Source organism: Gordonia sp. PvP123, assembly GCF_040547295.1.
In the GTDB taxonomy this organism is placed as follows: domain Bacteria; phylum Actinomycetota; class Actinomycetes; order Mycobacteriales; family Mycobacteriaceae; genus Gordonia; species Gordonia terrae.
In genome coordinates, this window is the sequence record NZ_JBEPPN010000009.1 from 230687 (window position 1) to 288357 (window position 57671).

The 57671-nt window shown below is 67.3% G+C and carries 50 protein-coding genes (2 of these 50 running past the window's edge); 26 read left to right on the forward strand and 24 right to left on the reverse strand.

All coding sequences use genetic code 11. From position 1 onward, the window contains the following. Positions 1-1159 carry the 5' portion of a CaiB/BaiF CoA transferase family protein gene (locus tag ABIC25_RS18955; protein ID WP_064570013.1) on the reverse strand. The gene continues 2 nt to the left of window position 1, outside the view, so the window shows 1159 of its 1161 coding nt (coding positions 1-1159); it begins with the start codon at positions 1157-1159; the stop codon is cut by the window's left edge — 1 of its three bases falls inside, at position 1. After that, the gene (locus ABIC25_RS18960) at positions 1156-2478 is read right to left on the reverse strand and encodes an oxygenase MpaB family protein (RefSeq protein WP_004019435.1); all 1323 of its coding nucleotides are present in this window, start codon (positions 2476-2478) and stop codon (positions 1156-1158) included. Before ABIC25_RS18960 ends, ABIC25_RS18955 begins: the two co-directional genes overlap by 4 nt. 178 nt (positions 2479-2656) lie before the next feature. On the opposite strand from ABIC25_RS18960, the gene ABIC25_RS18965 reads away from it, so the two are divergent. The 5 genes from ABIC25_RS18965 (at position 2657) to ABIC25_RS18985 (ending at position 9121) form a co-directional block, all read left to right on the forward strand. Continuing rightward, positions 2657-3385, forward strand: coding sequence for a nitroreductase (locus tag ABIC25_RS18965; protein ID WP_354562682.1), 729 nt, complete (start codon positions 2657-2659; stop codon positions 3383-3385). A 105-nt stretch (positions 3386-3490) separates the two neighbouring features. Beyond that, entirely contained in the window at positions 3491-4705 is a 1215-nt protein-coding gene (locus ABIC25_RS18970; RefSeq protein ID WP_354562684.1) for an acetyl-CoA C-acetyltransferase, read from the forward strand. A gap of 55 nt (positions 4706-4760) precedes the next feature. Next, a complete protein-coding gene (locus ABIC25_RS18975; protein WP_354562686.1) occupies positions 4761-6956 on the forward strand; it encodes a 3-hydroxyacyl-CoA dehydrogenase NAD-binding domain-containing protein in 2196 nt (731 codons plus the stop codon). After that, positions 6953-7777: an alpha/beta fold hydrolase gene (locus ABIC25_RS18980; protein ID WP_354562688.1), complete on the forward strand. Its 825-nt coding sequence runs from the start codon at positions 6953-6955 to the stop codon at positions 7775-7777. The genes ABIC25_RS18975 and ABIC25_RS18980 overlap by 4 nt, the downstream gene beginning before the upstream one ends. A gap of 48 nt (positions 7778-7825) precedes the next feature. Then, positions 7826-9121, forward strand: coding sequence for a TetR/AcrR family transcriptional regulator (locus ABIC25_RS18985; protein WP_004019432.1), 1296 nt, complete (start codon positions 7826-7828; stop codon positions 9119-9121). A 13-nt stretch (positions 9122-9134) separates the two neighbouring features. On the opposite strand, the gene ABIC25_RS18990 is transcribed toward ABIC25_RS18985, so the two are convergent. After that, positions 9135-9932 carry an enoyl-CoA hydratase-related protein gene (locus ABIC25_RS18990; protein WP_004019431.1) on the reverse strand — a complete coding sequence of 266 codons (798 nt, stop codon included), beginning with the start codon at positions 9930-9932 and terminating at the stop codon, positions 9135-9137. A gap of 167 nt (positions 9933-10099) precedes the next feature. Here ABIC25_RS18990 and ABIC25_RS18995 point away from each other — a divergent pair, with 167 nt between their 5' ends. From ABIC25_RS18995 to ABIC25_RS19085, 19 genes are all read left to right on the forward strand, one after another. Continuing rightward, positions 10100-11491, forward strand: coding sequence for an aldehyde dehydrogenase family protein (locus ABIC25_RS18995; RefSeq protein ID WP_354562690.1), 1392 nt, complete (start codon positions 10100-10102; stop codon positions 11489-11491). Positions 11492-11863: 372 nt separating this feature from the next. After that, complete coding sequence (locus ABIC25_RS19000) at positions 11864-12724, forward strand: ABC transporter permease (protein WP_004019429.1); 861 nt, start codon at positions 11864-11866, stop codon at positions 12722-12724. A gap of 4 nt (positions 12725-12728) precedes the next feature. After that, a complete protein-coding gene (locus ABIC25_RS19005; RefSeq protein WP_004019428.1) occupies positions 12729-13592 on the forward strand; it encodes an MlaE family ABC transporter permease in 864 nt (287 codons plus the stop codon). A 1-nt stretch (position 13593) separates the two neighbouring features. After that, positions 13594-14679, forward strand: coding sequence for an MlaD family protein (locus tag ABIC25_RS19010; protein ID WP_354562691.1), 1086 nt, complete (start codon positions 13594-13596; stop codon positions 14677-14679). 1 nt (position 14680) lies between these two features. Beyond that, positions 14681-15688: an MlaD family protein gene (locus ABIC25_RS19015; RefSeq protein ID WP_004019426.1), complete on the forward strand. Its 1008-nt coding sequence runs from the start codon at positions 14681-14683 to the stop codon at positions 15686-15688. Beyond that, positions 15685-16668: an MlaD family protein gene (locus ABIC25_RS19020; RefSeq protein WP_354562731.1), complete on the forward strand. Its 984-nt coding sequence runs from the start codon at positions 15685-15687 to the stop codon at positions 16666-16668. The genes ABIC25_RS19015 and ABIC25_RS19020 overlap by 4 nt, the downstream gene beginning before the upstream one ends. Continuing rightward, positions 16668-17729, forward strand: a complete 1062-nt coding sequence (locus tag ABIC25_RS19025) for an MlaD family protein (protein ID WP_354562693.1) — start codon at positions 16668-16670, stop codon at positions 17727-17729. Before ABIC25_RS19020 ends, ABIC25_RS19025 begins: the two co-directional genes overlap by 1 nt. Continuing rightward, on the forward strand, positions 17726-18739 hold the full coding sequence (locus ABIC25_RS19030; RefSeq protein ID WP_064570024.1) for an MlaD family protein: 1014 nt from the start codon (positions 17726-17728) through the stop codon (positions 18737-18739). The genes ABIC25_RS19025 and ABIC25_RS19030 overlap by 4 nt, the downstream gene beginning before the upstream one ends. Continuing rightward, positions 18736-19689 carry an MlaD family protein gene (locus ABIC25_RS19035; protein ID WP_248643295.1) on the forward strand — a complete coding sequence of 318 codons (954 nt, stop codon included), beginning with the start codon at positions 18736-18738 and terminating at the stop codon, positions 19687-19689. Before ABIC25_RS19030 ends, ABIC25_RS19035 begins: the two co-directional genes overlap by 4 nt. A gap of 97 nt (positions 19690-19786) precedes the next feature. Continuing rightward, positions 19787-20539, forward strand: coding sequence for a hypothetical protein (locus tag ABIC25_RS19040; RefSeq protein ID WP_004019421.1), 753 nt, complete (start codon positions 19787-19789; stop codon positions 20537-20539). 27 nt (positions 20540-20566) lie between these two features. Next, positions 20567-21655, forward strand: a complete 1089-nt coding sequence (locus tag ABIC25_RS19045; RefSeq protein ID WP_068884409.1) for an ABC transporter ATP-binding protein — start codon at positions 20567-20569, stop codon at positions 21653-21655. A gap of 109 nt (positions 21656-21764) precedes the next feature. Beyond that, a complete protein-coding gene (locus ABIC25_RS19050) occupies positions 21765-23261 on the forward strand; it encodes an acetyl-CoA acetyltransferase (protein WP_354562695.1) in 1497 nt (498 codons plus the stop codon). A gap of 71 nt (positions 23262-23332) precedes the next feature. Then, positions 23333-23647 carry a hypothetical protein gene (locus tag ABIC25_RS19055; RefSeq protein WP_239399463.1) on the forward strand — a complete coding sequence of 105 codons (315 nt, stop codon included), beginning with the start codon at positions 23333-23335 and terminating at the stop codon, positions 23645-23647. Continuing rightward, the gene (locus ABIC25_RS19060) at positions 23644-24087 is read left to right on the forward strand and encodes a Zn-ribbon domain-containing OB-fold protein (RefSeq protein ID WP_004023600.1); all 444 of its coding nucleotides are present in this window, start codon (positions 23644-23646) and stop codon (positions 24085-24087) included. Before ABIC25_RS19055 ends, ABIC25_RS19060 begins: the two co-directional genes overlap by 4 nt. Beyond that, positions 24084-25268 (forward strand): thiolase C-terminal domain-containing protein, encoded by a 1185-nt coding sequence (locus ABIC25_RS19065; RefSeq protein WP_064570028.1) that lies wholly within the window; start codon positions 24084-24086, stop codon positions 25266-25268. Before ABIC25_RS19060 ends, ABIC25_RS19065 begins: the two co-directional genes overlap by 4 nt. Before the next feature lie 44 nt (positions 25269-25312). Beyond that, positions 25313-26752, forward strand: coding sequence for an aldehyde dehydrogenase (locus tag ABIC25_RS19070; RefSeq protein WP_354562697.1), 1440 nt, complete (start codon positions 25313-25315; stop codon positions 26750-26752). A 58-nt stretch (positions 26753-26810) separates the two neighbouring features. Further along, on the forward strand, positions 26811-29183 hold the full coding sequence (locus ABIC25_RS19075) for a CaiB/BaiF CoA transferase family protein (protein ID WP_354562699.1): 2373 nt from the start codon (positions 26811-26813) through the stop codon (positions 29181-29183). A 12-nt stretch (positions 29184-29195) separates the two neighbouring features. Next, positions 29196-30182 carry a GNAT family N-acetyltransferase gene (locus ABIC25_RS19080; protein ID WP_239399455.1) on the forward strand — a complete coding sequence of 329 codons (987 nt, stop codon included), beginning with the start codon at positions 29196-29198 and terminating at the stop codon, positions 30180-30182. Positions 30183-30228: 46 nt separating this feature from the next. Then, positions 30229-31209, forward strand: coding sequence for a PDR/VanB family oxidoreductase (locus tag ABIC25_RS19085; RefSeq protein ID WP_239399453.1), 981 nt, complete (start codon positions 30229-30231; stop codon positions 31207-31209). 53 nt (positions 31210-31262) lie between these two features. On the opposite strand, the gene ABIC25_RS19090 is transcribed toward ABIC25_RS19085, so the two are convergent. After that, on the reverse strand, positions 31263-31922 hold the full coding sequence (locus ABIC25_RS19090) for a TetR family transcriptional regulator (protein WP_004023593.1): 660 nt from the start codon (positions 31920-31922) through the stop codon (positions 31263-31265). A gap of 300 nt (positions 31923-32222) precedes the next feature. On the opposite strand from ABIC25_RS19090, the gene ABIC25_RS19095 reads away from it, so the two are divergent. Next, positions 32223-32363 (forward strand): hypothetical protein, encoded by a 141-nt coding sequence (locus tag ABIC25_RS19095; protein WP_167550901.1) that lies wholly within the window; start codon positions 32223-32225, stop codon positions 32361-32363. Positions 32364-32378: 15 nt separating this feature from the next. On the opposite strand, the gene ABIC25_RS19100 is transcribed toward ABIC25_RS19095, so the two are convergent. From ABIC25_RS19100 to ABIC25_RS19160, 13 genes are all read right to left on the reverse strand, one after another. Then, positions 32379-33872, reverse strand: a complete 1494-nt coding sequence (locus tag ABIC25_RS19100) for a sugar transferase (RefSeq protein WP_354562701.1) — start codon at positions 33870-33872, stop codon at positions 32379-32381. Positions 33873-34004: 132 nt separating this feature from the next. Further along, entirely contained in the window at positions 34005-34673 is a 669-nt protein-coding gene (locus ABIC25_RS19105; RefSeq protein WP_354562703.1) for a GAF domain-containing protein, read from the reverse strand. A gap of 46 nt (positions 34674-34719) precedes the next feature. Beyond that, positions 34720-35940 (reverse strand): lipase family protein, encoded by a 1221-nt coding sequence (locus tag ABIC25_RS19110; protein WP_354562704.1) that lies wholly within the window; start codon positions 35938-35940, stop codon positions 34720-34722. After that, complete coding sequence (locus ABIC25_RS19115; RefSeq protein WP_354562705.1) at positions 35937-37208, reverse strand: hypothetical protein; 1272 nt, start codon at positions 37206-37208, stop codon at positions 35937-35939. Before ABIC25_RS19115 ends, ABIC25_RS19110 begins: the two co-directional genes overlap by 4 nt. Next, positions 37195-38301, reverse strand: coding sequence for a glycosyltransferase (locus tag ABIC25_RS19120; protein ID WP_354562707.1), 1107 nt, complete (start codon positions 38299-38301; stop codon positions 37195-37197). Before ABIC25_RS19120 ends, ABIC25_RS19115 begins: the two co-directional genes overlap by 14 nt. Next, on the reverse strand, positions 38291-39667 hold the full coding sequence (locus ABIC25_RS19125) for a YveK family protein (RefSeq protein WP_354562709.1): 1377 nt from the start codon (positions 39665-39667) through the stop codon (positions 38291-38293). The genes ABIC25_RS19120 and ABIC25_RS19125 overlap by 11 nt, the downstream gene beginning before the upstream one ends. A gap of 149 nt (positions 39668-39816) precedes the next feature. Further along, positions 39817-40908, reverse strand: a complete 1092-nt coding sequence (locus ABIC25_RS19130) for a cellulase family glycosylhydrolase (protein WP_354562710.1) — start codon at positions 40906-40908, stop codon at positions 39817-39819. A gap of 35 nt (positions 40909-40943) precedes the next feature. After that, positions 40944-42068, reverse strand: coding sequence for a glycosyltransferase family 4 protein (locus ABIC25_RS19135; RefSeq protein WP_354562712.1), 1125 nt, complete (start codon positions 42066-42068; stop codon positions 40944-40946). Continuing rightward, complete coding sequence (locus tag ABIC25_RS19140; RefSeq protein WP_354562713.1) at positions 42065-43696, reverse strand: oligosaccharide flippase family protein; 1632 nt, start codon at positions 43694-43696, stop codon at positions 42065-42067. The genes ABIC25_RS19135 and ABIC25_RS19140 overlap by 4 nt, the downstream gene beginning before the upstream one ends. Then, on the reverse strand, positions 43686-44642 hold the full coding sequence (locus tag ABIC25_RS19145) for a glycosyltransferase family 4 protein (protein WP_354562732.1): 957 nt from the start codon (positions 44640-44642) through the stop codon (positions 43686-43688). The genes ABIC25_RS19140 and ABIC25_RS19145 overlap by 11 nt, the downstream gene beginning before the upstream one ends. Before the next feature lie 32 nt (positions 44643-44674). Then, a complete protein-coding gene (locus ABIC25_RS19150) occupies positions 44675-46075 on the reverse strand; it encodes an O-antigen ligase family protein (protein WP_354562715.1) in 1401 nt (466 codons plus the stop codon). Positions 46076-46213: 138 nt separating this feature from the next. Then, positions 46214-46840 (reverse strand): DUF4262 domain-containing protein, encoded by a 627-nt coding sequence (locus ABIC25_RS19155; protein WP_354562717.1) that lies wholly within the window; start codon positions 46838-46840, stop codon positions 46214-46216. A 90-nt stretch (positions 46841-46930) separates the two neighbouring features. Further along, on the reverse strand, positions 46931-47398 hold the full coding sequence (locus tag ABIC25_RS19160) for a MarR family winged helix-turn-helix transcriptional regulator (protein ID WP_004023580.1): 468 nt from the start codon (positions 47396-47398) through the stop codon (positions 46931-46933). 151 nt (positions 47399-47549) lie between these two features. On the opposite strand from ABIC25_RS19160, the gene ABIC25_RS19165 reads away from it, so the two are divergent. Further along, positions 47550-48773 carry an MFS transporter gene (locus ABIC25_RS19165; protein ID WP_354562719.1) on the forward strand — a complete coding sequence of 408 codons (1224 nt, stop codon included), beginning with the start codon at positions 47550-47552 and terminating at the stop codon, positions 48771-48773. Between the two features lie 69 nt (positions 48774-48842). Here ABIC25_RS19165 and ABIC25_RS19170 read toward each other — a convergent pair whose 3' ends face one another. The 7 genes from ABIC25_RS19170 to ABIC25_RS19200 all read right to left on the reverse strand — a co-directional run. Then, positions 48843-50054 carry a nitrate/nitrite transporter gene (locus ABIC25_RS19170; RefSeq protein ID WP_101822610.1) on the reverse strand — a complete coding sequence of 404 codons (1212 nt, stop codon included), beginning with the start codon at positions 50052-50054 and terminating at the stop codon, positions 48843-48845. After that, a complete protein-coding gene (gene narI, locus ABIC25_RS19175) occupies positions 50051-50800 on the reverse strand; it encodes a respiratory nitrate reductase subunit gamma (RefSeq protein WP_004023577.1) in 750 nt (249 codons plus the stop codon). Before narI ends, ABIC25_RS19170 begins: the two co-directional genes overlap by 4 nt. A gap of 8 nt (positions 50801-50808) precedes the next feature. Continuing rightward, positions 50809-51474 carry a nitrate reductase molybdenum cofactor assembly chaperone gene (gene narJ, locus ABIC25_RS19180; protein ID WP_004023576.1) on the reverse strand — a complete coding sequence of 222 codons (666 nt, stop codon included), beginning with the start codon at positions 51472-51474 and terminating at the stop codon, positions 50809-50811. Next, positions 51471-53162 carry a nitrate reductase subunit beta gene (narH, locus tag ABIC25_RS19185; protein WP_064570043.1) on the reverse strand — a complete coding sequence of 564 codons (1692 nt, stop codon included), beginning with the start codon at positions 53160-53162 and terminating at the stop codon, positions 51471-51473. The genes narJ and narH overlap by 4 nt, the downstream gene beginning before the upstream one ends. Continuing rightward, positions 53162-56878, reverse strand: coding sequence for a nitrate reductase subunit alpha (locus ABIC25_RS19190; protein WP_354562721.1), 3717 nt, complete (start codon positions 56876-56878; stop codon positions 53162-53164). Before ABIC25_RS19190 ends, narH begins: the two co-directional genes overlap by 1 nt. 128 nt (positions 56879-57006) lie before the next feature. After that, a complete protein-coding gene (locus ABIC25_RS19195) occupies positions 57007-57348 on the reverse strand; it encodes a cupin domain-containing protein (protein WP_004023573.1) in 342 nt (113 codons plus the stop codon). Positions 57349-57572: 224 nt separating this feature from the next. After that, on the reverse strand, positions 57573-57671 hold the 3' portion of the coding sequence (locus tag ABIC25_RS19200) for a PQQ-dependent sugar dehydrogenase (RefSeq protein WP_354562722.1). 1023 nt of this gene lie beyond the right edge of the window; only the last 99 of its 1122 coding nucleotides appear in the window; the start codon falls outside the window, past its right edge; the stop codon is at positions 57573-57575.

Genomic DNA, 57671 nt, shown 5'->3' on the forward strand with positions numbered 1-57671 from the left:
ATGGTGTCGAGTCGATCACGCCATCGGCGAGCAGGGCCTCGATCTCGGTCGGGGAGAAGCCGGTCTCACCGAGCACCTCGACAGTGTCGGCGCCCGGCGCGCGGCGCGGACGGGGAGCCGTGGGCGGATGGCCGTCGAAGCGAGGGGCCGGAGCCGGTTGCACCACGTCGTCGACCGTCACGAACGTGTTCCGGGCTCGATTGTGCGGGTGCTCCACTGCCTCCGACATCCTCAGAACCGGTGCGTAGCAAGTGTTTCGGCCGTCGAACAGCGCGTCGAGTTCGGCCCGGTCGTATTCGGCGACCCGCTTCTCGAGAATGATGCGGTACTCGTCCCATCGCTTCGGATCGAGATGGTCGTGCCGCATCGCATCGGGCAGTTCCAAGACATCGCAGAGCTCCGTCCAGAACTGATTCTCGATGGCGCCGATGCTCACCCACTGTCCGTCGCGGGTCTCGTAGACGTCGTAGAAGAAGGCGCCGGTGTCGAGCAGGTTGGCGCCACGTTCCTCGACGAAGTCGCCCTCGGCCCGGTACGAATGGAACATCGCCATCAGGGCCGAGGCGCCGTCGATCATCGCCGCGTCGACGACCCGGCCGCCGTGGCCGGCGCGGGCGGACAGGATGCCCGCCAGTATCCCGAACGCGAGAAAAGTGCCGCCGCCCCCGAAGTCGCCGACGAGGTTCAGGGGCGGAACCGGTGGCCCACCCTTCCGTCCGATCTGATGAAGGGCGCCGGTGAGTGCGATGTAGTTGATGTCATGGCCGGGCAGCGACGCCATCGGACCGGTCTGGCCCCAGCCGGTCATGCGGCCGTAGACGAGATTCGGGTTGTGGTGCCGGCAGTCCGCCGGCCCGACCCCCAGGCGTTCGGCCACACCGGGGCGAAACGTCTCGATCAAACCGTCGGCATCGGCGCACAGACGTCGAACCACTGCTGCACCAGCCTCGGACTTGAGATTCACGGCGACATGCCGCCGGCTGCGGAACAGGATGCCGTGACCGCCGACCGCCCAGGGGTTGCCCCCGGGTCGGTCGACGGTGATGACCTCGGCACCCATGTCCGCCAGCATCATCGCGGCGAAGGGGCCGGGCCCGATGCCGGCGAGTTCGATGATCCGGGTGCCCGCCAGGGGAGGGGTTGTCGACTCGACGCTCACTTCTTCGCGACCACCGGCATGCCGCCCTTGTTCGCGGCGATGTCCGCGTGGACCTCGTCGGGGTTGGCCACGGCCATCTCCTTGTTCGCGCCGTCGGGGAGTTTGATCGCGTCGTTGAATTGGCGAAGCATGGTGAACGCGGCCTTCTCGTCGTCGTGTGGCAACACCCGTCCGACTCGATCGGCAAGGGTGACGAGCGGGCTGATCGTCGGCAGGATGTGCCGCCACCCGGTCTTCTCGACGCCCAGAGCATCCATGACGTGCGGTGGGATCCACGAGTGCAGCAACCCATAGGCGAGCTTGAGTCGACGCTCGTTCGTCATGAACTTGGCCACCGGCCCCGGTAGCACTTCGACGTCGCCGGGTGGATTCTCGACGCTGTACTCGATGATCGAGTGGACGACGTCGTGGCAGAGCTCGTCCGGCGGCAGCTCGACCAGCGTGTGCAGATCGGTCTTGCGACGAGCGTCCTCGTAATCCGTGTGCAGGATGTCCTCGGGAACGCCGATCACATATCCCACGTAACGGCTCAGGGCGAAGATGTCCTCGAGTTCACGGTCGCTGAAACGAATTCCCGAGGACTGGACCGCATCGGTGAACTTCACCCCGAACTGGCCGGCCTGGGTGACCATGCTGTCGAAGTTGTTGATGGGGATGCCCCAGCCCGCCCAGTCCCAGTGGTCGGATCGCCCGAGACTGTGGCGAACCGCGGCGTGGATCATGCGGACCTTCGCGGTGAGACGGAAGCCCTCCTCGAAACGCGCCATCCCGCCGGGGGTGTACGCGGCGACCACATACCGGAAGCTCTCGATGAGCCGGGTCCCCACCTTGTCCTGCTCGCGGAGCCGACCGCTGAACAGGACCGGGCGGGTCGCGCTGTACATGGAGAAGCCCCCGGCGATCGCGCCCCAGGCGAGGACGGGCGGGACGATCGGGCCGGCCCGCCAGAAAGCGACCGCACCGCGGTAGAGCTGGTCGAAATCGACCCAGTCGGGGATGTGGTCGAGCTGGTCGAACAGCGCGATCAGTCCGGGGCTGGGGTCGTCGATCGCGTCGATTCCGTGATCGAGGGCCTGGTCGAAGGTGCGCCACGTCGAATTGTTGGATTTGTCCTTGAAGTCGAGCATCGCCGCGTAGGCGTAGTCGTCGGCGAGCAGGGCGTGGTCGGTCAGCTTCTCGACCAGGTCGCGACCGTACATCGCGATCGCTTTGTCCTTGTTCGCAATCCGTCCCAGATCGATTCCGCGCGGGAGTCCCGGCGGAACGTCGAGATCGCCGCGGAAACTCGTCGGCTGCGTGTGTGGCTCGGTGATGGTCATCGCGCCTCCTAGGTGAGTGATCGGTACGCCGACCGCATGTGATCGTCGTTACAACGCAGGGTAGACCCAACTGAACACTATGTCTACACTAATTGTCTGGCCGCCTGTATGCCGACGCGAGGCGCTCGCGGCCAGCCGCGTTCCACGTCGGCCCGTCCCCAATGACCGAGGAGTATCGATGTCACCGCTGTCCCAGGAATCGACGAAACCATCGGCGGCGTCGCTTCCGGAATCGCTGCCGCCCCGGACCTTGCGGGAGCTGCTGGAATCCCGGTGGAGTTGCCGCGAGTTCCTCCCTCGTGAGGTGCCGCCGGCCGAGATCGAGCGAGTACTCGATGTGGCCCGGTTGACTCCCTCGTGGTGCAACACGCAGCCGTGGCACGTCGACGTGCTGAGTGGGGGTGCCGCCGAGGGTCTGCGCGACGCCTTGCGGGCCGCGATCGCGGACGGGCCGGCGCAGAATCCCGACATCGAGTTCCCGGCCGCGTATGACGGCGTCTACCAGGAGCGTCGTCGCGAGAGTGGTCTGCAGCTCTATGCAAGCCTCGGCATCGAGAAGTCCGATCGGGCCGGTTCGGCCCGACAGATGCTGCGCAACTTCGACTTCTTCGGAGCGCCGCACGTGGCGATCGTGACGACCGAGGCTGCGCTGGGCCCCTACGGAGCGGTCGACTGTGGCTTGTTCGTCAGCAACTTCATCCTGGCTGCCCACGAGATCGGGATCGCGACCGTCCCGCAGGCGGCACTGGCGACGCAGTCGCCGGTGATCCGGGAGTATCTCGGGTTGAAGTCCGAACGGCAAGTGGTCGTGGGTATCTCGTTCGGCTACCCCGACGGGGACGCGCCGGTCAACGCGTATCGCACCAGCAGGCAGTCGATCGCGGAGGTCGCGACCTTCCACCGATGACGGTCGCGGATGGCGCCGCGACGGGCTATACACAGTGTATGAACGTAATGTATGTTGCGCTCGACGATGGCGCCGAGCGCCCGCAGAATGACTAGGAGACTGTGAATGTCGGACACCCAGGCACTGATCTTTGATGCGATCCGAACGCCGCGCGGTAAGGGCAAGAGCTCGGGATCGTTGCACACGATCAAGCCGATCGACCTCACCACCGGCTTGCTGTCGGCAGTCCTCGACCGGAATCCCACTCTCGATCCCGCCCGCGTCGACGACCTGGTCCTCGGGGTCGTGACCCCGGTCGGCGAGCAGGGCGGGGACATCGCGCGCACGGCGGCACTCGCGGCGGGGCTCCCCCGCACGGTGGCGGGCGTGCAGGTCAACCGGTTCTGCGCATCCGGGCTCGAAGCGGTGAATCTTGCTGCGCAGAAAGTGCGTTCGGGATTCGAGGACCTGGTATTGGCGGGCGGCGTCGAATCGATGTCCCGTGTTCCGATGAGCTCCGATGGTGCCGCGTGGATGGACGACCCCGCAACGAATCTGGCGACGAGCTTTGTGCCGCAGGGCATCGGCGCCGATCTGATCGCGACACTCGACGGTTACACCCGCGAGGACGTGGACGCGTACGCAGTGCGTTCGCACGAACTGGCCGCCAAGGCCGAGGCGGACGGGCGGTTCGACGCCTCGGTCATAGCGGTACGTGACATCAACGGGGCAGTGGTGCTGGACCGGCACGAGACCATTCGCGAGGGGACCACCACTGCCACCCTCGCCCCACTCCGGCCGTCGTTCGCCAAGCTCGGTGCAGCCGGCTTCGATGCTGTTGCACTGCAGGAGTTCCCGACTGTCGAGAAGATCGACCACGTCCATCACGCGGGCAACAGCTCAGGGATCGTCGACGGCGCCTCGCTGGTCGCGATCGGCAGCGAACAGATCGGGAAGGAACTGGGTCTGACGCCGCGCGGTCGGATTGTCTCCACCGCGGTGTCCGGAGACAATCCGACCATCATGCTGACCGCACCGGCTCCCGCGTCACGCAAGGCGCTGGCGAAAGCCGGTATCACCGTCGACGACATCGACCTCGTGGAGATCAACGAGGCGTTCGCCTCGGTGGTGCTGCATTTCGTCGACGACCTCGGCCTCGACATGGCGAAGGTGAACGTGAACGGCGGAGCAATCGCGATGGGGCACCCGCTCGGTGCCACCGGCGCGATGCTCGTCTCCACGGTCCTCGACGAATTGCACCGGACCGGTGGTCGATACGGACTCGTGACGCTGTGCGTCGGCGGTGGTATGGGGATCGCAACCGTGGTGGAGGCGCTCTGATCGCCACTCCCAACGCCAGACAATCCCACAGACGACCAGAGAGAGTTCAACGGCTATGACCCAGAGCACGATCCGACGCACCATCGACGACGACGCGATCGTCACCCTCACCATCGACGACCCGGAACAGCGGGTGAACACGATGAACGAGCGTTTCGTCAGCTCGCTCTCGGGCGCACTCGACGAGATCGGTGACGCCCAGGACATCGCCGGCGTCATCATCGCCTCCGGGAAGTCGACGTTTTTCGCCGGTGGCGACCTCAACGACCTCGTGCACGCCGATCGGTCCCACATCGACGACTTCACCGCGTTCGTCGAACGAAACCGGGATCTGCTCCGACGCCTGGAGCGTCTCGGGGTGCCGGTTGTGGCGACGATCAACGGTACGGCGCTGGGTGGTGGACTCGAGCTCACGCTCGCGACCCACCATCGCATCGCGGTGAAGTCCGGCGGCGTTCGTCTGGGGCTTCCGGAAGTGACCCTGGGTCTCCTGCCAGGTGCCGGGGGCGTCGTCCGCAGCGTGCGCCTGCTGGGCGTCCAGAAGGCGCTGGCGTCGCTGCTGCTGACCGGTCGCCAGGTCGATGCGACGGCCGCACTCGAACTGGGCATCGTAGATGAACTCGTCGATTCGCCTGCGGATCTGGCGTCGGCGGCGAAGGCCTGGATCCTGGCCAACCCGGATGCGCGGCAGCCATGGGACATGCCTGGGTACGCGATACCAGGCGGGGCCCCGGGTGACCCGGCGCAGCCGCTGCACGCCTCCTTGCCCCTCCTGACCGCGACACTGCGCGCCGACCTCAAAGGCGCGAATTACCCGGCGCCGAAGAACATCCTGAAGGCCGCTGTCGAGGGCGCCCAGGTCGACTTCGACAACGCCTTGCGGATCGAGACCCGGTACTTCGTCGACCTGGCAGTCGGGCAGATCGCGAAGAACATGATCCAGGCCCGGTTCTTCGACACCCAGACGGTGAACGGACTCCGCGGCCGCGACGCATCACGGACCCCGTGGAAGGCGACTAAGGCGGTGGTCCTGGGTGCCGGGATGATGGGTGCGGGTATCGCTTATCAGTGCGCCGCAGCCGGAATCGACGTCGTCCTCAAAGATGTCAGTGCGGAAGCCGCCGAGCGCGGCAAGGATTACTCGCGAAAGGTTCTCGACAAGAAGGTGGGCTCGGGAGCCCTCTCCGAAGCGCAGCGAGGGGTCATCCTCGACCGGATCACCGCGACCGCCGACGTTGCCGACGCCGCGGGCGCGGACCTGGTGATCGAGGCCGTCTTCGAAGATCCGGATCTCAAGGCCCGAGTTCTGAAAGAGGTCGAACCCGTTCTCGCACCGGGTGCGCTCATCGGGTCGAACACGTCGACCCTGCCGATCACCGGTTTGGCCGGCGCTGTGCAGAATCCCGCAGACTTCATCGGCCTGCACTTCTTCAGCCCCGTGGACAAGATGCCGCTGCTGGAGATCATCAAGGGCGGCTCGACGTCGGCCGAATCGGTCTCCAGAGCACTGGATGTCGCCCGTCAGATCGCCAAGACACCCATCGTGGTCAACGACAGTCGTGGCTTCTTCACCAGCCGGGTGATCGGCACCTTCGTCAACGAAGCGCTCGCCATGCTCGGCGAGGGGGTGCCGGCACCGATGATCGAGCAGGCCACGACCCAGGCGGGTTATCCGGCACCCGCGTTGCAGCTCGCCGATGAACTCAATCTCGCACTCCTGCGGCGAGTTCGGGACGCGTCGCGCGATGCGGCCGAGGCGGAGGGGCGCGACTGGGTGGCCCATCCCGCCGAGGCGGTGCTCGACCGGATGCTGACCGAGTTCGACCGGGCAGGCCGGTTGGCCGGCGCCGGCTTCTACGAGTACAGCGAGGGACGCCGAAGCGGGTTGTGGAGTGGCCTCGGTGCGGCTTTCCCCGCCGCCGAGCAGGTACCGACCCTGACCGATCTCAAGGAACGCCTGCTGTTCGTCGAAGCCGTGGAATCCGCGAGGTGTCTGGACGAAGGTGTTCTGGAGTCGGTGGCCGACGCGAACATCGGATCGCTGCTGGGGATCGGGTATCCGGGCTGGACGGGTGGAGTCCTGCAGTTCATCGACGGCTACGAGGGCGGGGTCGCGGGGTTCGTGGCGCGCGCGAACGAGCTTGCCGCGCGCTACGGAACGCGTTTCCTTCCACCGGCGTCACTGACCCGGCTCGCCGCCGACGGCCGGTCACTCGCCGACTCTCGTCGCCAAGCGGAAGCGGTGTCATGACCCGGCACCTCGTGCACACGCGGGACGGTGTCCGGCTCTCGGTGCGAGACGTCGGAGACGGTCCGGGCGTCTTGCTGATCCATGGCTGGAGTCTCAGCGGAGAGGTGTGGGATCGGCAGATACGGGTGCTGGCCGAGAGCGGTCATCGGGTCGTCGCCATGGATCTCCGAGGGCACGGGCACTCGGATGCGCCGCTGGACGGTTACGACATCGACTCCCTGCAGCATGATGCGCTCGAGGTCATCGAGCAGCGTGGCCTGGGCTCGGCCGCCATCGTGGGCTGGTCGCTGGGCGGGATGGTCGCCCTCCGCCTGGCACGCGAACGGCCCGATCTCGCAGGGGCTCTCGTGTTGGTCGCCACCAACGGCGTTGCGGCGGCACGGTTCGAGGATTTTCCGTTCGGGGTGCCCCCCGAGGGGCCTCTGGACAATCTCCTCGCCGCGGAGCACGCGGACCGGGTATCCCTGCGACGGCGTGCCGTCGGTGATCCGTTCAAGGGTGGCGCGCCCGACCCGTACATCCTGGACTGGCTGCACCGTATCTCGCTGCAGACGCCGAGTTGGGCCGGCCGCGCCGCACTGCGCACATTGATGTGCACCGAACAGACGCACTTGCTCGACGGTCTCACCGTCCCCGTGACCCAGATCATCGGTACCGCGGACCCGGCGCTGTCGGTTCGCGGTGCCCGGTGGGTGCGCGAGCGCCTGAACAGCACGCTCGTCGAGTTCGACGTCGGCCACTACCCGATGCTGGAGTGTCCGGACGACTTCGACGCGGCGCTGCTTCGCGGGGTGAGTGCGGCGCGCTCGCGCGGCGCGTGACCTCGAACCGGGCAGACGTTGTGTCCGGACATGAAGTATGATGCCGCTATGGCTTCGAGTTCTTTCGTGCGGCGGCGCCCCCGTGACTACGACGGGAGTTCCCCTGCCGAACTCGCGGTGTTCCGGGCGACCGAGGAACTGCTCACGTCGACATCTCTCCAGGATCTGACCGTTGCTCAGATCCTGGAGACGGCCGGCCTTTCCCGGGCCAACTTCTACCACTACTTTGCCAACAAGTACGACGTCCTGGTGGCGCTTCTGGGACGAGTGTTCGACGAGTCCTACGCCGCTGATGCGCCGTGGTCCACCGATCCGGGACGTGATCGGGCACGGCGCATGGGCTCGAGTCTCGAGCACACGCTCGACATGTGGTCGCGACATGGGGCGGTCATCTGCGCGGTCATCGAGCACATGCACAGCAAGCCCGCGGTCGCCGCGGCCTGGCAGCGGATGTTCGAGCAGTTCGTCGCGGCCGTCGCCGAGCAGATCACGTTCGAGCGTGCCGAGGGCCGCGCTCCGGACGGCGCTCCCGCGAAGATGCTGGCCGCGATGCTGGTCGGTGGTTCCGAACGGGCCTTCTACGTCAGCACGCGGGGGCTCGACGATCGGCTTCCCGCGGCGGCGAGTGTCACCACGTCGCTGAGTGCCATCAACGAAGCGGCCATCTACGGCGGCCGGACGGTGCCGAAGGGCCGACGCAAGAAGTCGGGCGATGCCGCCGACGCGAAGCGGGAGTTGCTCCCCGCGATCGACAATCCCGCGGTGGAGACGGAGACGGCGCAGAACATCCTCCAGGCCATGCGCGAACTACTGCTCACCGAGACGCTGGCCGAGTTGTCCGTGGCGAAGATCCTGAAGCAGTCGAACACGTCCCGCGCGTCCTTCTACTTCTACTTCCGGAGCAAAGAAGACGCTTTCGTCGTTCTGTTCCGACAGGCGGCAGCCGACATCGTCGCCGCGCTGACCGCGGTCGCCGACGTCGACCGGCAGGACCCATCGGTCTTGCTCGCGCAGGTCGGACAGTGGCTTCATCTCGACGGACATGCCGGCGCCGTGATCAAGAACGCCGTGCACGAGTGGCCACGCCTGCCGGAACTGCGAGCCGAGTACCTCGCCGCCATGAACGCCATGGAGACGACTCTGGAATCGATCATCGTCGCCGATCGGGCACGAGGTCTGGCACCGGCCGGGCCACCGGCCAGCGAATACACGGCCACGCTGCTGTGGACCATCGAGCGTACGATCGCAGGATCGCTCGCCGGTGAGACGCACCTGGACGACATCGACGCGGTCACCGACATGGTGGCGAGATTCATGTACGCCGCGATCTACGGAAGTCGGTGAGAGGCGGCGGGTTTCAGCCCTTCGAGCCGCTGAAGCGGGTGATCGCGGTTCGGAAACCGGGGCTGTCGACAAGGGCGGTCTGACCCGCGACCTCGACGTCGAAGGCATCCTCGAGGCGATGGAGCAGTGCGGCATTCAGGCTGCGTTTGGTCGCGGCATAGGCCTCGGTGGGTCCGGCGGCGAGCTTTCCGGCGAGGGACTCCACGTGGTCGGTGAGATCCGCATCGTCGACCACCGCGTCGATCAGCCCCCAGGAGAACGCGGTGTCGGCATCGACCCGTTCGGCCAGCAGGGCCATCCGCGACGCACGACCGAATCCCACGCGCGCCCCGACGAGAAGCGAGGCGCCGCCGTCGAGTGTGAGCCCCACTCGTGAGAACGCGAGTGCGAACGACGCCGACCTCGCTCCGACGACGTGGTCGCCCGCGAGGGCGACGGCGCAACCGACGCCCACCGCAGCCCCGTTCACCGCGGCCACGACCGGCTTTCGCATCTCGCGCAGCCCGCGCACGATCGGGTTGTAGAACTGCGTGAGTTCGCGCTCGGTCCGCGGTGCCAGCCGCACATCCGGGCCGACCCCGTCGAGCGCGAGATCCGCTCCGGCACAGAAGGCCCGGCCTCGACCGGCGAGAAGAACGCACCGCACGGTGTCGTCGGTCGCGGCGGCGGCGACCGCGTCCAGGAGGTCGCTCTGGAGCGCCTCGTCGAAAGCGTTGAGCGCGGCGGGGCGCGACAGCATCAGGCGGCGGACCCCGTCGCCGTCCGCGGTTTCGAGCGTCTCGGTGTGTGCGGTGACGGTCCAGTCGATCATGAGCTCACGATAGGGCAGACGTCGACTCCATACAAGATGTATGGTCGGTGGGACGAGCGCCCCACAAGCCACCGCAAGTGATTGACATCACGTCTGAACACTGTGTACGCTCGCCGCATACTTCAGCCCGGGGGTGAGTACCCGACGCAGCAGAAAGCGAAGCCACCATGAGTGTTACCGAGATGTCGACGAGCACGGCCGGCACCGAATCCGGGTCGGCGTTGGCCGGCGCCCGATCCGCGTTCGACAGTGGTCGTACGCGACCACTGTCGTGGCGAGTCGCGCAGCTCGAGGGATTGCTGCGGTTCATCGATGAGTGCGAGCCGGCGATCGCAGCCGCGATCGGAGCCGATCTCGGACGCGGGTCCATGGCAACCTTCATGGCAGACGTCGCTCCTGTCCGGCACGAGATACGGCATTCACTCGCCAACGTGGCGCGGTGGATGAAGCCGGACAAGGTGCGGATGAGCGCCGCGACCGCGCCCGGAAAGGCATGGGTCGTGTCCGAGCCGAAGGGGGTCGCGCTCATCCTCGGCGCGTGGAACTTCCCGATCCTCTTGACGCTGCATCCGCTGGTCAGTTGCCTCGCGGCCGGCAACGCCGCCGTGGTGAAACCGTCGGAGCTGGCGGCCGCCACTGCGCGGCTGCTGTCCGAACAGCTCCCGCGCTACCTCGACGCCGAGGCTGTGCGCGTCGTACTGGGGGACGCGGAGGTCAGCGCCGCACTGGCAGCCCAGCCGTTCGACCACACCTTCTTCACCGGGTCGACGTCGATCGGCCGCGCGGTCATGGCCGCGAGCGCCCAGAATCTGACCCCGGTCACACTCGAACTCGGGGGCAAGAGTCCTGTGATCGTCGCTGCCGACGCCGATCTCGACGTCGCGGCCAGACGCATCGCGTGGGCCAAGTCGGTGAACGCAGGCCAGACGTGTACCGCTCCGGACTATGTCCTCGTCGAGGAGTCCGTACGGCCCGCGCTGGTCGAACGGTTACTCGAGGAGCTGCCGCTGCGGGCCGCGCACGACACCACCCGCATCGTGAATCAGCGCCATGTGGACCGCCTGCGACGCGTTCTCCAGACCCATGGCGGCGAACAGTACGGCGGCGAGATCGACGATGCCAAGCGGACGATCAAGCCTGCGCTGGTCACCGACCCCGATCCCGACTCCGAGCTGATGCAGGAGGAGATCTTCGGCCCGGTGTTGCCGCTGATCTCGGTGCCCGACCTCGACGCCGCGATCGACTTCGTCAACTCCCGGCCGAAACCGCTTGCCCTGTATCTGTTCACCGGTACCCGGGCGGTCGAGGATGCGGTCGTGGAGCGGACGTCATCGGGTTCGGTGACGGTGAATCATCTGCTGTACCAGCTTCTGGTCCCCGAGCTGCCGTTCGGCGGCGTCGGAGCTTCCGGAATGGGGAATTACCACGGGCGGAACGGATTCGACACGTTCAGTCATCGCAAGGCGGTCTTGAGCAAACCTGCTCGCCCGGACCTGGCGGCGACCTACCCGCCATACAGCCGTGCGATGGAGAAGGTGCTGCGGCGGCTGATGGGCTGAGCCGCCCGGGGGATGCCGCCGCTGTCGGTTGACCGGACCGCGCCGGGAGCGCGTCCGGCGGCCGGACGTGTCCGAAAGGTCGCCGGCGGCGTCTCTCGGTGTCCGGTTGGCCCGGTTCGGTGGCTGATTCCTTCGATCCCGAGCTGCTGACACTTGACAGATTACGTCTCATGACTGCTAGGCTCGGGGGCGGTCAAAGTGTCGGGGGTCACAGTAGTTCAACTAAAGGGTTTAGGCCACAGGCACGTCTGGTGGAAAGTGACCGCAAGCGTGCGCCACCGGGTGGTCAAACGTCCCAGACAGCCAGGGGTGGAACGTCACCCGAAGTACGACCGACGCGGATGGCTCCGCGACAATTCGAGAGGATCACCAATGACCGTCAGTGCTCTGGGAGAGCGCAGTCCAGGAGTGAGGTCGGTTGACGCGCTCCGCAGGGTGGGTGGCGGCGTGATCGACCGGATCACACGCAGTCTGGCGACCATCGGCCGCTCGGCGCGTCTGGCGATGGAGATGATCCGCTTCGCGATCACCGACGCGCTCTCGTTGCGCCTGGCCGGTGCCGAGGTGATCGATCAGATGTGGAAGCTGTTCAAGGTCACCGCGCTCCCGGCGCTTCTCATGGCGGTGCCCATCGGCGCCGAGGTGTCGGTTCAGGTCGGCGGTGTCATGGATCAGGTCGGCGCGAACTCACTCGCCGGTGCCGCGAGCGGCCTGGGCGTGGTCAACCAGGGAGCCCCGATGGCGGCCGGCCTGCTGATGAGCGGCGCCGCGGCGTCGGCCATCGCCTCGGATCTCGGCGCACGATCGATCCGCGAGGAGATCGAGGCGATGCGGGTCATCGGCGTGAATCCGGTTCAGCGGCTCATCGTGCCCCGGTTCCTGGCCATGCTGGCGATCGCGCCGGCGCTCTGCGTCATGATCATCGCGTCGGGAGTCGCAGCCGGACTTGCGATCTCGGCGAACGTCAACGACGTGGTACCGGCCAGCTTCTGGCAGTCCTTCGGCACCTTCGCGACACCGACGGACTTGATGTTCTCGGTCCTCAAGGCGGTCCTGTTCGCGTTCATCGTCGTGGTGATCGCGAGCCTGCGAGGGCTGGAGGCCAAGGGCGGGCCCAAGGGTGTCGCCAACGCGGTCAACGCGTCGGTGGTCCTGAGCGTCCTCTGCATCTTCATGACGAACATGGCGGTCAGCCAGCTGCAGGCCATGTTCTTCCCGGCCCGATTGGCGTGACGACATGACAACACACGCAGCTCCTCGTACCGGCGCACTGGGCCGGCTGGGACGTTCGGTGGGCGAGAGCTTCACCAACGCGTTCGCAACGTTCGGTCAGATCGTCGTGTTCGTGGGCAAGACATTCGTTCTCTTGCCCACGACAATCCGGCATTACCGCAAGCAGACGATGAAGACCATGAACGACATGGCCTGGGGCAGCGGCTCGATCATCGTCGACGGCGGTGTGGTGAGCCTGATGTTCTTCCTCGGGATCGCCGTGGGATCGGTGGTGGCGATCATGGCCTTCATGGCGTTCGACCTCCTCGGTTTCGGCGCGCTGACCGGGATCATCAACTCGTTCGGCAACATCCGTGTCGTCGCGCCGATCATCACCGGGATCGGATTCGCGGCTCAAGCAGGCTGCCGGATGACCGCCGAGATCGGTGCCATGCGGATCTCCGAGGAGATCGACGCCACCGAGACCATGGGTCTTCGCGCGATCCCGTTCGTGGTCGGGACACGCTTGATCGGCGGCATGCTCGTGGTCCTGCCGAGCTACCTCATGGCCCTGGTCGTCAGCTTCCTGACGGGCGGGCTGATCGTGAAGCTGTTCCACGACCAACCCGAGGGGACCTACGATCACTATTTCGCCCAGTTCGTCTCGATACCGGACTTGCTGGCGTCGGTGGCGAAGGCACTCATCTTCTGTGCGGTGATCACCATCATCCACTGCTACTACGGGTATTTCGCGTCCGGCGGGCCGGCCGGTGTCGGTGCCGCATCCGGGCGGGCGATCCGTGCGAGCCTGGTGGCCATCGTTGTCCTCAATTTCCTCATGACCGTGGCCATCTGGGGCCTCAATCCGGTCCTTCCGTTCAGGGGTTGACGTGTCGTCATACAGCAGTCAGGACTTCCTCCGCGGGGATGCCCGCGGCCAGACGCGGACACTGGTCCGCGCCGGCGTCATCGCGGTGGCGGTACTCGCCGTCGTGGTCACGGTCTTCGCCGTGGTCTATCCGCGGGCCACCGCGCCCAAGGGCACCGATCTCCATCTGGTGCTGCCGGCTCTCGGCCCGGGGGTGGACACCGGGAGCCGGATCCTGTTGCGCGGCGCGGAGGTCGGCGAGGTAACCGCCATCGACTCCACCGACCCCGAAGTCGTGCACGTCGACGTGGTGCTCGATCCGCAGGCCGCCGACAGTCTCACCGATTCGTTCGAGGTCGACTACCGGCCGCAGAACTACTTCGGCGTCACCGCGGTCAACCTGATCGCGATGCCGGGTGGGTCGGAACTGTCCGACGGACAGACGCTCCGGCGTTCCGCGGCCCCCGACTTCACCATGTCGACGATGATCGAGCGGAGTTCGATCGTCGTGGACGGCACCCTGACGCGGGACATGATCGACAGCCTCGACGAGGTGATGCGCTACGCCGACGGACTCTCCCCGTTGATCGAGACCGCGATCATCTTCACCGACAAGGTGGCGCGCACCCAACGCCACCTGCCCAGCACGCTGCTGCGCGAGATGAACGACCTCGCCGAGGCATTCCCGGGATTCAACCGTGAGGCGATGAAGGCCCTCGACGCGATCACCGGCAGCGTCTTCAACAAGATGCCCGACGGTTCGCGAGGAGTGGACGAGGCGTACCACGATCTCATGAACCGATCGCTGGAAGTCGCCTCCGGCGGATTGTTCGGTGCGGCGGGAACGCTGCTGGCTTCCCACTCGGCCGACCTGACGCCCCTGGTCACCTCGTTCAAATATCTGATCGACCCGGTACCGCAGATGATCGGCGGGGGTGCGTCGATGGCGAAGACACGAAAGGCAATCGAGCAGTTGCGCAACAGTTTCACGGGCGACGATGCAAGCAAGACGCTGCAGCTGCGCCTCCTCCTCGACAGCGTGCCGGCCGTCTCGGGTCCGCTGGAACGTATGAAGTCCATCGACGGTCGACGCGCGGGAGGTAACTGAGATGGCATCTCGCAGCACAGTTGTCGCCGGGGCCAAGGTCGCGGTGGTCGCGGCGGTGACCGTCATGTTGTTCGTGCTCGTCGTGAACGCCATGCGGAACCCGGTCGACGCCAGCGTGGTGACCTACCGCGCCGACTTCACCGATGCGTCGGGTCTCCACGACAACGGCGACGTCCGATTCCGTGGGAAGCGGATCGGCAAGATCGTGTCGGTCGACCTCGAACGCAACGACGACGGGTCCCCCTATGCGCGGGTCGAGTTCACCATGGACGACAGCCAGAAGCTGACGTCGACGTCGACCCTGGCGATCAAGTACCAGAATCTGACCGGAGTGCGGTATCTCGACCTGCAACCCGGCAAGACGCCCGGGACCATGGTGAGTCACGCGACGACCGCACAGACGGTTCCGTCCTTCGACATCACGTCACTGTTCAACGGACTCCAACCGGTTCTGACGACGATGAACGCCGACGAGGTCAATCAGTTCAGCGAGAACGCCATCGCCCTGCTCCAGGGTGACGGCAGCGGCCTCGGCCCGATGCTGGACAGCACCCAGAAGCTGGCGAGGTTTGCCGAGAATCGGCAGCAGCTCATCTCCACCCTGACGTCGAATCTGGCTCGTATCGCCGACACGATGGGCGGTCGGTCGCCACAGGTCATGGGTTTTCTGGAAGCGGTCGATCTGCCGATCAGCAACGCCATGACGGTTCTGGATGAGTTCGCGGTCACCGCCAGCGCCGGACCCGCACTCTTCGAACCGATCGAGAGGCTTCTGGTGGCGCTCGGTGTGAACGAGGAATTCGATGTCGACGTATTCCTCAAGACCACGTTCTCGTCCATGCAGGAAGCGCTGAAGTCCTTCCAGCTGATGCCCAATGCGCTTGCAGGTCTGCGAGGCATCGACACGCATGCCTCGTTCAGCAAGCAGTGCGCGAAAGGTCGCGCGCACATTCCCTCCGACGTGCGAATCCTGATGACCGGTAGCGAGGTGGTCCTGTGCAATCGATGAACCAGAAGGGGATACGCAGATTCACCTCCCACGACGGCGTGCTCGGCGTGATCGTCCTGGTCGTGGTGGCGGCCCTCCTCGGCACTCTCGCGATCATCTATCTGCGTCCGCCGGGCCAGAAGACGATCACCTTCGAGGTCACCGACGCCTCGGCGATCGAGTCCGGACAGGACGTGCGCGTCGCGGGCATCAGCATCGGCAAGGTGTCCGACGTCGCACTCCAACCCGATCGGGTGAAGGTCACCGCGCGCATCGATGCCGAGACGTTCGTCGGTGACCAGACGAAGATGGAAGTCCGGATGCTCACGCCGGTGGGCGGATACGCGATCACGATGATCCCGCTCGGGCGTGGGGAGCTCACCGGCCCGATCCCGGCCGGCCGGGTGACCGTTCCCTACTCGATCGGCGATGTGATCCAGGCCGTGCCGAGTACCACCGACACGGTCGACACCCGAGAGGTCAATGCCAACCTCGACCAGGTCGCCGGCGCACTCGATGGGAACGACACCTCGTTGCGCTCCATCGTGAACGGTCTCGAGTCGGTCACCGCTGTGTTCGACAGGCAACGCGGCCAGGTTCACGACATCGCCTCGCTCGCCGCGGAGTACCTGCAGACGTTCAACGGGAACCGTGAGTTCGTCTTCGAGCTGATCCGCAAGATCGACATCGTGGTGAGCACCTACCACGTCAACTCCGCGGGCTTCAACTACGCCTACAAGCTGTTCGCGAACGTCCTCATGAAGTTGGCTCCGTTCATGCGGTTCTACCTCAACCACAGCGAACTGGTCTCCAGTCACGTGAACCAGATGAAAGACACCATCATCCGGCTGCAGCAGCAGCTCGGCCCGGCCATCGACGGGCTGGTCGCCACCCGGAAGAAGCTGGCGCAGTGGATCACTCCCGAAGGGATGCGTCAGGTCGGCGGCGGCACCCTGTGGACCGAGGACGTGTGCATCCCCATTCCCGGAAGGAACTGCTGATGCGAGAGATCGTTGGCTCCTCGAAACGGCGCCTGGCCATCGCGTTGGGGACCGTGGTGGTGTTGCTCGGCGTGATCACCACGATCGGATTGACGTCGGCAGGCGCCACCGGCGTCGACGACGGCGCGCCCGGCGGCGACGGATTCTGCGTCGATGTCGCCGACACGATCGGCCTGTATGAGGGAAACCCGGTCACCCAGATGGGAATTCGCGTCGGAGCGATCGACCGGATCGAGAGCCGAGGTGATCACGTACGGGTCACTTTCTCGCTGGACCCTGGGCGCAGCTATCCCGCCGACGTCAAGGCTGTGACCAGATCCAAGTCGCTACTGGCCGACCGCAGTCTGGAGTTGGTGGGCAACTATGCAGGCGGCCCTGCCCTGGCGGAAGGGCGATGCATCGGCGTGGAGAACTCCTTCACCCCGAAGAGCATCTCGGAGGTCGCCGCTTCTGCGGCGGACTTCTTGAAGTCATTGTCCGACAACGGCGGCGACGACCTGGAGACCGCCCTCGACGGTGCGGACCGGGCGTTCGCCGGGACCGGTCCGCAGGCGTCGCGGATGTTCGAGAACGCCGCCCGCGCGGCGCAGAATCCGGACGCGTTCGTCGCCGACATCGGTTCGTCGATCCGCGACATGGCGCCGCTGACCGACGACGCGGTGAAGAACTGGGATCGGATCATGTCGATCATGAACCAGATGCCCTCGGTCACGCAGCTCGGGACGACCCTGTTCTACGACGTCGCGAGGTTCTGCCGGGGAATCGGCTGGACGATCGCGCTGATGTACGACATCCAGCGGAACTACGGGGAGGACATCCTGTGGCCGCTGCTACACGGTCCGGTCGAAGACATCATCGCCTACGGCGCCCAGCGTGCACCCGAACTCGGCCAACTCGTGTCCATGACGCCGTCCGTCGCCGCTGCCATGCGCCAGCAGGAATCGTCCTCCGGTGCGCTCTCGATTCCGTATGTCGCGCCGAAGATCGATGTGGGCGGCGGACAGTCGGCGCCGGTCAATGCACTGTCCATCCTGTTGCAGAAGGCGGGTCTCCAGAAATGATCGGAAGACGAACCGCACTGGGCCTGGCCGCGGTGCTCGTAGCGGTGATCGGACTCACCGGGTGCTCGGCGTTGAGTCCGAACCGGCTGCCGTCGGTGAAGAGCAGTGTCCCGCTCGACTATGAGGTCACACTGCAGTTCGCGAGCGTGCTCAACCTGCCGGACGGCGCCGATGTGATGATGAACGGGCTCCAGGTCGGCCGCGTGAACCACACCGAGACCACCGACGAAGGTGTCGACGTGGTGGTCGGACTGACCGACGATCGCCCGGTCCCCGCCGACTCCTCGGCGATCATCCGGCAGAACACGCCACTCGGCGACACCTACCTGGCGCTCGAGCCGCCGACCGAAGGCGGTGGTGAGTTGCTGCGGGACGGCAGCGTGATCCCGCTTGACCGTACGACGTCTCCGCCGCCCCTCGAGGACACCATCGCCGTTCTCGCCTATTTCATCAACGGCGGCAGCATTCAGAAGGTCCAGGACACGATGGCGACACTGAATCGCACCATGCCGCCGATCAAGAATGTGCGGTCGATCGCGACCACGGTCTCGAAGGATCTCGACGACCTGTCCCGCAACACCGCGCAACTCGACCGCATGCTCAACAGCCTGAACGCGGTGTCGGGGTCGTTCTCCGACAGCCGGCAGCAGATCGAGCACGTGTTCTCCGAACAGGGCGAGCACTACTGGAAGACCGTGTCGAAATCGTTGGTGGCCCACATCAGCACGCTGCTGCCCTCCGTCGGGTCGGTGTTCACCGGTGGTCTGTTCCTCGTGCCCCTACTGAACTCGGCGGCTGACGCCGCCGAGGCCGGGCGTGGGATGTGGGACCAGGCTCCTGCGACCGGCGCCGCCATGGCCGAGTTCTTGGAGGACACGCTGATTCCGTTCGCGAAGAGGCCATCGGTGAACATCGCCTCGGTTGCGGCCCCGTCGGTTCAGGCGGCAGGCAAGACGGAACTGCTCGGTGACACGAAGATGCTGCTGCGGATGTTGGGAGCGATCAAGTGATCACCAAGACCAGAGTTTCGGTGGTGGCCATGCTCGCCATCGCCGGGTTGTCCATCGCCTACATCCTGAGCGTCGGACTACACGTGAACTCGCCGTCGGCCAGGCACGCGACCATCACGGTGGCGGACACGAACGGCATCCTCGTCGGTTCCCGAGTTCTGCTCCGCGGCATCGAGATCGGTCACGTGACCGAGATCTCGCAATCCTCACGCGGCGCCGAGATCACCTGGAACTACGACGACACGGAGAACATTCCGGTCGAGAGCAACTTCCGCGTCGACAACCTGTCGGCGCTCGGCGAGGCCTATGTCGCGGTGATGCCCACCACCGCAGGGGGCCCGTACCTCTCCGACAACGCCTACATCGACGGCGAGAACGTCTCCAACGCCGCCACGTTCAAGGATCTGTCCGAACAGGTGACCGAGGTGCTCGGACAGACCGACCCCGACAAGGTCCAGCGTGTGTTCGCCGAACTCGACATGGGGCTGCCCGACGGCATCGAGGTCATCGAGGACCTCAACAAAGCCGGACGGCTGCTGGCTGCGGAGTTCACCGCGCGCGCAGACGAACTCACCACTCTGCTGGCGACCATGCAACCGCTGCTCATGCGGTCGCAGCCGATACCCGGGCTGCTGCGGGCGACGACTCCGCACATAGCCGGTTTCGGAGTGGGATTCGCCGAACTCGAGTCGGGCGTCAAGGACGCCATCGACTGGAGTGGGCCGATGTACACCGGTATCACTCAGGGGGCGACGCCGCTGGTCGCGGCTCTGCAGAAATTCCTCGACGACAGCGGCGCGGACCTCAAGATCATCGGTGAGAACCTGCTGCCGGCCACCCGCTCGGGTGCGGCGTCGCTGCGGACCGTCGATGTCGGCCGGGTTTTGGACAACCTGATCAACGCAACCGATTCCGGGGCTGTGGAGATCCGCATCCCGGCCGGGGGGTGACGGTGACCGACACCCGCACGACGACGCGGGATTCCGCAGCGAGCGCACCGAGCGCTCCGGCACAGATCGACCAGCAGACACAGACAGGAGACCGGCGATGACGAAGACCATCACCACGGACACCGAGACCGACGCCGACGAGAACTCGGCCTCGGCGGATACCGAAACGGCAACGGCAGCATCGGGCGACTCGGCGGCGGACCGCGCTGAACCCACGAAGCGCGGGCGACTGAGCACCGCCTCGGTGTCGTTGCGATCAATCCTGATCGGCGCCGTCGCTGTGCTCGTCGTCGGAGCGATGGCACTGCTGGGGTGGCAGTGGTCCAGCGCCTCCAGCGAGGTCGACCGGTTGAACGCGGCCGCCGCCGACGATGCCGCGGCCGAGAAGGTGGCGCTCGACTACGCCACCGGTGCCGCCGACATGAGCTTCGAGAACCCCGATGAGTGGCGGACCCTGCTCACCAAGGGCACATCACCGGAGCTCTCCGAACGGCTCCGACGGGCGTCGACCCAGATGGAACAACTGCTCCGGCCGCTGCAGTGGTCGTCGACCGCGCAGCCGATCGCGGCCAAGGTCGAATCGGTCGACGGCAACACCTACCAGGTCGTCGCTTTCGTCAACGTGCAGACGAAGAACGTGCAGGCGCCCTCGGGGATCGAGTCGACGGCAACCTACCGGGTGACCCTCGACAAGAGCCAGAACTGGCTGATCACAGCGATCAGCAGCACGGGATCGAATCTCGATGCCGACAGTCCCGGCAACGGTGCACCGGCCGGCGAACAACCGATTCCCGGCAATCCGCCCGCCGAGCAACCCGCCCCCGCCGATCCGCCCGTTCCGGGCAACTGACGACGACCACGAGAGCTGGAGGACGAGATGGGTGTTGAGGTCAGTGTGGAGAACCTGACGAAGTCGTTTGGTTCGCAGAACATTTGGCGTGATGTCTCGCTGACCCTGCCGGAGGGGGAGGTCTCCGCGCTGCTGGGTCCGTCGGGTACCGGTAAGTCGGTGTTCCTGAAGACCTTGATCGGTCTGCTGCATCCCGAGCAGGGGTCGGTGATCATCGATGGCACCGACATCACGCAGTGTTCGGCCAAGGAGCTCTACGAGATCCGCAAGCTGTTCGGTGTGCTGTTCCAGGACGGTGCGTTGTTCGGGTCGATGAGTTTGTTCGACAACATCGCGTTCCCGCTTCGTGAGCACACGAAGAAGAAGGAGAACGAGGTCCGCGACATCGTGATGGAGAAGATCGACCTCGTCGGTCTGACCGGTGCCGAGGACAAACTCCCGGGTGAGATCTCCGGCGGTATGCGCAAGCGTGCCGGTCTGGCGCGTGCGCTGGTGCTGGATCCGCAGATCATTCTGTGTGACGAGCCGGACTCGGGTCTGGATCCGGTGCGTACGGCCTACATCAGCCAGTTGTTGATCGACATCAACGCCCAGATCGATGCGACGATCCTGATCGTGACGCACAACATCAACATCGCGCGGACGATCCCGGACAACATCGGCATGTTGTTCCGCAAGGAGTTGGTGATGTTCGGTCCGCGTGAGCAGTTGCTGACCTCGGAGCAGCCGGTGGTCAAGCAGTTCCTCTCCGGTGACCGGTTCGGTCCGATCGGCATGTCGGAGGAGAAGGACGAGGCCCTCGTCGCCCAGGAGGCGGCGATGGCGGCTGCGGGTATCTCCGGTGGTGGTACCAAGGAGGACTTCACCGAGATCATCCCGCAGGTGCAGCCCAATCCCGGTATGCCCGAGCGCAAGGCGATCGCCCGTCACCGCGAGCGCGTCCATCAGATGCTTCCCGACCTGCCGCAGAACGCCCAGGAGGCGATCCGCCGCAGCCAGGAGCAGGAAGACCAGATCCGCGGCGAGAACCGCGCGCATGCCGCCGACATCGCGGATCGCCGACGCGACGACCGGATCTGGCAGGACGCTCCCACGGAGGTACTCCCGCGCGTCTGACGCGGGGCCAGGCCGCAATCCACGAGGGGCGGATTGCGGCCTGTTACCTATCGAGATTAGATTTGAGGGGACGGTCACCGCCGTCTCGTCGAACTGAAGGCAGGCCACCATGACCATCGATCCCCGCACGCCCGTCCTCGTCGGCGGCGGACAGATCACCGCTCACGACGGTGGCGTCGAGCCGGTCGATCTCATCGCGCGCGCGGCACACGAGGCGGCTGCCGAAGCCGGGACGTCGCGCCTCCTCGAACTGATCGACTCCATCCGCGTGGTCGGCCTGTTGTCATGGCGCTACCGCGACCCCGGTGCGTTGGTGGCCGAACGGATCGGGGCAGATCCGCGACACACCGGCTACACCGGGAACGGCGGCAGCACGCCGCAGGTGCTGGTCAACGGTGCCGCCGAAGACATTGCCACGGGCCGCGCCGACGTCGTTCTCATCGGGGGTGCAGAAGCCTGGCGCACGCGGATGAAACTCCGCGCACAGGGGGAACGGCCCGACTGGACCCGACAGGACGAAACTGTGCCGTCCGCGCCGATCATCGTCCCGGACGTTCCGATGGAGGCGGAGAGCGAGCGGCGGATCGGACTCGACAGACCGTCCTTCGTCTACCCGTTGTTCGAGCAGGCTCTCCGCGTCGGAGCGGGTCGGAGTATCGCCGACCACGAGAAGTTGCTCGGGGAACTGTGGTCGTCGTTCAGCGAGGTTGCCGCGGATAATCCCTACGCCTGGACCAGGCGTACGTATGCCCCGGGAGAGATCACGACTCCGACCGATGGCAATCGCCTCATCTCGTCTCCTTACCCGAAGCTGCTGAACTCGAACAACATGGTCGACCAGGGTGCGGCACTGGTGATGTGCTCGGTCGAGACCGCACGACGCCTGGGAATCCCCACCTCGTCGTGGGTGTTCCCACACAGCGGAACCGAATCCAAGGACACCGACGCCGTCGCGGCGCGTCCCGCCCTGAACGGTTCGGCACCGATCCGGATCGGCGCCGCCCGTGCGCTCGAACTCGCGGGGATCGCGATCGACGACGTCTCTCACCTCGACATCTACTCCTGCTTCCCCTCGGCCGTGCAGGTGGCGGCGCGCGAGATCGGCGTTCCCGCAGACGATCCGGAACGTCCGCTGACCTGCACCGGCGGGCTCACCTTCGCGGGCGGCCCGTGGAACAACTACAGCACGCATGCGATCGCCACGGTGGCCACCCGGTTGCGCGGGTCGCCCGGCACCTTCGGCCTGGTGACCGCGAACAGTGGATACCTGACGAAGCACGCCTTCGGCGTGTACTCGACCGAGCCGCCCGCGGCGGGCTTTCGCCGGGACGATGTCACCGAAACGGTGCACCGGGCATGGACGGGTGCCGAGCCGACGGTCGAGGTGGTCGAATCCCACGAGGGTGTCGCCGAACTCGAGACCTGGACGGTGGCCTACGACCGCACGGGAGTCCCTGAGCGGGCATTCGTCGCCGGTCGCGTTCACGGCGGCGGCCGCACCCTGGCGGTGATCACCGACAGCAGCGACCTGGACGAACTCGCGACCACCGAGGCTCAGGGGCGACGGGTGCGTGTGGCCACCGACGGCTCCGCACATCTCGATTGACGCCTTATAACTAAAGCCGTAAGGTTTACGCAACGACGTCGGGCACGGCCCGGTGGTGAGGAGGAGCAACGATGAGCGAACTGGATGACTTCCGGGTGCGCTACGAGCATCATGTCGGGCACGTGGTTGCGGGAGACATGAAGGCCGCGGTGGCCGAGATGATCCAGGAGAACATCCCGGCCGTCTTCGACGGCGTCGACGTCCCGCGGGGTGCGGTGGACGCGCACCGGATCGTCGGCGTCCGGGCCGACGGCGATCGCATGGTCGGAGAGACCGTCTACACGACCGAGGGTCGCGAGATCGGGCTACGTTCCATCTGGGAGCGCCGGGACGGCGAGTGGCTCGCCGGGGCCCTGGAGAACTTCGCGCCCGAGTCGGTGCGATGACGACTGCCGACATCCCCTGGGGGCCCGCCGCCGACGGGCTGGACCAGCCGTACTGGGATGGGCTGGCCGAGAGGGAGCTGCGCCTCCAGCGCTGCCGCAGTTGCTCGACCTGGATCTGGAGCCCCCAGTCGGTGTGCGGGAACTGCCACTCGCTCGATCTCGGCTGGGAGACAGTCGAACCCGTCGGCACGATCTACAGCTGGAGCCGCAGCTGGTATCCGTACATCGAAGAACTGGCCGACCGGCTCCCGTATGTCAGCGTGCTCGTGGAACTGGAGAATGCAGGTGGCCGGCGGGTGCTGGGCATCCTGACCGACGATCCCGAAAGCACCCCGAAGATCGGCGATCGCGTCGTCGGCGTCTTCGAGGAGCGCGACGGTGAACCGTGGCCGCTTCTCCGTTGGCAGCGGGCCGAAACGAACGACGGAGAACGCAGATGAGCAACGGGATTCGTGGTGGCGCTGCCGTGGTCGGCGTCTCCGAGATGCATTACAAGCGCGGGCAGTCACCGCTCACCGAGCAGCAGATGACGATCCGGGCAATCCTCGACGCGTGCTCCGACGCTGGGGTGTCGCCTCGTGAGGTCGACGGATTCGTCTCCTACGCAGGCGGTTCCAACGACGGTCCGATCCTCGGGGCCGCACTGATGATCGACGAACTGCGCTGGTCGAACATGATGTGGGGCGGCGGTGGCGGGAGCGTGGCGGCCGCGATCACCAATGCGGCTGTCGCCATCACGTCGGGTCAGGCGCAGTGCGTCGTCGTGTACCGCGCGATGTCTCAGGCCGACACCGGTCGCCTGGGGTATGCCAAGTACCACTACGGATCTCACTTCCTCGCGCATGGCGTGGGTTCGCCCGCCCAGATCTGTGCCATGCGAACTCAGCGCATGCTCGAACACGACGGCGTGCCCCGCTCGGCGATGCGTTCACTGGTGTTGGCGGCTTACCAGCACGCGCAGCAGAATCCGACGGCGCAGGGCCACGGCAAGCCGCTGGACGAGGAGACCTACGAGTCCTCGCGGATGATCGCCGAGCCCTTCCATCTCTACGACTGCTCACGGGAGAGCGACGGCGCGGTCGCGCTGGTGCTCGTCGGTTCCGACCGCGCGCGCGATCTCCGTCGGGACCCGGCGTTCGTGCTCGCCGGCGCACAGGGAGCGCCGGGTGGGTTCTGCGAGCGGGTCGACAACGACGCACAGTATTCGACGGCCGGGTTCGGTCCGGCGAACAACGGAAAACCCGGTGTAGCCGAGCGTCTCTGGGCGTCGGCCGGCTTGGGGCCGGACGACGTCGATGTGGTCCAGGTATACGAGAACTTCAGCGGTCCGGCGGTTGCCGCGCTGATCGATCACCGGTTGTGCCCGCCCGGCGAGGCGGCGGGCACCGTGATGACCGTCGACAATCTGACCGCACCCCACGGGAAGCTGCCGGTGAACACCAGCGGCGGCAATCTGGCGGATTCGTTCATCAACGGACTGAATCTGGCCGTGGAAGCGGTCCGTCAGGTTCGCGGCACGTCGACCAATCAGGTTGCCGACGTGCGGACGTCGCTGTTCATCGGCGGCCCGATGGCGCCGCTCGTCAGTTCGGTGCTGTTCGGCCACGCCGAGACCGTCTAGCCACGACCACCAGGACCCCGACACCACAAGGGCAGGGAGAAGACATGTTCGAGCGAAACGATCTGTTCATCGGTGGACAGTGGACACCGGCGGAGTCGGGCACCGGGTACGACGTCATCGAGGCGGCCACCGAGAAGCCGCTGGGCAGAAGCGCACTGGGCGGCCCGGCCGACATCGATCGTGCGGTCGCCGCAGCGCGGTCGGCGCTGGCGGGACCATGGCGGTCGATGGGGCCGCGCGAGCGGGCCGATGTCCTCGACCGGTTGGCCGCCGCACTGACCGCACGTGCCCGTGACACCGCCCAGCTGGTCAGTCGCGAGAACGGTATGCCGATCGCATTGTCGAAGTCGGTCAACGGATACGGCCCGGCGGCGATGCTGTCGTACTACGCGAACCTGATCCGCGCCTCCGACACCGAGGACGTGCGTCCGAGCGCGTTCGGTGGACGCACCGTCGTCCGTCGTGAGCCGGTCGGTGTCGTCGCGGCGATCACGCCGTGGAACTACCCTCAGCCGCTGGCCGCGATGAAGATCGCGCCGGCGCTCGCCGCGGGATGCACGATCGTGCTCAAGCCCGCACCGGAGACGGCGCTGGATGCGTTCGTGTTCGCCGACGCCGCTCAGGAGGCCGGACTTCCCGAGGGCGTCCTGAACATCGTTCCTGCCGAACGTGAGGCAGGCGCCTACCTGGTCCGGCACCCCGGGGTCGACAAGGTCGCATTCACGGGATCGACCGCCGCGGGCCGAGCCATCGGTGAGGTCTGCGGTGCTCTCCTCCGGCCGGTGACCCTCGAACTCGGCGGCAAATCCGCGGCGATCGTGGCGCATGACGCCGATCTGGACGAGTTCGCGCGGCACCTGCTCGACGTCTCGCTGGTGAACAACGGTCAGACCTGCCACGCCAGCACCCGAATCCTCGCCCCGCGAGCTCGATTCGACGACGTCGTGGAAGCGGTCACCGAGACCGTCCGGGCACTACGGGTCGGCGACCCGCTGGACAAGGCGACCGCGATCGGGCCGCTCGTCAGCGCCGCGCAACGCGACCGGGTGCTCGGGTATGTCGAAGCCGGCCGGGCCGCGGGACATCGGATCACGACCGGCGGCGGCGTCCCGGCCGATCTGGCGCAGGGTTGGTTCGTCGAACCGACCGTGTTCGCCGGCGTCGAGAACTCGGCGTCGATCGCCCAGGAGGAGATCTTCGGCCCCGTCCTCACCATCACCGAGTACCTCGATGAGGACGACGCGATCCGCATCGCCAACGACTCCGAGTACGGGCTCGGCGGCACGGTGTGGACGACCGACGAGGCCCGGGGCCTCGCCATCGCCGACCGAATCCATACCGGCACAGTGGGTGTCAACCACTACGCACTCGATCTCGCAGCACCGTTCGGAGGGGTCAAGGCGTCGGGTCTCGGACGAGAACTCGGCCCCGAGGGCATGGCGCCGTACGTCTCCGCCAAGTCGGTCTATTTCGCCACTCGGTGACCGTCGTCTCCGATGCGACCACAGATGATCACCAGCAGAGAATCCCGACAGGAGTGACATGAGCGATCTGCCACTGTCCGGCGTCCGTGTCGTCGACGCAACCGACGGACTCGGCGAGTCGTGCGGCCGGTTCCTCGCGGACCTGGGTGCCGAGGTGGTGCGCGTCGAGCGTCCGGGCGGATCGCGGTCGCGACGCTCCGAGCCGATCGAGGCCGGCCTGAGCATTCCGTTCGCCCTCAACAACGCGAACAAGAATGTCGTCGTCCTCGACCTCGACACCGACTCCGGACGGCACCGATTCGGTGAGCTGGTCGCCGGGGCCGACATCGTCGTCGAGTCGTCCACCGGCAGCGCGGGTCTCGACCCGGCCGATCTCGCCGCCGCGCACCCGGCACTCGTCGTCCTCACCGTGAGCGGATTCGGTCGAACCGGCCCGTACCGGAACTGGACTGCCACCGAGTCGGTGATCTATGCGATGAGTGGTGTGCTGTCGCGCTCCGGCGAGCCCGGCCGCGAGCCGCTGCTCCCGCCGCCCGGACTCGTCGAACAGTCGGTCGGGGTGCATGCCGCGTGGTCGGCGCTCCTCGCCTACTTCGACCGGATCCGCACCGGAGCCGGGCAACTGGTCGAGATCTCGGCGTTCGAGTCGGTGGTCCACGGCTTCGACCCCGGCTTCGGCGTCCAGGGGTCCGCGGCGGCGGGTCGGCGCGACGACTTCCCGCGTGGGCGCCCCGATGCCGCGAACTTCTACCCCGTCCTTCGATGCGCGGACGGGCAGGTGCGGATCTGCCTGCTGGCCAAGCGTCAGTGGCGTGCGATGTTCGCGTGGCTCGGCGAACCCGACGAGTTCGCCGAGCCGGCCTTCGACACCATCCCGGCCCGGTTCGCCGCGGCAGACCGGCTGCATCCGTTGATCGAGCAGCTGTTCGCCGATCGGACCCGCGACGAACTGGTCGCCGAAGGGGCGGCCCGGGGCATCCCGATCGGCGGCGTCCTTCGCATCGGTGAGGTCCTCGACAACGACCATTTCGACGCGGCGGGGACCCTCGTCGACGCCGAGATCGGCCCGGGTGTCCGTGCGCGGATTCCCTCCGGATACGCGCGGATCGGCGGGCAGCGAGCCGGATTCCGTCATCGTGTTCCCGGCGTCGACGCCACGCAGGTGCCTGCCTGGTCACCGCGTACGGAGCCTCGGCAGACGTCGACGGATTGCGAGCCGCCCGGTAGCCACCCGTTCGCCGGCCTCCGCGTTCTCGATCTCGGCGTCGTCGTCTTCGGGGCCGAGCTCGGCAGGCAGTTCGCCGACCACGGCGCGGACGTCATCAAGGTCGAGAATCGCGAATTCCCCGACGGTCTGCGACAGTCGAAGCGCCCGAACACCCTGTCGCCGTCGGTCGCCTGGGGCCACCGGAACCGCCGATCGCTGGGACTGAACCTGCGGACCGATGGGGGCAAGGACCTCTTCCTCCGGCTCGCGTCAGAGGCGGACGTGGTCCTCGCCAATTTCAAGCCCGGCACCCTCAGTGCGATGGGCATCGGGTATGACGAACTCCGCGAGGTGAATCCGCGGATCATCGTCGCCGAGGGAAGCGCTTTCGGCAGCGTCGGTCCATGGAACACCAGGCTCGGGTATGGCCCGCTGGTCCGCGCGGCGTGCGGGGTGTCGTCGCTCTGGCGTTACTCCGACGACGATCCCGGTCTGTGTGACGGGTCCACCGTCTATCCCGACCACATCGGCGCGCAGGTCAGCGCTGTGACCGTTCTCGCGGCGCTGATCGCCCGGGGATCGCACGGGCGCGGCACCGACATCGAACTCGCCCAGGCCGATGCCGCGCTGGTCGCCCTCGGTGGTCAGCTGGCACGCGAATCGCTGTCGCCCGGATCCGTACGGGCCGAGGGCAACACCGATTCCTTCGCGGCGCCGTCGGGCGTGTACCCCTGTGCGGGCGATGACGAGTGGGTGGTGGTGTCGGTCCGCGACGACCACGAGTGGCGAGGCCTGGCCGCCGTCATCGGACGCGACGACCTCGCCGACGATCCCCGATTCGGGCGGCGCGCCGACCGCATCGAGAACCGCGCCGAGGCGGACAAGGTGCTCGCCGCATGGCTCGCCGAACGTACGCCGACCGAGGCGATGACACTCCTCCAGGAAGCGGGCGTACCCGCCGGCGCAATGCTCCGCCTCCCCGAACTGCTCACCGACCCACACCTTCTCGATCGCGATGCGTACACCCAGTTGGAGCACCCGATGTTGCCGGCGTCGCTGCCGACCGCGGTGCGGGTCGCCCGTTTCGGATCGATACCCGACGCGCCGTTGCGTCCGGCCCCGCTGCCCGGTGCCGACACCCACGAGATCGCGGTCGGGGTCCTGGGACTCACCGATGACGAGTACAGCCGACTCGTCGACGACGGGGTCCTCCAGCCCGCTTGACAGGAGTGCACAGTGATCACCTACGAATGGCGCCCGGAGCTGACCGGTGCCGAACTCGACGAAGTCCTCCAACTCGTCCAGGACGCAGCGGAATACGACGAAGAGGCCGGATTCTCGTCCATCGACGCCGACACCGTCCGAGAAGTCGGTGGCGCCACCGGGACCGTTGCGCATCTGCCGATCAAGGCCCGGCGCGATCTCAGCCCGCTCGACGACGTCCCGTTGGTGATCGTGGCCTACCTTCATCTGTCGGTCGCCGCCGATGGGGTGGGCACGGTGTCGTACGTCGTCCATCCCGACTACCGTTCGCGCGGGATCACGACCCTGCTGGTGGAAGAGGTCGGCCTCGACGTGGTCGGTGAGGGCGGCTGGGAACGCACCGGAGCCAACGCACTTCGCTGCTGGGCGTACGCCACCCATCCGGCGTCGGGCAGACTGACGCGACGATTCGGCATCCCCGCGGTGAGCAGGCAGTGGACCCTGGCCCGGCACCTGGCCGGTCCGTTCGCACTGCCTCTCGACGAGACCGAGGTCGCGGACGGGGTCACCCTCGGTGACCCGCACGACCACGTCGCCGACGACCCCGCCATCGCACAGGTTGTGGCGGCCGCGGACCTCCCTGAACGACATCACGACCGGGTGACCGCGGACCTCCGCCGTGGTGGCGGGACCGTCATCGACGCGCGCGACGAGAACGGCGTCGTCCTCGGATTCGTCTGGTACACCACCGAACACCGGATGCACCTCGAGCTGCGGACCGCACTCGTCCATGCGCTTGTGCTGTCCGAGAAGGCACGCGGTCTCGGACTCGGGGCGACGCTGCTGACGGCGGCGCTGGCGCGGCAACGCGATGCCGGGATCCAGGTCTCCCAGTTGCGGATCGATCCGGACGATGCCGGTGCGGTGCGCATGTGCCGCCTGCTCGCCTTCGAGCAGGAGGACGTGCACTCCTGCTACCAGGTCGGAACAAGTACGAGCCCGCCGCCGGCGTTCCGATGAACGCGGCCGCGCCTGGTGACAATCGTTGTGAGAATGGGAAATCCGAATGAGTGAGCCTGTGACCGCCACCGAGTTCCTCGACGATGCCAAGTTGCAGATCGCCGACAAACAGGTGGAGGCCGATGGGGTCGTGTCGCTCACTCTCGTCGACCCGGACGGGAATCCGCTTCCCGCATGGGAACCCGGCGCGCACCTGGATCTCATCCTGGGACCCGATCTGATCCGTCAGTATTCGTTGTGCGGCGAGGTGACCGATCGGGACCGGCTGCGCGTCGCGGTGCTGCGTGAGCCTGCCGGCCGCGGTGGATCGTCGCGGGTCCACGACGAACTCACCGTGGGAGAGCTGATCGCGGTCAAGGGGCCGCGCAACAACTTTCCGCTCGTGGATGCGCCGGCCTATCTCTTCGTCGCGGGTGGGATCGGGATCACCCCACTGAAGCCGATGATCGACGAGGTGCACGCGCGGGGTGCGGACTGGACGTTGCTCTACGGCGGCCGTACCGCGGCCGGGATGGCTTTCGGCGAGGCGCTGGCGCAACAACATCCCGAGCATGTCGCGCTACGACCCCAGGACGAATACGGACTCCTGGATCTCGCTCGGGCCGTCGCCGAGGTCCCGGCCGGAACTGCCGTCTACTGCTGCGGACCGGAACCGCTTCTCGTCGCAATCGAGGAGGTCTGCCGCAGCCGGTCGGACATCGAACTCCACGTCGAGCGATTCGCCCCCAAAGTAGTTGCGCAGGATGGTGAATCAACCGCCGAGGCGTTCGAGGTGGTACTCGAGCAGAGCGGGCGGAGCGTCACGGTGCCGGCCGACAAGTCGGTGCTCGACGCGCTGCTCGACGACGGTATCGATGTCGACTTCTCCTGCCGGGAAGGCACCTGCGGCACCTGTGAACAGGTTGTGCTCGACGGCGTGCCGGACCATCGCGACTCGGTGCTGTCCGAGGACGAGCAGGCTGCGAACGACTGCATGATGGTGTGCGTGTCCCGGAGCTGCACACCGAGGCTCGTACTCGATCTGTGATCGTCGAACGGTGCTGGGCGAGGGGCGGGTGTCACGGCGCCCCTCGACTCCGGTCATCCCGCGGCGGCGGGCTCCGCATCCGGTGCAGGCAGATCGTGATCACGGATGATCCCGTGCAGAAAGCTGCGCACGATCCCCTCGAAGAGCTGGCGCTGGGTGAGATCGTTGCTCGAGAGTGCCTGAGCGAGAAGAGGCTGCGACTCCGCGGAGACATTCGGGAAGATCGCCGACTTGGGGCGCGGCGGGCGCATGGCTTCCATCAGGACCGCGCCGATCGACAGGGTCTCCATCCCGTCGAGGATGCGGACGTGCAGATCCACCGGAACGCCGGAATCCAGCAGGAACTGCGCGGTGTCCTCGTAGGTCGACGTGAAGAGATCACGCGGGAGATGCTGCAGCAGGACCGGGGCGGCGTTGCGATGGCGCAGGATCGACTGCCGGAAATTCAGCGCCAGCGCCACGAAGAACTCGGGCCAGTCGGGTCCGGGGTTCATCCGCGGTCGCCGGACGGCGGTGCCCGCGATGTAGCGGGCGACCTCGGTGAGGATCTCGTTCTTGTCGTCGAAATGGTGATAGAGCGACGGCGCGCGGACCCCGAGGTGTTTCGCGAGCCGCGGCAGGCTGAACGCCTCGAGTCCCTCGGAGTCGATGATCTCGATGGACGCCATCACGGCCGCCTTGCGGCTGATCAACGGCTTGGACGGCCGTGCCATGTCCCACCTCTCCACGCTGCCTGAACGGACCTAACAAGAGTAGTTTCAGGCGCGATGGATGTCCATGCGGGCCTACCGAATCGGTGCCCGTACCGGCTCGCGGCCCGCGGGGTCGGACATGCGGTTGTCGCTCGATCCGGGGATGGGCGAGCCGCGTTGCCGGAAAATCAGTGGCGCCGAGAGGCGCCCTCACGCCACCATGAGCGGGCCATCGCGTCCACCGATGCCCAGCCGGCATCCACCGCACGTGATCGACGAAAGGTCAGCCCACACAGCACATTCCAGCGTCAGGAGGTCGACATGACCGCACTACTACTCGCGATCGTCAGCGGCATCATCCTGCTCGCCGTTGTCGTCCGCACACTCATCGTCACCGTCCGGGACGACCGGGGTCGCGTCCCGTATCGCGCAGCGTATGACACGCGGCGCCCGTCACCCTGAGGGTGCGGACTCGACTCACTCCGCCTTCTTGAGCACCGCGAGCACGGTCAGGAGGAGGATCTTGACGTCGAGCCACAGCGACCAGTTCTCGATGTAATAGTTGTCCCACTCGGCGCGGTCGGCGATGGAGGTCTGACCGCGGAGGCCGTGCACCTGCGCCCACCCGGTGACACCGGCTTTCACGCGGTGACGTTCGCCGTACCGTCGGATCTGCACGTCGAACAGCGAGACGTACTCCGGACGCTCGGGTCGTGGACCGACGAGGCTCATGTCCCCGCGGATCACGTTGAGCAACTGAGGCAATTCGTCCATCGACGTCGACCGCATGATCTTGCCGATCTTGGTGCGGCGGTCGACGCCTTCGACGCCGCCGGGTGCACTGCCCTCGGTGGGCCGGAACTTCTCCGCGTCGGGATCCTCGGGTCGCATCGACCTGAACTTCAGGCAGTCGAACACCCGCGCGTTGCGCCCCACCCGCGGTTGCGCGAAGAAGATCGGCCCGGGGGAGCTCAACCGGACCAACAGCATGAGTGTGAGGAACAGCGGCGAGATCGCCGCCAGGATCAGGGCTCCGACCACGCGGTCCCCGATGTGTTTGGTGCGGAACTGCCACCCGCGCGGGTTGGTGTGCGGAACCGACATCAGGGGAAGTCCGCCGATGTGGTCGACCCGGCTGCGGCGGCCGACGACGTCGAACATCCGCGGCACGATCCACACCTTGACGCCGTGCCGATGGGCGATGCGGACGGCGGCCGTGAGCCTCTCCACATTGGTGACCGCGAACGCCACCACCAGGACCTCGGCTTTCGTGGCCCGGATCGCGTCGTCGAGCTCATCCACCCCGCCCAGCTGTGCGATCTCGTTGGTGGGACCCTCGTCCCGATCGGCGCGGGGCGGTGCGCCGGCCGCCAGGATGCCCACCGGCCGGAGGCCGTGCTCCGGGGCAGACACCATGCGGCCCACGACCTGTGCGGTGATCGGCCCGTCGCCGATGATCAGCGTCGGGGACAGCAGGTGGCCGTTCTTGCGCAGGTTCCGCTGGATGATGTCGCGGATCAGACGACCGAACGGAACCCAGAACAGCGCCGACACCCACACCTTGGTGACCGCGGCGCCGGGTCTGTCGTCGGAGTAGGAGAGAAGTAGCGAGCACAGCAGGATCATCGCGGCGATCGTGCACCCGGTCATGACCCGGCCGACCTCGTCGAGGAAGCGGCGGTTCAGCCCTCGGCGGTACACGCCGCGCACCGAGAAGATGACCACCAGGATCGGGACGAACAGGACCAGCGTCCACAGCGGGGGGTTCGCGCCGCTGCCGCTGTTCACCCACCAGATCCCCATCGCCACTGCGATCGCCGCGGAGACCACGTCGATCGACACGGTCACCATCGTGCTCAGGGGATCGTCGCGGATCAGCTCGTGGAAGGTGCGCCGGCCGCTGGGCGGCGCGGACACCGGGGCACGCGTCGTCGTCTGCGGGATCTCGGCCTGCGATACACGGGTCGACAAGTCCACTCCATCCGAAGAACAGCCCCCCGCTCCCGAAGATTGTAGGTGCACCCGAGGGGCTCGTGTGGGCCTACCGGGCACGTGTCGAGCACCGAATGCTCACTACCAGGTCACGGGGCTGCCCAGCCGGGGTCAGCGTCCGAAGATGAGTTCCTGGACCAGGATCGAGAGATCGGACATGAGCTGGACCTCGGACGAGGACCAGTGGTGCGGTTCGGAATCCCAGGCGCAGAACGTGCCGATGACATGTCCGTCCTCGTCGGCGAGCGGGATGCCCAGGTAGGAGGTGACCTCACCGCTGACGGCGGTCGGATGATCGGCGAGCAGCGCATGGTCGGCGATGTCGTCGATGATCAGCGGTGAACCGCTCACGACCGGCAGGACACACAGGGAGTTGACCAGCGTTCGGGTGCTGGGCCCATCAGGGTCTCCCGAGCGGAACGCGATGGCTGCGGTCGCCTGCTCCTCCGGGGTGATGAGATTGACCGCGACGTGCGGAACCCCCACGGCGTCGATCGTGAGCCTGATCGTCTCGTCGAGATCGTGGGTGGGTGGGTCGTCGAGGAGCCCGCTGTCCTTGAGGGCGCGCATGCGCTCGGGATCGGCCAGGATGGCGCGCAGAGATCTCGCCATCTCGGGATTGCGTCCGCGGACCGCCTCGAGTACGGCGAGCAGTCCGGCCTCGGATGAAGTGTCGAAGAGTGCGGCCAGTTGTTCGGCATCCGGGGCCGTCGCGGACTCGGGAGCGGGGGCGTCGACGGGGCTCACCGTGTTCTCACCGTCTTCGGGGCTCACACTCATCCTCGCTCCTCTCGCTGCCTGGGCCGGCCGGGCACACGCTCACGACTCACGCGCAGGTGTTCGGCGGTCGTCGTCCTGATCGCACGGCCTTGACCCAGTCGGTCGCCGCCGAGCCGATGTCGAGTATGCCGTGCGGCTGATTGCGGACCCTGATCGCAGTGATCACATCACCCAGGCGGCACCCTCGGTCGATGGCCGCCGCTGTCCACGGGGCGGGGATGACGTCGTCCGAATCACTGTAGGCCACCAGCATCGGAGCCGAGGCCCGGCCGGTAGGGAGACTCACGTCCCGTAGCCAGCGTCGCAACCGGTCGGTGGCCGCGTCGTCGACGGGCCGATAGTCCTCGGGTCGAGTTTCTTCGACAACGGCCTGCTTCTGCACGATCGCGTCGTCGTTGCACTCGAGGAACACCCCGAAGGCCTCGAGCAGGGGCCCGTGCACATAGTCGTCGATGATGAGTTCGGGATGCTTCGCCTTCAATCCGGTCAGCACCAGCGGCAGGAAGGCGATCTGTTCGGGCGTGAGGGTCCCGGCGGCCATCGCGTCGGCCAGGGGCGCGACGTCGAGCGCGGGACTCATGCTCACCGTCCCCTGCAGGCGCAGGCCACGTCCGTAGGTGTCGGCGATCTCGTTGGCGTGAAAGATCGCGTGCCCGCCCTGCGAGACCCCGAAGCCCCACCATCGGTCGCTGGTGCCGTCGACGACCGCCCGGGTCGCCCGGACCGAATCGATGATGTTGTTCGCCGCCGGCGCCGGGTCGAGGTAACGGTGGGGTCCCGGCGTGCCCAGTCCTTGGTAATCGGTCTGCACGACGACGAACCCCTGCTCGAGCAACGACGCGATGAGCTCGACGGTGCCCAGCAGGTTGCCGTAGAGCGACGGTGCGCAGTTGCCCGCGGTGCCCGTCGTCGGGTGACCGACCGCGAGGATCTCCCACCCACCCGCCGGTGCCCGTCCGCGCGGCACGAACACGGCCGCCGAGACCGGAACCAGCTCGCCGCCGGCCGGATCGGTGGACAGATAGCGGAACCGCACGGTGCGGTCGACGATGCGCCGCAGCGCGATGTAGGCGTCGGTCGGCATGGGGTCGCCGACGAGGTCGCCTGCCGACGCCCCGGGGGGTGCCGCGAAGTCCGACGACGTGCCGTCGGAGGACCCGGGCCCGGAGGGCGATGAGCAGGCGGCGGCGAGCAGGACGGTGACGAGGAGGAGGGCCACGAGCGCGGGAGTGGACAAGCGCCCGGCGCGCCGCGACGTCACCCTCATGACCGCGTGAGCAGCTGATCCAGCAGGGACACCGGATCCTCACAGAGATGATCGAGGGCCGCCTCGATCACCGGACGCCCGACGAAGTCGCTGCAGAACGTCGTGGTGAAGCTGCGTGAACCGTCGATCTCGCTGACGAGCATGCTCGCCGCATCAGGACCGTCCGGTTCGACGTAGGCGAAGAGGTGGTGCGATGCCGACGCGGGCTCCCACGGAAGGTCGCCGAAGATCCCGATCCGACCCAGATCGCTGACCGACAGTCGTAACCGGTCGGGCACATCGGTGCGGGATGGCGCCGTCTCCGCGCCCGACGTCGGCGGGCGTAACCGCGCCCGCAATTCACCGGCGGCCAAGATCGCTGCGGGCCAACCCGACTCGGCGACCGCGCGAATCCGGTCCCCGATCTCGGTCGGCGTCGCGTTGGGCGGGAAACGCAGCGGGATGCCCACTGCGAAGTTCCCGTGGTCCTCGGCATGCTCGGCGTCGAGATAACGGCGGCAGTCGAACAGGATCTGGGTGCGGTCGTCGAGCGAGACCCCCTGGGCGGACAGCGCGGCGCGCCACAGTGCGACGGTCACGGCCGCCGACGACATCCGGACGCCCGTGTCGGCGATCGCACGCTTGAGTTCGGCCGTCTGACCCGGACGCATCGCGGCCGTGACGGCGCAGCGGGTGGAGTGCCAGTCGTCGATCGTGCGCCTCGGCGCCTCGGTGGTCGATGCCGCGTTGTCGGCGCGCAGACGCGCGATCTCGCGGAGACGGCGCGGATGCCGCAGCACATGCCGACGCAGGGCCCGCCACGCCGCGTCGGACGGCAACGACCGTTCGAATCGTTCGGTCATCGGGAAGTCGTGACGGCTGGCGACGCCGGCGATTTGCTCGACGCCGAGTCGGCCGTCACCCATCCCGTGGGTGTGGTCGATGACCAGCCACTGTCCGCACACCAGCACCTCGAGCCGGGGAAGCGGTTCGGGGCGGTTGCGCAGGCGTGTCATGAGGTCGCCGACCGGCAGATCGGCGAGGTCGAGACGCTCGACGACCTCGGGACGGGTCTCGACGTCGTGCCTCCAGCTCGCCGACGCCGGGTCGGGGACGAGGGTGAGTCGCGACGCAGGCGTCCACGCCCGGGTCAGTCGCGTACGGACGACCTCGAGGTCCAGCGGTGCCATCGGACCGGTCACCGAGATCGTGCGGGAGGTGGCCAGCGCACGGTCCAGGACGGATGCGCGCTGTACTCCGGCTGGCCGGGATTCCCTAGAGCGCAGCATCAACGACCTCACGCATCTCGTCGCGGAACCGTTCGCGCCGGAATCGTTCGGCCCAGGACCGGATCTCGGAGCGGTCGAAGTCGTCGACGGCGAAGTCGCGTAACGAGGCCGCCAGTCGTTCGACGATCTCGTCGTCGGTACCCGGCTCGATGAGCACGCCGGTCGATCCGGGTACGACGGTGTCGAGCGCGCCGCCCTCCCCGAGTGCGATGACGGGGGTACCGGTGGCCATCGCCTCGACGGGCACGATGCCGAAGTCCTCGATACCCGGCATCAGGACGGCCCGTGCGCTGCGATGCAGGTTCAGCAGGGTGTCGTGCGGGACCCGGCCGAGGAAAGTCGTCTTCGGCCCGGCGAGTCCACGGCACTGGTCCATTGCCCGGCCGTCCCCGGCGACGACGAGCCGGACGTCGGCGCGGGCGGCGGCCGCGATGGCGAGGTCGGGCCGCTTGTACGGGACCAGCCGGCCGGCCAGGAGATAGAAGTCCTCGCGCGGCACCGCCGGATCGGGGGTGAAGCCGTCGAGGTCGACCGGCGGGTGCACGACGACCGAGTCGCGGCCCCACTGCTCGCGGATGCGTTCGGCGACCGCCGAGGAGTTCGCGACGACCGTGTGGAGGCGGGGAGCGGCGCCGACCTCGCAGCGCCGGGCGACCACCGACAGAGCCGACAGGATCGCGGCTCCGGCGGCGCCACCTCCTTCTCCGGCCCGCAGCGTCGGGTCCCACGCCCAGCGGGCCGGGCTGTGCACGTAGGCGATGACGGGGGCCTTCGTCGCGTGTACGGCCTGGGTGGCGAAGGCATGATGACTGGTGACGACCGCGTCGGCATCCCGCAGCGGCATCCGCCGGAATGCCAACGGCATCAACGGGAGCAGCGGCGCGTAGCTGCGCTCACCGAGCAGGCGATACGCACGATTCAGCGACGAGGTGATCGGCGGGTCGGTCAGCCCGGCCGGGATACCCGAGGTCCGGGCGATCGGCGCATGCACCTCGACGCGCGGCCACGTGGCGGCCAATTGTTCGACGACGTGCTCGGATCCGGCTATCTCCGTGAGTCGTTCGTGAACGACGGCGATGCGGTCAGCGGGCATTGCTGCCCACGTCTCCCGGCGCGGCCCGGAACCGGTCCGGATCGGGCGGGCTGATGTCGCGATCATCGTGCGGTACAGCAGGTGTCATGGGTTCGGCGGCCTCGGTTCTGGTGGCGGTCGTGTCCCCGGCACTCTCGACGGGGATCACGTCTGCGGAGGTGGACAGGGCAGGCGCGAGAGGCTGCTTTCCCGTGCGCTGCACGATCAGATGCCGGGTCGACCCGATGGTCGCGAGCTGCGACAGGGCCTGTTCGGCGGCCTTGCGATCGCGCCCCGACGTCGACACGACGACGACCGCGAGCGCGAGATCGCCCGGGTCGACGTGCTGCCACCAGGCCCCGGTGAGGGGGTGCCGGTCGACGCGCAGACGATGTCCGGTCGCCGTGTCGTCCGTGGGTGGGACGAGATCGGTGATCAGGCGATCGGCGTCGACATGCTCACCCGTGAGGATCACCGCGGTCTGTGCACGGCGATGGCGTTGCGCGAACGCGGGCAGCAGAGTCGACGGCAACGCCGGTTCACCGCGCCGTCCGTAGGTGAGGTGCGCGCCGTACCGATGGGCGGCGCGGCGGGCCCAGATCGGATTCGGCCTGCGACCGACCCGCCCGCGGAACAGTACGAGCAGTTCGGCCGCGACGATCGTCGCGGCGATCCCGGCGACCGCAGCCTCCTGAGCGGGCTTGGGGCTGACGGGGACCTCGCTCACCGTTGGCGCCGCGAGGATCGTGAGCGTGTCCGACGACGAGTTCTGCAGGCGGGTGAGCTGCGAGTCGAGATCGGCGAGCGTGGCGTCGGATTCGACCTTGGCGTCACTGCGGTCGGGCAGTGCGCGGTTGCGGACCCGCTCGGCGGTCACCTGCGCGCGCAACTGGTCGATCTGCCGGGTGATGTCGCGTGCGTGGGTGGACAGGGATGCGGCGGAGATGGCGGTGACCATCGCGCGGGCCACGTCCTCGGCCTGCCGGCTCGTCGGCGCCGTGGCGGTGACATCCATCAGCGTGGGTGCCGTTCCCGGTGTCGTGGTGACGTGCGAACTCAACTCGCCGGCGGTCCAGCCCGTGTCCACCTGCGTCAGCACCTGCTGCAGGACGTTCTCGTCGGTGGACAGCGCCACGAACGGCGCGCGCAGCTGTTCGACGAAGGCGTCGCCGGGGATGATCGTGCCGGCCGGCGTGATCTCGGCGACGACCGTGGCCGAATACTCCTTCGGGACCAGCGCGGTCCGCAGCGCGAACACCGACGCACCGACGATGATGCCGATCAGGATCGCCGGGAGGGCGACACGGGCGAGATCACGGAAGTGTCCGAACAGGTCTACCGAGGGCGGCGCATCGCGTCGCCCGGCGGCATCGAAGCTGGAGGTCACGCGCGTATCTCCTGTGGTGTCGGATGCCCCCCGACCATCCCCGGACAATGCAGTGCTCGATCAGCTGTCAGTTCACCATAACCAACGATGTCGGCGACGGTGGTCGACGCGGGCGGGCGTGGCGCGTGTGCGAGAGACGATCTCGCGCGTCACCGGCCCGCGAGCATCGTGTACGCCTGCTTCGGGGACCAGTCGCGACGGACCACCCCGAAGTTGTGTTCGAGGTTGTTCGGATCGGTGCCGGCGTCCCGAAGCGAATACACGAACAGCGGACCGAGCCAGGGCGCGTCGGTCTGGGCGCCGATGGCGATCGCAATGCTCTGCGCCTGAACCTCTTCGGTGACGGCGTTGGTGCCGGTACCGGTCGGCGCGCCGAACTCGGTCATCCAAATCTTCTTGCCGCCGTCACCCGCCGCGACCATCACATCGCGCATGTCCCACATCCGCGCCGCGGTGCTCCACGACGCGGCAGCCGGGTCGTTGGGCAGCGCCGGGTACGTGTACGGATGCACGCTCAGCGCGTCCAGGGACTGGTTGTACCCGCCCTGATACAGCGAGCGCACGAACGTCAGCGGCGCGATGTCGCGGCCGTTGTCGGTGCCGGGCGCGAGGCCGCCGGAAATCACCGCGGCGCCCGGGACCGCGCTCTTGATGGCGGCGTACGACGCGGTGAGCAGACGGCCGTACTCCCCGGCGTTCGCGCGCGGGAGCCAGTAGCTCGCCAGGTTCGGCTCATTCCAGATCTCCCAGACGGCTATCGAGTCGGCGTACCGCTGCGCCGCGGCCGCGGCGAAGGAGGCGAAGACGGCGGGGTCGGCGGGACGGTAGTGGCTGTTGCGGGGGAAGTCGGACGCGCGCGCCGCCCACAACGGGGTGTAGGTCACCAGGCCCAGCGGGCACATGCCGTGCGCGACGACGGCGTTGACGACCCGGTCGATCGGGGCCCAGTTGCGTTGTCCGCGCCGCGGTTCGACGACCGACCAGTCCACGTCGAGGCGCACCGCCCACATGCCGAGATCCTTGGCGACCGACAGCTCTCGATTGAGGTCCGCATCCGACGCGCCGAGCAAGGAGGCGCCCGGGGAGGCGGCGACCTGGCGATCCCCTCCTGCGAGTGAACACGCGGTCGGTGCCGAATGGGCATCGCTGCGCACCCACACGATGGCGGCGAGGGTTGCGATGAGGATGCACACGTACGCGAGTGCCGACCGGGTGGCCCGACCGTGCAGGGACGGTGTCATGGATGGTGCCTATCTGACGAGACGCGCCTCGGGCGTCACAGGGCCCGGCCGCGGACTTCTCCTCGGCCGGACAACAACTCGTCGAGCATACGCGGTAAGGTCGCCGACTTGTCGTGACCGTCGGCGATTCGACGACGAGCCTCCGCGGTCAGCGAACGGCGCAGGTCGGCGTCCCCGAGGACGCGGTTGATCGCGGCGGCCAGCGCGGCGGGATCCGACGGTGGGACGAGGACCCCGGCACCGTCACGCAGGAACTCGGTGGTGCCGCCGTGATCGGTGCCGATGACGGGTTTTCCGTAGGCCATCGCCTCGAGGACCGACAGCGGCCCGGCCTCCGGTGTCACGCTCGCCGAGAGCACGACATCCCACCGTTGGAGCGCGGCCCGTAGGTCGGTGTGACCGAGGAACCGGACGCGTCCGGCGAGGTCGGGTTCCCCGGCCCGATCCCGTAGCGCGGCAACATGATCGGCGTCCCCGGGAAACGATCCGCCGGCGAACTCGAGGTCGACGTCCGGCAGTGCGGCGACAGCGTCGAGCGCCACGGCATGCCCCTTCCACGGGGTCAGCAGGGCCAGCATCCCGACCACCGGCGGGTCGTGCAGATCGGCCGGCAGGGCGTCGACCGGCCAGGTCACCCCGTTGTAGGCGACCACGACCGGCAGACCGAGTTCGGCGAGGGGGACCGCTGTCGCCTCCGACACCGACACCGCGCGCCGGATCACGGGTGCGCTGACGCGCAGGACCGCGCGCTGCCGGCCCGACGACAGGGTGTCGTGGACGAGCCACGAGACGCGGCCCGTGGGACGGGCGATGCGTGCCGCGGGGAGCGCGAACAACGAGTTGACGATCGTCGAGGCGCCGGTCGTCCGCGACACCCGGCGCAGGATGCGTCCGGCCCGGACCCAGTCGACGACCAGTCGGCCTGCACCCGCCAGACGCGCCACGCCGCGCTCGCCGCTGAGGCCGAGTGGGGGGATGGCCACGTGATCCACCCCGGCCGGGAGTCGCCCGGGAAGCGGGCCGTCGGGACTGACGACTCGTACCCGGTGGCCTCGGCCGACCGCGACGTCGATGAGATCGAGCATCACCTTCTCGGCGCCGGAGACCTGACCGGTGTGGGCGACGAAGACGATCGTGTACTCGGACGCGGGACGGCTCATCGGGCCACCTTCGTGTGTCGGCCGGGAGGCGCGGTCACCGCCCGGATCAGCAGAACAGCGGGAGCGGCGACGATCAGCGCCGCCCCGGCCGAGACGATCGGCCAGGGCACGGAATGCGCGACCCAGACCCCGAGCGCGCACGCGCCGGCGGTCAACGAGACCAGTGTGATGAGCGTGCCGAGTGGGAGGAGTCCGGTGATCGGCAGGGTCCGGCCGATCACCACCCACAGCGCCACCGCCGCGACGGCGAACGTGACGACGGTGGAGATCGCGGCCCCGTCATAGGAGTACCGCGGGATGAGGATCACGTTGAGTCCGACGTTGAGCGCCAGGCCGCCGATCGCGATCCACGGGTACCGCTTCGCGTGACCGGTCGATGCGAGCAGGAAGATGCCGAGCACGATGAAGGCGGTGATCGCGGCGCCCAGGACGAGCAGTCGGGCGGCGTCGGCGCCGACGACGAATCGATCCCCGTACAGAAGTCCGATGATGGGTTCGGCGCTCGGCCAGAAGGCGGCCACGGCCACGGCGCCACTCGCGGCGAAGACGGCGGCCGCGCTCCGGCACCGCTGACGCAGGACCGCCGCCTGGCTCGGCCAGGCGGCGACCAGCAGGGTGCTGATGGGGCCGATCGCGGCGAGGATGAGGGTGTCCATGATGTCGGAGAACTTGTAGCCGATGCTGTAGATGCCGACCGCGTCGAGCGAGTCGAGCAGGCTCAACAGCAGGACGTCGACCTTCTGCAGCGCGATGGTCAGGGCCAGGCCGAGTGCGAGCGGAAGGGCATCGGAGAGCATCGGTCGCCAGCGCGACCACTCGACGACCCGCGACGGGCGCAACCCCGACGACCGGCGCATGATCCCGACGACCTTGATGACCAGCGACAAGATCTCGTTCGCGACCGGGGCGAGCACGAACACCAGGAGCGCCGGCGCGACCAGCACGGCGGCGATCGTCAGGGCCAGCTGCAGTACCTGTCCCAGGCTCTCGGCGATGGCGGTGAGCAGCAGGCGGTGCCGACTCTGGAAGATGACCGTGAGAGCCTGTGCGGGCGTGGCGAACACGACGACGAGACCCGCGACGGCGGTCGCGCGGACGACGTCGCCGGGATACTGCAGCACGATCACGTAGGCGACGGCGATCAGGTAGCCGAGGAGGCCGAGTACCAGCCGCAGCGCGATGAACGCCGAGGACGTCTTGGCCACGTCGTCGGGATCGCCGGAGATGAGCCGGGCCATCACGGCGCGGCCCACCCCGAGGTCGGTGAAGATCGCGGTCAACCCGAGGAGGGCGAACACGAACGAATAGGTACCCCAGTCCTGGGGGGACAGGGTCCGCGCGATGAGAACGCTTCCGGCCCAGCCCAGAGCCGCGATCATCAGACGACTCACCAGCATCGCGATCGTCGCCCGCGTGGCGGCCCGCGCGTCCGAGGCGGGGTGCGGGCCGGGTTCGTCGGTGATTCTCGGCCCGCTCGCTGCGCTCCCGGCGCCGGTGATTTTCGGCCCGCTCGCTACGCTCCCGGCGCCGGTCGTTTTCGGCCCGCCGGCCCGGGTCTCCAACTCGGCGTCGGCCTGCTGTTCGACCAGTACGTCGGACGGCAGCGGGCCGGTGACGTCAGGGCTCACGGCGCTCCCGGGCGGGTATGTCGACACCGGATGCGCGGTAGGCCTCGACCGTGCGCCGGGCGGTGGTGTCCCAGCTCAGCGCCGACGCGACGGCGGTACCGGCGGCGACGAGCTCGCTTCGTGCGGCATCGTCGCGCACGAGCGGTTCGAGGGCGCGGACCCAATCGTCCTCGTCATGGCCTCCGACGAGGGTGGCGCCGTTCCCGACCACCTGGGGGAGCGCGCCCACCGCGCTCGCGACGACGGCGCCCCCACAGGCCATCGCCTCGACGGGCGGCAGGCCGTAACCCTCGTAGAAGGAGGCGTAGGCGGTCACGGTCGCTGCGGCGTAGAGCGACGGCAGGTCCTCGACGTCGACGTAACCGAGACCCACCGCCGACGACGGCGCATCGGGTCCCGTCGAGCCGGCGCCACCGAGCACACACGGGATGTCGAGACGTCGCGCGACCGCGGCCACCAGTTCCACGTTCTTGCGGGGTTCGACGGTACCGATCTGCATCACGAAGCGTTCGGGCAGATCGTATTTCGCCCGGACCCGCTCGATGTCGGCGTCCGACGGTGGACGGGCCCACTCCGCGGGCGCGAGTTCGGTGACATATGCGTCACGGCCGCACGTCTCGCGGATCCGTTCGGCGGTGAACTCGGACACGGCGATCAGCACGTCGGCGCGTCGAAGCGACGTGCGGACGAGTACGGATTCGCCTGCGGCGCGGAACCTGCTCGATGCGGACGGCATGTCGAGCACGGACAGGTCATGGACCGTCGCGACCGTCGTGGTCGGCCCGGCGATCGGGAGATCGACGTCGAGGCCGTGGAAGACATCCGCCGAACGGATGGGCAGGACGCCGAACACCGCGCGCCGGACACCGTCGGCGACCGGGCGTCCGACCGGGCTGATCGTCGGCGGCAGTTCGTCGACCGCGTCGGTCTGGACCACTGCCGACAGCGGGGTGCCGGTCAGGTGCGCCGGCAGCGCCCTCAGGAGTTCGCGGATGTAGGTCTGGACTCCGCTGCCTCCGGGACGAAGTGCAAGCGCACCGTACGTGATTCGTGTTGTGCCGTCGCGCATCCAGCAGCTCCCAACAGTAACCAGAAGAAGAAGTCGAGCGGGAAGATCTCGAAGTAGGTGGCCACCAGGCAGGCCACCATCGCCGCGACCATCGATGCACTCACACCCAGGACGAAGGCTCCATCCGGGTCGGGCATTCGGCGCGAGTACTGCACGCACCAGATCACCGCGGTCACGATCAGCGCGAGGAACAACCACAATCCGATCGGTCCGAGTTCGAGGAGCAGCTTCACGTAGTAGTTGTCCGGCTGATAGTTCTTGGACAATTGCTGCACGGTACCGCCGGCGCCCGCGGTGATCGTCGTCGTCGTGTCGCCCCGGGCTGCCGACAGCGCGTCGGCGGCCGATCCGCTCGACGCGAGTCCGGTCCCCAGCGGGTGCACCCAGATGCTCGCGAAGATCTCACCCCACCCGGAGCCGCGCTGACTCAGGCTGCTCGAGTTGAAGAACACCTTGGTGATGCTCGAGGGCAGAAACGGCAACGCGACGACGGCGACGACGCCGAGCGCGATGAGTGGGGCGATGAGGCGACGGAAGCGAAGAGCGGCAAGCCAGATCACGCCGACGGCGAGGCCGAGGATCGCCGCCCGCACCACCGACGTGGCCATGGTGACGGCCATGACCGGCCAGCAGACGAGGAACAACTGGTTGCGTCGGCGTCCGGTGTCGGACAGCGCGACCGCCCCGCCGACCAGCAGCGCGAGCATCACGAAGAGCCCGAACCCGAAGGGCTGGTTGAACGTGCTGAATGTGCGGAACAGCGGACCGCTCGTCCGGACCTGCTCGCCGAAGGTGTAACCGAGTTCGACCAGTCGGGCCGGGCCCAGGATCTGCTGCCCGATCCCCACGACGGTGGTGAGGATACCGAGCGCCATGATGATCGAGACCAGGCGGTCGCGGTCGAGTGCGTCGAACGGTGTCAGCCAGAGCGCGAGGACGACGAACAGGTAGAAGAAGGTCACCTTGACGCCGTACAGCCCGATGGGGCCGTAGACGTAGAGCGCCGACACCACCCCGAACGCGACCAACACCGCCGCGGCCGGCCACCACGGCATGTGCAGCGGCGGACCCGTGCGGTCCACGGGGCGGAGGCGACGATTGGCCGCGCAGATCAGCGTGAGTGCGAGAACGCCTTCTTTCCACGCCGAGGCGACGCCGGGCACCGGAGCGATGTCGAGAAGGCCGTCGAGCGGTGTGAGGGCTGCCAGGATCAGCAGACCGCGCTGCGGACGCCGGTAGACGACGGCGACGAAGGCGGCCGCGAGAACCAGGGCGAGGAGGGCAGCGACCACGACGGGGAGGTGCGCCACGCCGACCTGCCTTTCCACCTGCCCCCGTGGTCCGTTCCAGCCCCCGAGTACCCATGGTGGCACCTCGACGGTCCGTTTGTCCGGGGCAACACGGACACACCTTGCCCCGGACCACGCCGGACCGCTCTGCACCGCAGGTCAGTGACCCGAGATGCGCCGGCCTTTCCGCGGGCGGGTCCGCTCGGGCCCGTATTCGGTTGTGAGAAGGCGCGGTTCCCCGAGCGGGGGATCGAGGAGTTGCGGCATCCCCTTCACCGGCTGATGCATGGGCAGCAGGGTGTAACCGTCTTCCCAGGGGAGGTGACCGTGGTCGTCGGGCCAGATCACCTGCAATTTCGGATGATCCGGGAACAGCAGGTTCGCCAGGAGCAGCTCGTCGTGGTCGAGTTGTTCGATGAGGCGTACGGTCACGGCGACCGTCTGTAGGGGGATGTCGGTCTGCGCGGCGACGAGATCGCGCCAGTCCTCGCGGTGGAGCAGGCTGCCGAGTTCGTTCAGGACGTGGGTTGCGGTGAGCGGATCGACGCCGTAGATCGAGAGCTCGGGTATCGAATGCAGGGACAGGCCGGCGGTATAGGAGTAACCGCACTCGGGCTGGAGTCGGTCGGAGAGGGTCGGGGCAATGCGTGCTTCGAACTCGGGCTCCGGTTCGCCGACCGAGGTCACCTGCCAACCGCAGCGCCGAATGGTCTCGATGGTCGATCGGATGACGGGGTTGGGATGCCACCTGGGCAGACCTCGGATCGCGGCAGCGTGGTCTGACATGGATCGCTCCTTTGTTCGACGGTGCGATCATGACACCACGGGGTCCCGACAATTCCCGGGCGGCGCCGACCCGGGCCCCGACGCCAGGGCTCAGCCTGCTCTGCTGGGCGCCGGCGCTGCGGGTAGTCGATGCAGGGCCTCCACCAACGGTGCCAGCTCCGGGATTCGGCGGGCGTCGTCCAGTGCGGTGCGCAGGGTGGAGTCGTGCACCGGCCGGGCGGCCCGCAACAATTCGCGTCCGCTGTCTGTCAACTCGGTGTAGATTCCGCGCCGGTCGTCGGCGCAGATGATGCGTCGCAACAGGTTTCGATCTTCGAGGCGGTTGACCAACCGGGTGGTGGCACTCGAGCTGAGGGCGGCGGCGCGAGCCAGCTGTGCCATCCGCATGTGCCACCCGTCCTGTCGACTGAGGGCGTCGAGGACGGTGTACTCCACCACCGACAGCGCATGTTCACGCTGCAGCGCGCGCTCGAGTTCGGTGTCCAACGTGCCGTAGAGCGCGGCCAGGGTCCGCCAGCCCTGCGAGCGGATCTCCACTGCGTCGTCTGCAATCCCCATGGTGTCCTCTGTGTCGCCCGCACCCGTCGTCGAGCGCTCGTCCAGACTAGCAGCTTGCAGCGATAGACGGCGCGTGCAACTATCTATGGCGCGTATGCAACTAGTGCACACGCTTGCTATCGGTGTTCACAACAAACTGGAAGGGGCGAGCATGCCCATCGGACTTCTTGCGCTCGCGGTCGGTGGATTCGGGATCGGACTCACCGAGTTCGTGATCATGGGCCTTCTCCCGGAGGTCGCCGCGGAGTTCGGCGTCACGGAAGCGGTTGCCGGCTACCTCATCTCGGGCTACGCGCTGGCCGTGGCAGTCGGCGGCGTCGCGCTGACCGCGGCTGTCATACGGTTCGATCGGAAACGGGTACTGATGGCCCTGATGATCTTGTTCATCGGCGGCAACCTGCTCTCTGCCGTCGCGCCCACCTACGATGCGATGCTGGCCGGCAGAATCCTGGCCGCCCTGTGCCACGGTGCGTTCTTCGGAATCGGTGCGGTCGTCGCATCGAGCATGGTCGGCCCGGCCAAACGCGCGGCTGCCGTCGCGATGATGTTCGCGGGACTGACCGTCGCCAACGTGCTCGGGGTGCCCTTCGGGACATTCCTGGGCCAGCAACTGGGATGGCGCTCCACGTTCTGGGCCATCACCGCCATCGGCATCGTAGCGCTGGTGGGAATATTCGCGCTGGTGCCCGACACCGCCGAGGGCCACGCGGCGCCGACCAGCCTCCGCGCCGAACTCGGCGCATTTCGATCCACCCAGGTATGGCTCTCCATCGCCATCACGATCCTGGGTTACGGCGGGATGTTCGGCGCATTCACCTACATCGCCTACACCCTCACCGACGTATCCGGGTTCGCGTCATCCACTGTCCCTTGGCTTCTCGTGATGTTCGGGGTGGGCCTGTTCATCGGGAACCATGTCGGCGGCAAGCTTGCGGATCGTGCGTTGACGACCTCGCTCACAGCGACATTGGCCATCCTGACGGTCGTGCTCATCGTCTTCGCGGCAACCGCGTCGAGCCAGATCATGAGCGTCGTGTCGCTGCTGCTGATGGGCGCATTCGGCTTTGCGACAGTGCCGGCGCTGCAGACCCGCATCATGAATCACGCTGCCACCGCGCCCACTCTGGCATCAGGTGCGAACATCGCCGCGTTCAACATCGGCAACGCCCTCGGTGCCTGGATCGGCGGAATCACCATCGCTGCCGGTCTCGGCTACACATCACCGATCTGGGCGGGTGCGGGCGTGACCATCCTGGGCCTCGCAGTCCTGCTGTTCGCCACTGTGCTCCACGGCCGAACGACCCGAACCGAGACGCTGCCCGCCCCGATGACCATCGACCCGCAGGCTCAGCGCGCGCAGGCCGAGCGCGCGTGAGGTCTGGCGTCCTACCTCCAACGCATTGGCTTCTACGGGTCGAGCGCCATGGTCTCCGACGAACTCCGGTCAGGTGTCGGCGCGCTGCCGGATGCCGAACACGGTGAACAGTGCGGCGCACGTGGCGAAGACGACCAGCAGTGCGAGTCCGATGGTGTAGCTGTGAGTGGCCGCGTCGTACGTCGCGCCCATGAGCATCGGGGGGAAGAACCCGCCGAGTCCACCGAGTGCGCCCACGATTCCCGTGACCGACCCGACTCGTTCGGCGGGAGCGGCCTGGGCGACCCAGCTGAAGACCGAGCCCGAACCGAGCCCCATGCAGACGGCCATGAGCACGAAGTCGATGCCCGCCGGTATCTCGACGGGTGGTTTGGTGATCATCCAGACGGCGAGTACCGCGGCGCCGCCGCACGAGATCACCGTGATGATGCGTGGTCCGAAGCGGTCGGAAAGGATGCCGCCGACCGGGCGAGCGATGACCGCGGCGATCGCGAACCCGGCTGTCCGAGTACCCGCTGCCTGCAGGTCGAAGTCGTACACATCTTTCAGGTACGTCGGCAGATAGGTGCTGAACGCGACGAAGCCGCCGAATGCGGCTGCGTAGAGGAATCCGAGCTGCCAGGTGATCGGCAGTTTGGCCGCACCGATCAGTTTGGGGACCACCGAGTCGTGGGACGCGGCCCACCTGGGTGAGTCACGCATGAACAACCAGCAGATCACGGCGACCACCGCGAGCGCGACGGCGATGATGATGTGCGTCGCGACGTACCCGAACCACGACACGAAACGCGGAGTGAAGAAGGCCGACAACGCCGTTCCGCCCATGCCCGCACCGAAGACGCCGGTCGCGAACCCGCGCCGTGACTTGTCGTACCAGGCGTTCACGAACGGGATGCCGACCGCGAAGGTCGTCCCGCCGATGCCGAGGAAGAACCCCGCCACGAGGAGCAGGGCATAACTGGCGAAGTGTCCGGCGGCGGCGACCAGCAGGACGAAGGGGATCGTGACGACGAGCAGCACGGTGAACATCAGGCGTCCGCCGAACCGGTCGGTGAGTGCGCCGGTGAGTATCCGGCCCAGCGAGCCCACCAGGATCGGGATGGCGACGAGGATCGACTTCTGGGTGGCGCTCAGGTCGAGCTGGTCGGTGTAGACGACCCCCAGCGGGCCGATGAGGTTCCAGGCCCAGAAGCTGATCGCGAAGGCCACGGTCGCCAGGACCAGGTTCTTGGTCTGCCCGGCGGCGACGGAGGGCGGCGTGGCGGTGGTCTCGGTGGTCATCGATCACGATCCTTCACTCCGACGGGCGCCCATCCGGGGCGGTACGGCTGATTGCCCGGCGCGACGCGACGGTCGCGACTCCGGTACACGATGTAGGGGCGGAACAGGTAGTGCACGGGCGCGGTGAAGATGTGCACCAACCGGGTGAACGGCACCATCGCGAAGAGCAGCATCCCGATCAGTATGTGCACGTGGAAACGCAAGGGCGCCTCCGCCATCGCTGCGACGTCGGGCTGCAGGACGAACAGCGACCGGAACCACGGCGACACCGTCTCGCGGTAGTTGACCCCCTCGGCATGGGGATCGAGGGTCCCGATCAGGGTGATGTAGGTGCCGACCAGCAGCGCGGTGACCAGCACGAGGTACATCGCCTTGTCGTTGCGCGTGGTCGCCATGAACACCGGCCCCACCGTGCGTCGCCGGTACACCAGCATGCCGACCCCGACGAGCGTCGCGACCGCGGCGAGCAGTCCGAAACCGCCCGCGCCCCAGTGATACAGGGTCTCCGAGACGCCGATGGCCTCGGTCCACGACTCGGGGATCAACAGTCCGATCGCGTGGCCGATGATCACCACGAGCACGCCGTAGTGGAACAGGGGTGAGGCGATCCGCAGCAATCGCGACTCGTAGAGCTCCGACGACCGCGTCGTCCACCCGAATTTGTCGTAGCGATACCGCCAGATGGTTCCACCGATGAGCAGTCCGAGCGTCGCGTAGGGCACCACGCCCCACAGGAAGATGTCCATGCGTCACCTCACGCTCGGGTCGGGTTGATCGGCAGCAGTCGGGGATCGAAGGGTTCCAGGCCCACTGTCTCGGTCTGCGCGGGGCCGCACATGGCCAGCGCCGCGGCGCGGTCGGGCGGGGACGGGGTGGGCAGGGTCGCACAGACGGCCTGCACCGCGCCGGCGTACGGTGACTCCGCGTCGAGGAGAGCGAACCGGATCAACTCCAGTGCCGCCCGGTGCTTCTCGAGTAGTTCGACGCCGCGGACCGGATCGGCGCGCGCGCTGAACTCGAGCACGATGGGCAGATGGTCCGGCAGCTCGCCGTGCAGGTCGACGAGGAACCCGCTGTCGCGGTAGGCCTGCTTGAACTCGCCCAGCGAGGTGCCCCGCCGACGGGTGTCGCCGTCGGACCAGTACGACAGGTAGAGCGTGTGCCGCTTGGAGAGATCGAAGATCTCGATGTAGTCGCGGCGCAGCGTCGTCGGATCGCCGTCTGCGAGGTGATCGATGGTGTGCCGCAGCAGGTCTCCCGTGTCTGGATCCTCCTGCTCGTCCAGGGCGGCCCGCATCAGTTCGACGCGGCCGAGCACCTCGTCGTCGGGGTAGCTGAGGCACCACGACGCGATCAGCCGGACCACGTTGGGCTCGGCACTCGTCCGCGGTCGCCGGTCGAAGACCCGCAGGCCCCTCATCGCGTTTCCTCGCCCGGCGTGGTCGACGCGCTCGAGATGCGTTCGGGGAAAAGGCCGGGCGGGGCTCCGTTCCCGTCCCAGTTGAGCAGGTTCGTCCGACCCGCCATCGTGTGCTCACCGGCCGCGGTGTCGGTGTTCTGCCGCTGTTTGAGCGCGTGGAAGGTCTCCACCGACACCGGCGCCGGGCGTCCGCTGGCCTCGCCGAACGGTGAGGAGTCGAACATGCCCGGTCCCTCGTCGTAATCCAGCGAACAGCCCATCTCGTCGAGCTTCTCGGCCTGCTCGAGATGCGCCGTCGGGATCACGTAGCGATCGTCGTACTTCGCGATGGCCATGAGGCGGTACATCTCGTAGATCTCTTCCTCCGTCATCCCCACCGCGGCCGGGATGTCGGCGTCGGGCTCGCGGCCCAACGTGACATCGCGCATGTACGAGCGCATGGCGGCCAGGCGGCGCAGCACCGTGTCGACGACGGCGGTGTCACCGGCGGTGAACAATTCGGCCAGGTACTCCACGGGGATGCGGAGTGCCTCGATGGCGCCGAAGAGGGTGCCCGCGCCCTCGGCGTCGTGACCCTGCTCGGCGAGCAGGTCGACGATCGGCGACAGCGGCGGGACGTACCAGACCATCGGCATGGTGCGGTACTCCGGATGCAGGGGGAGTGCGACACGGTACTTCTTGGCCAGCGCGTACACCGGGGATCGGCGGGCGGCCTCGAGCCAGTCGTCCGGGATGCCGTCCCTACGGGCGGCGGCGATCACGTCGGGATCGTCGGGGTCGAGCATCAGGTCGAGCTGGGCCTCGTAGAGGTCGCGTTCGTCCGGGGTCGACGCGGCCGCCGTCACGGCATCGGCGTCGTAGAGGAAGATGCCCAGGTAGCGAAGTCGTCCGACGCACGTCTCGGAACAGACCGTGGGTTGCCCGACCTCGATGCGCGGGTAGCAGAGCGTGCACTTCTCGGCCTTGCCGGACTTGTGGTTGAAGTAGATCTTCTTGTACGGACAGCCCGTGATGCACTGCCGCCAGCCGCGACAGCGATCCTGGTCGACGAGCACGATGCCGTCCTCGCTGCGCTTGTAGATCGCGCCGGAAGGGCAGGACGCCATGCAGGACGGGTTCAGGCAGTGTTCGCAGATGCGCGGCAGATAGAACATGAACGTCTGCTCGAACCCGAACTTCACCGCATCCTCGGACTCACGACGCAGCTTCTCGACGATGGGATCGCGCTTCGCGAGTTCGGGTGCGCCGCCGAGATTGTCGTCCCAGTTCGCCGACCAGGTGACCTTGGTGTCCTTGCCGGTCAGCAGCGATTTCGGACGGGCGACGGGGAAGTCGTCGCCGAGCGGGGCGTCGATCAGGGTCTGGTAGTCGTAGGTCCAGGGTTCGTAGTAGTCCTCGATGGTCGGTTGGACCGGACTCGCGAACAGGGTCAACAGCTTTCGGATCCGGCCGCCTGCACGCAACCGCAGCCTGCCGTTGCGGTTGAGGACCCATCCGCCCTGCCAGGTGTCCTGGTCGTCGTAACGACGCGGATATCCCTGTCCGGGGCGGGTTTCCACATTGTTGAACCACACGTACTCGGTGCCGGACCGGTTGGTCCAGGCCTGCTTACAGGTCACCGAGCAGGTGTGGCACCCGATGCACTTGTCGAGATTCATCACCATCCCGACCTGGGCCATGACCCGCATCAGTACGTCACCTCCTGGCTGCGTTTGCGGATGGTCGACACCATGTCGCGTTGGTTGCCGGTCGGTCCGAGATAGTTGAAGGCGTAGGACAACTGGGCATATCCGCCGATCAGATGAGTCGGCTTCACCAGCAGCCGGGTCGGCGAGTTGTGGATGCCGCCACGGCGACCCGTCGCCTCCGACTTCGGGACGTCGATCGTGCGTTCCTGGGCGTGGTGGACGTAGCAGACCCCGGCCGGCATGCGGTGACTGACGATCGCGCGACAGACGAAGACGCCGTTGGCGTTCACGCATTCGATCCAGTCGTTGTCGGCGACGTCGATCGAGGCGGCGTCCTGGGGGCTCAGCCAGGCGATCGGACCGCCGCGCGACAGCGACAACATGAACAGGTTGTCCTGGTACTCGGAGTGGATCGACCACTTCGAGTGCGGGGTCAGGTATCGGACCGTGATCTCCCGCGACCCGTCGGCGCCGAGCTTCGGCTCGCCGAACAGACGGTGCATGTCCAGTGGCGGACGGTAGATCGGGAACGACTCGCCCATGTCGATCATCCAGTCGTGATCGAGGTAGAAGTGCATCCGCCCGGTGAGGGTGTGAAACGGCTTGAGTCGCTCGATGTTCACGGTGAAGGGCGCGTACCGGCGACCCCCGGTCTCCGATCCGGACCACTCCGGCGACGTGATGACCGGCACGGGTGCCTTCTGGGTGTCGGCGAAGCGGATCCGCTTCTCCTCCGACCCGCGGGCCAGATCGTCGAGGCGGAACCCGACGCGTTGCTGGAGCTGTTCGAAGCCGGCCACTGCGAGTTCACCGTTCGTGGTCCCCGACAACGTCAGGATTGCCTCGGCGAGTTTCTCGTCGGTGTCGATCGCCGGTCGTCCGTCGCCGGCGCCGCCGAGCATCACGCCGTTGGATTCGGCGAGCTTGCGGGTCTGCTCCTCGAGCGGGTAGGTCACGTTCTTCACAGTGAAGCCCAGGGTGTCCGCGAGCGGGCCGAAGGACGCCAGCTTGTCCGCGATCGCGGTGTAATCCCGTTCCACGACACTGAAGTTGGGCATGTTCCGGCCTGGCTGCCCGGCAACGCCGTCCCGTTGCCAGTCCAGAACCCGGCCGTGTGGTTGCGCCACCTCGCCGGGGGTGTCGTGCTGCAGCGGCACGCTCACGAGGTCATGACGCGTCCCCAGGTGTGTCCGGGCCAGGTCGGACAGCTTGCGTGCGAGACGGTGGAACAGGTCGAAGTCGGACTTGGCCTCCCACGGCGGGTCGATCGCCGGGGTGAACGCATGGACGAACGGATGCATGTCCGTCGAGGACAGGTCGTGCTTCTCGTACCAGGTCGCGGCGGGCAGCACGATGTCGGACAGCAGCGTGGTCGACGTCATCCGGAAGTCCGCGGACAGCAGCAGGTCGAGCTTGCCTTCGGGGATGTCATCGTGCCAACGGATCTCGTTCGGCCGTGGGGTGTCGGGGTTCTCGGTGCCCAGCACGTTGTGGTGGGTACCGAGCAGAGTGCGGAGGAAGTACTCGTTGCCCTTCGCCGACGAGCCGAGCAGGTTCGACCGCCACAGCAGCAGGGTGCGCGGCCAGTTCTCCGGGGCATCGACATCGGTGATCGCGGGTGTCAGGTCGCCGTTCTGCAGCCGTTCGGCGACGTAGGCGGCCGCGTCGGTCGCCTCGTCGCGGTCCACGGCCGCGGTTGCCTCGTCGGCGACATCGAGCGGGTTGGCCGAGAACTGGGGATAGAAGGGCATCCAGCCGAGCCGCGCGGATTGGGCGATCGCGTCGGCCGTGTGCTCGTGGTCCATCGTGCCGCGCGAGAGCGGAGAGGCGAGTGACGACGTCGAGTAGCCGTCGTTGCGCCACTGCCCGGTGTGCATGTACCAGTACGACGTCCCCGTCATGGTCCGCGGCGGCCGCGTCCAGTCGAGGGCGTTGGCCAGCGAGATCCAGCCGGTGATCGGACGGCATTTCTCCTGCCCCACGTAGTGCGCCCAGCCGCCGCCGTTGCGGCCCATGCAGCCGGTGAGGATCAGCAGGGACAAGATCGCCCGGTAGGTCGCGTCGCCGTGGAACCACTGGCAGATCCCGGCGCCCATGATGATCATCGAGCGGCCTTGCGACTCCTCGGCATTCGCGGCGAACTCCCGCGCGACCCGGATCGCCGCAGCGGCCGGGACGCCGGTGATCTCGGCCTGCCAGGCCGGTGTGTACGGCGCCGATACGTCGTCGTAACCGGTGGGCCACTCGCCCGGTAGCCCGTCCCGGGCGACGCCGTACTGCGCGAGCATGAGGTCGAAGACCGTCGTGACGAGCCGTCCGCCGATACGCCGCGCGGGCACACCTCGCCGGACCACCGCACCGCTGCCGTCCGGGGCGTCGAAGACGGGGAAGGCGACTTCGACGGACTCGGCCGCATCGCCCATCAGCGTCAGCGCGGGGTGCGCGCCGTCGAGATCGAGATTCCACCGACCCCTGCCGGACTCGGCATACCGGAACCCCATCGAACCGTTCGGCACCACCGGCTCGTCGCGTCCCTCATCCCAGAACACCGTCTTCCAGACGTCTTCGGACGCGGCCTGTTCCGGGCCGGTCAGCTCGTCGGCGGTGACGAACTTGCCGGCGACGAACTGCCCCGGTCGATCGTCACCCTGCTCCTCCAGATGAATGAGGAACGGGAGGTCGGTGTACCGGCGCACGTAGTCGTCGAAGAACCCGGTCGAGCGCTGGACGAAGAACTCGGTGAGGATGACGTGGCCCATCGCCATCGCGAGAGCCCCGTCGGTGCCGGCCTGCGCGGGTAGCCATTCGTCGGCGAACTTGGTGTTGTCGGCGTAGTCCGGGCTGACCGAGACCACCTTGGTGCCGCGGTAGCGCACCTCGGCCATCCAGTGCGCATCCGGGGTCCGGGTCACCGGGACGTTGGAACCCCACATCATCAGGTAGGTCGCATCCCACCAGTCCCCGGACTCGGGGACGTCGGTCTGGTCGCCGAAGACCTGTGGACTGGCCACCGGGAGATCGGCGTACCAGTCGTAGAACGACGTCATCACGCCGCCGATGAGCTGGATGAACCGGGTCCCGACACAGTGGCTGACCATCGACATCGCCGGGATGGGCGAGAAGCCTGCACAACGATCGGGGCCGTAGGTCTTGATCGTGTGCACGTGCGCGGCCGCGGCCATCTCGATGGCTTCGTCCCAGGAGACGCGGACGAGCCCACCCTTGCCTCGGGCCCGCTGGTAGGAGCGTCGGCGCATTGGATCCCCGACGACGTCGGCCCAGGCCAGGACCGGATCGTGCAGACGCTTCTTCGCCTCGCGGTACATCTCGACCAGCACCCCGCGCGCATAGGGATGCCGTACCCGGGTGGGGGAGTAGGTGTACCAGGAGAAGGCCGCGCCACGGGGACATCCGCGGGGTTCGTATTCGGGCCGATCCGGGCCGACCGACGGGTAGTCGGTCTCCTGGGTCTCCCAGGTGATGATCCCGTCCTTGACGTAGACCTTCCACGAGCAGGAACCGGTGCAGTTGACCCCGTGCGTGGACCGCACGATCTTGTCGTGGCTCCACCGATCGCGGTAGAAGACGTCACCCGCCCGACCGCCGTCCCGGAAGACGACGCGACGATCGTCGGTCTCGTCCCATCGGGTGAAGAATCTGCCGATGTCCAACAGTGCGGTGGCTGCAGAACCCTGTACATCTTCTGACCGGGTCATGTGCGTCACCCTACAAAGGGTCCGTCGATCTTTCCGCGCGAATTGCGGATTCGGTCAAAAGCGGCTGGATTGTTTCCGCAGAATACATTCACCGATCATGTGGAGAACACGACTGCGGTCGCCGTGGATCAGCGGGTCGCCACGGTCAGCAGGATTGCCGAGTCCTCTTGTGCCATCAGGCCATGTCGTGTCGACGGTATAGTCACCAGATCGCCTTCGGCGCCCTCCCAGCGGATGTCGGGGTCGCCATCCGCCGAGGTCAGGACGACTCTGCCGCGCAAGACCTGCAGCGTGGCCTCGGTGGGACTCTCGTGATCGGACAGCGCCGCGCCGGCGACGAGCGCGATGACGGTCTGGCGGAGATGGCGAGAAGAGTTGCCGTGCAACGTATGAGATGATCGGCGGCTCGACGCCTCGCGTGCTGAGGTGAGGAGCTGGTCGACGAGTTCGGGCAGATGAGTCGAATCCACGTGTACACCATGGCATCGCTGCGTGGCGTCGGCACGGCGTTCCGGAGGATCGAGCCCGGTTCGTTGTCCACGCCCGATCACCCGGGCGGGCGCCGCATACTAAATAGCGCACACATTCATTGCGGAAATGGTCCGACATTCCCACCGGAGCAATTCACCGCAATGCGAAATGAGACGTTCTCTCGAATGCGTTTCGCCGTTGTTCACACAGTCGCGCTGCCGCGTCAACCGATTCGCAGGCGGAACAGGCGATCGTCGTCGTCGCCCGCGTGGCCGCGTCCATCGGTGTTGCTCGTGCCGAACCACAGGGAGCCGTCCGGCGC

Coding starts and splice junctions, on each gene's coding strand:
- ABIC25_RS18960 (WP_004019435.1), bottom strand. CDS start 2,478: ATGACCATCACCGAGCCACACACGCAGCCGACGAGTTTCCGCGGCGAT.
- ABIC25_RS18965 (WP_354562682.1), top strand. CDS start 2,657: ATGTCACCGCTGTCCCAGGAATCGACGAAACCATCGGCGGCGTCGCTT.
- ABIC25_RS18970 (WP_354562684.1), top strand. CDS start 3,491: ATGTCGGACACCCAGGCACTGATCTTTGATGCGATCCGAACGCCGCGC.
- ABIC25_RS18975 (WP_354562686.1), top strand. CDS start 4,761: ATGACCCAGAGCACGATCCGACGCACCATCGACGACGACGCGATCGTC.
- ABIC25_RS18980 (WP_354562688.1), top strand. CDS start 6,953: ATGACCCGGCACCTCGTGCACACGCGGGACGGTGTCCGGCTCTCGGTG.
- ABIC25_RS18985 (WP_004019432.1), top strand. CDS start 7,826: ATGGCTTCGAGTTCTTTCGTGCGGCGGCGCCCCCGTGACTACGACGGG.
- ABIC25_RS18990 (WP_004019431.1), bottom strand. CDS start 9,932: ATGATCGACTGGACCGTCACCGCACACACCGAGACGCTCGAAACCGCG.
- ABIC25_RS18995 (WP_354562690.1), top strand. CDS start 10,100: ATGAGTGTTACCGAGATGTCGACGAGCACGGCCGGCACCGAATCCGGG.
- ABIC25_RS19000 (WP_004019429.1), top strand. CDS start 11,864: ATGACCGTCAGTGCTCTGGGAGAGCGCAGTCCAGGAGTGAGGTCGGTT.
- ABIC25_RS19005 (WP_004019428.1), top strand. CDS start 12,729: ATGACAACACACGCAGCTCCTCGTACCGGCGCACTGGGCCGGCTGGGA.
- ABIC25_RS19015 (WP_004019426.1), top strand. CDS start 14,681: ATGGCATCTCGCAGCACAGTTGTCGCCGGGGCCAAGGTCGCGGTGGTC.
- ABIC25_RS19020 (WP_354562731.1), top strand. CDS start 15,685: ATGAACCAGAAGGGGATACGCAGATTCACCTCCCACGACGGCGTGCTC.
- ABIC25_RS19025 (WP_354562693.1), top strand. CDS start 16,668: ATGCGAGAGATCGTTGGCTCCTCGAAACGGCGCCTGGCCATCGCGTTG.
- ABIC25_RS19030 (WP_064570024.1), top strand. CDS start 17,726: ATGATCGGAAGACGAACCGCACTGGGCCTGGCCGCGGTGCTCGTAGCG.
- ABIC25_RS19040 (WP_004019421.1), top strand. CDS start 19,787: ATGACGAAGACCATCACCACGGACACCGAGACCGACGCCGACGAGAAC.
- ABIC25_RS19045 (WP_068884409.1), top strand. CDS start 20,567: ATGGGTGTTGAGGTCAGTGTGGAGAACCTGACGAAGTCGTTTGGTTCG.
- ABIC25_RS19050 (WP_354562695.1), top strand. CDS start 21,765: ATGACCATCGATCCCCGCACGCCCGTCCTCGTCGGCGGCGGACAGATC.
- ABIC25_RS19055 (WP_239399463.1), top strand. CDS start 23,333: ATGAGCGAACTGGATGACTTCCGGGTGCGCTACGAGCATCATGTCGGG.
- ABIC25_RS19060 (WP_004023600.1), top strand. CDS start 23,644: ATGACGACTGCCGACATCCCCTGGGGGCCCGCCGCCGACGGGCTGGAC.
- ABIC25_RS19065 (WP_064570028.1), top strand. CDS start 24,084: ATGAGCAACGGGATTCGTGGTGGCGCTGCCGTGGTCGGCGTCTCCGAG.
- ABIC25_RS19070 (WP_354562697.1), top strand. CDS start 25,313: ATGTTCGAGCGAAACGATCTGTTCATCGGTGGACAGTGGACACCGGCG.
- ABIC25_RS19075 (WP_354562699.1), top strand. CDS start 26,811: ATGAGCGATCTGCCACTGTCCGGCGTCCGTGTCGTCGACGCAACCGAC.
- ABIC25_RS19085 (WP_239399453.1), top strand. CDS start 30,229: ATGAGTGAGCCTGTGACCGCCACCGAGTTCCTCGACGATGCCAAGTTG.
- ABIC25_RS19090 (WP_004023593.1), bottom strand. CDS start 31,922: ATGGCACGGCCGTCCAAGCCGTTGATCAGCCGCAAGGCGGCCGTGATG.
- ABIC25_RS19095 (WP_167550901.1), top strand. CDS start 32,223: ATGACCGCACTACTACTCGCGATCGTCAGCGGCATCATCCTGCTCGCC.
- ABIC25_RS19105 (WP_354562703.1), bottom strand. CDS start 34,673: ATGAGTGTGAGCCCCGAAGACGGTGAGAACACGGTGAGCCCCGTCGAC.
- ABIC25_RS19110 (WP_354562704.1), bottom strand. CDS start 35,940: ATGAGGGTGACGTCGCGGCGCGCCGGGCGCTTGTCCACTCCCGCGCTC.
- ABIC25_RS19115 (WP_354562705.1), bottom strand. CDS start 37,208: ATGCTGCGCTCTAGGGAATCCCGGCCAGCCGGAGTACAGCGCGCATCC.
- ABIC25_RS19120 (WP_354562707.1), bottom strand. CDS start 38,301: ATGCCCGCTGACCGCATCGCCGTCGTTCACGAACGACTCACGGAGATA.
- ABIC25_RS19130 (WP_354562710.1), bottom strand. CDS start 40,908: ATGACACCGTCCCTGCACGGTCGGGCCACCCGGTCGGCACTCGCGTAC.
- ABIC25_RS19135 (WP_354562712.1), bottom strand. CDS start 42,068: ATGAGCCGTCCCGCGTCCGAGTACACGATCGTCTTCGTCGCCCACACC.
- ABIC25_RS19155 (WP_354562717.1), bottom strand. CDS start 46,840: ATGTCAGACCACGCTGCCGCGATCCGAGGTCTGCCCAGGTGGCATCCC.
- ABIC25_RS19160 (WP_004023580.1), bottom strand. CDS start 47,398: ATGGGGATTGCAGACGACGCAGTGGAGATCCGCTCGCAGGGCTGGCGG.
- ABIC25_RS19165 (WP_354562719.1), top strand. CDS start 47,550: ATGCCCATCGGACTTCTTGCGCTCGCGGTCGGTGGATTCGGGATCGGA.
- ABIC25_RS19170 (WP_101822610.1), bottom strand. CDS start 50,054: ATGACCACCGAGACCACCGCCACGCCGCCCTCCGTCGCCGCCGGGCAG.
- narI (WP_004023577.1), bottom strand. CDS start 50,800: ATGGACATCTTCCTGTGGGGCGTGGTGCCCTACGCGACGCTCGGACTG.
- narJ (WP_004023576.1), bottom strand. CDS start 51,474: ATGAGGGGCCTGCGGGTCTTCGACCGGCGACCGCGGACGAGTGCCGAG.
- narH (WP_064570043.1), bottom strand. CDS start 53,162: ATGCGGGTCATGGCCCAGGTCGGGATGGTGATGAATCTCGACAAGTGC.
- ABIC25_RS19190 (WP_354562721.1), bottom strand. CDS start 56,878: ATGACCCGGTCAGAAGATGTACAGGGTTCTGCAGCCACCGCACTGTTG.